At 69.9% G+C, this 56439-nt stretch carries 58 protein-coding genes, 1 tRNA gene and 2 pseudogenes (1 of these 61 only partly in view); 39 read left to right on the top strand and 22 right to left on the bottom strand.

The annotated features are described in order from the left end of the window. On the bottom strand, positions 1–486 hold the beginning of the coding sequence (locus MXD59_RS19465; RefSeq protein WP_248826092.1) for an ABC transporter ATP-binding protein. 1590 nt of this gene lie to the left of the window's left edge; the window shows 486 of its 2076 coding nt (coding positions 1–486); the start codon lies at positions 484–486; its stop codon lies off the left edge, out of view. Between the two features lie 217 nt (positions 487–703). Here MXD59_RS19465 and MXD59_RS19460 point away from each other — a divergent pair, with 217 nt between their 5' ends. From MXD59_RS19460 to MXD59_RS19450, 3 genes are all read left to right on the top strand, one after another. Then, entirely contained in the window at positions 704–2074 is a 1371-nt protein-coding gene (locus MXD59_RS19460; protein WP_248826091.1) for a sensor histidine kinase, read from the top strand. Further along, positions 2065–2766 (top strand): LuxR C-terminal-related transcriptional regulator, encoded by a 702-nt coding sequence (locus MXD59_RS19455; RefSeq protein ID WP_248826090.1) that lies wholly within the window; start codon positions 2065–2067, stop codon positions 2764–2766. Before MXD59_RS19460 ends, MXD59_RS19455 begins: the two co-directional genes overlap by 10 nt. A 120-nt stretch (positions 2767–2886) precedes the next feature. Further along, complete coding sequence (locus MXD59_RS19450; protein WP_248826089.1) at positions 2887–3771, top strand: hypothetical protein; 885 nt, start codon at positions 2887–2889, stop codon at positions 3769–3771. Between the two features lie 62 nt (positions 3772–3833). Here the strand turns inward: MXD59_RS19450 and MXD59_RS19445 are convergent, their stop codons facing one another. After that, positions 3834–4547 carry a TetR/AcrR family transcriptional regulator gene (locus tag MXD59_RS19445; RefSeq protein ID WP_308301742.1) on the bottom strand — a complete coding sequence of 238 codons (714 nt, stop codon included), beginning with the start codon at positions 4545–4547 and terminating at the stop codon, positions 3834–3836. Between the two features lie 122 nt (positions 4548–4669). Between MXD59_RS19445 and MXD59_RS19440 the strand changes: the two genes are divergently transcribed. After that, a complete protein-coding gene (locus tag MXD59_RS19440) occupies positions 4670–6202 on the top strand; it encodes an NAD(P)/FAD-dependent oxidoreductase (RefSeq protein ID WP_248826087.1) in 1533 nt (510 codons plus the stop codon). 64 nt (positions 6203–6266) lie between these two features. On the opposite strand, the gene MXD59_RS19435 is transcribed toward MXD59_RS19440, so the two are convergent. The 3 genes from MXD59_RS19435 to MXD59_RS19425 are packed head-to-tail and all read right to left on the bottom strand — an operon-like array spanning position 6267 to position 7806. Next, positions 6267–6530, bottom strand: coding sequence for an anti-sigma factor family protein (locus tag MXD59_RS19435; protein WP_248814859.1), 264 nt, complete (start codon positions 6528–6530; stop codon positions 6267–6269). Then, positions 6527–7189, bottom strand: a complete 663-nt coding sequence (locus MXD59_RS19430) for an RNA polymerase sigma factor (protein ID WP_248826086.1) — start codon at positions 7187–7189, stop codon at positions 6527–6529. Before MXD59_RS19430 ends, MXD59_RS19435 begins: the two co-directional genes overlap by 4 nt. 59 nt (positions 7190–7248) lie before the next feature. Further along, entirely contained in the window at positions 7249–7806 is a 558-nt protein-coding gene (locus MXD59_RS19425; protein WP_248826085.1) for a restriction endonuclease, read from the bottom strand. 252 nt (positions 7807–8058) lie between these two features. Between MXD59_RS19425 and MXD59_RS19420 the strand changes: the two genes are divergently transcribed. Next, a complete protein-coding gene (locus MXD59_RS19420; protein WP_248826084.1) occupies positions 8059–8412 on the top strand; it encodes a putative quinol monooxygenase in 354 nt (117 codons plus the stop codon). Between the two features lie 17 nt (positions 8413–8429). Here MXD59_RS19420 and MXD59_RS19415 read toward each other — a convergent pair whose 3' ends face one another. Continuing rightward, a complete protein-coding gene (locus MXD59_RS19415) occupies positions 8430–9617 on the bottom strand; it encodes a CaiB/BaiF CoA transferase family protein (protein ID WP_248826083.1) in 1188 nt (395 codons plus the stop codon). A 234-nt stretch (positions 9618–9851) separates the two neighbouring features. On the opposite strand from MXD59_RS19415, the gene MXD59_RS19410 reads away from it, so the two are divergent. The 6 genes from MXD59_RS19410 (at position 9852) to MXD59_RS19385 (ending at position 15262) form a co-directional block, all read left to right on the top strand. Then, positions 9852–10766 carry a UGSC family (seleno)protein gene (locus MXD59_RS19410; RefSeq protein WP_248826082.1) on the top strand — a complete coding sequence of 305 codons (915 nt, stop codon included), beginning with the start codon at positions 9852–9854 and terminating at the stop codon, positions 10764–10766. Continuing rightward, positions 10766–11812, top strand: coding sequence for a hypothetical protein (locus MXD59_RS19405; RefSeq protein WP_248826081.1), 1047 nt, complete (start codon positions 10766–10768; stop codon positions 11810–11812). Before MXD59_RS19410 ends, MXD59_RS19405 begins: the two co-directional genes overlap by 1 nt. Beyond that, positions 11809–13047, top strand: coding sequence for a CaiB/BaiF CoA transferase family protein (locus MXD59_RS19400; RefSeq protein ID WP_248826080.1), 1239 nt, complete (start codon positions 11809–11811; stop codon positions 13045–13047). Before MXD59_RS19405 ends, MXD59_RS19400 begins: the two co-directional genes overlap by 4 nt. Continuing rightward, positions 13025–13792 carry a TetR/AcrR family transcriptional regulator gene (locus MXD59_RS19395; RefSeq protein ID WP_248826079.1) on the top strand — a complete coding sequence of 256 codons (768 nt, stop codon included), beginning with the start codon at positions 13025–13027 and terminating at the stop codon, positions 13790–13792. The genes MXD59_RS19400 and MXD59_RS19395 overlap by 23 nt, the downstream gene beginning before the upstream one ends. A gap of 193 nt (positions 13793–13985) precedes the next feature. Beyond that, complete coding sequence (locus tag MXD59_RS19390) at positions 13986–14351, top strand: hypothetical protein (RefSeq protein ID WP_248826078.1); 366 nt, start codon at positions 13986–13988, stop codon at positions 14349–14351. Beyond that, positions 14324–15262, top strand: a complete 939-nt coding sequence (locus MXD59_RS19385; RefSeq protein WP_248826113.1) for a zinc-dependent alcohol dehydrogenase — start codon at positions 14324–14326, stop codon at positions 15260–15262. Before MXD59_RS19390 ends, MXD59_RS19385 begins: the two co-directional genes overlap by 28 nt. Before the next feature lie 243 nt (positions 15263–15505). On the opposite strand, the gene MXD59_RS19380 is transcribed toward MXD59_RS19385, so the two are convergent. Beyond that, complete coding sequence (locus MXD59_RS19380) at positions 15506–15754, bottom strand: hypothetical protein (RefSeq protein WP_248826077.1); 249 nt, start codon at positions 15752–15754, stop codon at positions 15506–15508. A 540-nt stretch (positions 15755–16294) separates the two neighbouring features. On the opposite strand from MXD59_RS19380, the gene MXD59_RS19375 reads away from it, so the two are divergent. Beyond that, positions 16295–16368, top strand: a tRNA-Met gene (locus MXD59_RS19375). 226 nt (positions 16369–16594) lie between these two features. Here MXD59_RS19375 and MXD59_RS19370 read toward each other — a convergent pair. Continuing rightward, positions 16595–16924: an inorganic diphosphatase gene (locus MXD59_RS19370; RefSeq protein WP_248826076.1), complete on the bottom strand. Its 330-nt coding sequence runs from the start codon at positions 16922–16924 to the stop codon at positions 16595–16597. Between the two features lie 132 nt (positions 16925–17056). Continuing rightward, complete coding sequence (locus MXD59_RS26585) at positions 17057–17185, bottom strand: hypothetical protein (RefSeq protein WP_283097158.1); 129 nt, start codon at positions 17183–17185, stop codon at positions 17057–17059. 135 nt (positions 17186–17320) lie between these two features. On the opposite strand from MXD59_RS26585, the gene MXD59_RS19365 reads away from it, so the two are divergent. Beyond that, entirely contained in the window at positions 17321–18706 is a 1386-nt protein-coding gene (locus MXD59_RS19365; protein ID WP_248826075.1) for an IS1380 family transposase, read from the top strand. Positions 18707–19383: 677 nt separating this feature from the next. On the opposite strand, the gene MXD59_RS19360 is transcribed toward MXD59_RS19365, so the two are convergent. Beyond that, positions 19384–20229 carry an SDR family oxidoreductase gene (locus MXD59_RS19360; RefSeq protein WP_248826074.1) on the bottom strand — a complete coding sequence of 282 codons (846 nt, stop codon included), beginning with the start codon at positions 20227–20229 and terminating at the stop codon, positions 19384–19386. Between the two features lie 2 nt (positions 20230–20231). Then, positions 20232–20645, bottom strand: coding sequence for a nuclear transport factor 2 family protein (locus MXD59_RS19355; RefSeq protein ID WP_248826073.1), 414 nt, complete (start codon positions 20643–20645; stop codon positions 20232–20234). A 282-nt stretch (positions 20646–20927) separates the two neighbouring features. On the opposite strand from MXD59_RS19355, the gene MXD59_RS19350 reads away from it, so the two are divergent. Further along, entirely contained in the window at positions 20928–21575 is a 648-nt protein-coding gene (locus tag MXD59_RS19350; RefSeq protein ID WP_248826072.1) for a TetR/AcrR family transcriptional regulator, read from the top strand. Positions 21576–21672: 97 nt separating this feature from the next. On the opposite strand, the gene MXD59_RS19345 is transcribed toward MXD59_RS19350, so the two are convergent. Next, positions 21673–22326 (bottom strand): TetR/AcrR family transcriptional regulator, encoded by a 654-nt coding sequence (locus tag MXD59_RS19345; protein WP_248826071.1) that lies wholly within the window; start codon positions 22324–22326, stop codon positions 21673–21675. A gap of 212 nt (positions 22327–22538) precedes the next feature. On the opposite strand from MXD59_RS19345, the gene MXD59_RS19340 reads away from it, so the two are divergent. The 5 genes from MXD59_RS19340 (at position 22539) to MXD59_RS19320 (ending at position 26104) form a co-directional block, all read left to right on the top strand. Beyond that, the gene (locus tag MXD59_RS19340; protein ID WP_248826070.1) at positions 22539–22838 is read left to right on the top strand and encodes a nuclear transport factor 2 family protein; all 300 of its coding nucleotides are present in this window, start codon (positions 22539–22541) and stop codon (positions 22836–22838) included. Beyond that, positions 22835–23689 (top strand): SDR family NAD(P)-dependent oxidoreductase, encoded by an 855-nt coding sequence (locus MXD59_RS19335; RefSeq protein ID WP_248826069.1) that lies wholly within the window; start codon positions 22835–22837, stop codon positions 23687–23689. The genes MXD59_RS19340 and MXD59_RS19335 overlap by 4 nt, the downstream gene beginning before the upstream one ends. Before the next feature lie 48 nt (positions 23690–23737). Continuing rightward, entirely contained in the window at positions 23738–25024 is a 1287-nt protein-coding gene (locus MXD59_RS27025) for an NAD(P)-binding domain-containing protein (protein ID WP_248826068.1), read from the top strand. Between the two features lie 356 nt (positions 25025–25380). Beyond that, on the top strand, positions 25381–25668 hold the full coding sequence (locus MXD59_RS19325; protein WP_248826067.1) for a hotdog family protein: 288 nt from the start codon (positions 25381–25383) through the stop codon (positions 25666–25668). Positions 25669–25678: 10 nt separating this feature from the next. Continuing rightward, entirely contained in the window at positions 25679–26104 is a 426-nt protein-coding gene (locus MXD59_RS19320; protein WP_248814854.1) for a universal stress protein, read from the top strand. A gap of 272 nt (positions 26105–26376) precedes the next feature. On the opposite strand, the gene MXD59_RS19315 is transcribed toward MXD59_RS19320, so the two are convergent. Beyond that, on the bottom strand, positions 26377–26616 hold the full coding sequence (locus MXD59_RS19315) for a helix-turn-helix domain-containing protein (protein WP_248826066.1): 240 nt from the start codon (positions 26614–26616) through the stop codon (positions 26377–26379). Positions 26617–26863: 247 nt separating this feature from the next. Here MXD59_RS19315 and MXD59_RS27800 point away from each other — a divergent pair, with 247 nt between their 5' ends. From MXD59_RS27800 to MXD59_RS19300, 3 genes are read left to right on the top strand one after another with little or no spacing between them, the layout of a single operon-like run. Next, positions 26864–27685, top strand: coding sequence for a flavin-containing monooxygenase (locus MXD59_RS27800; RefSeq protein WP_248826065.1), 822 nt, complete (start codon positions 26864–26866; stop codon positions 27683–27685). An 8-nt stretch (positions 27686–27693) separates the two neighbouring features. After that, positions 27694–28359 (top strand): NAD(P)/FAD-dependent oxidoreductase, encoded by a 666-nt coding sequence (locus MXD59_RS27795; protein ID WP_248826064.1) that lies wholly within the window; start codon positions 27694–27696, stop codon positions 28357–28359. After that, a complete protein-coding gene (locus MXD59_RS19300; RefSeq protein WP_248826063.1) occupies positions 28356–28562 on the top strand; it encodes a hypothetical protein in 207 nt (68 codons plus the stop codon). Before MXD59_RS27795 ends, MXD59_RS19300 begins: the two co-directional genes overlap by 4 nt. A gap of 41 nt (positions 28563–28603) precedes the next feature. On the opposite strand, the gene MXD59_RS19295 is transcribed toward MXD59_RS19300, so the two are convergent. Continuing rightward, positions 28604–30271, bottom strand: a complete 1668-nt coding sequence (locus tag MXD59_RS19295; RefSeq protein WP_248826062.1) for a GGDEF domain-containing protein — start codon at positions 30269–30271, stop codon at positions 28604–28606. A 1059-nt stretch (positions 30272–31330) separates the two neighbouring features. Continuing rightward, a complete protein-coding gene (locus MXD59_RS19290) occupies positions 31331–32272 on the bottom strand; it encodes an alpha/beta hydrolase (RefSeq protein WP_248826061.1) in 942 nt (313 codons plus the stop codon). Positions 32273–32503: 231 nt separating this feature from the next. Here MXD59_RS19290 and MXD59_RS19285 point away from each other — a divergent pair, with 231 nt between their 5' ends. Continuing rightward, the gene (locus MXD59_RS19285; protein WP_248826060.1) at positions 32504–33487 is read left to right on the top strand and encodes a helix-turn-helix domain-containing protein; all 984 of its coding nucleotides are present in this window, start codon (positions 32504–32506) and stop codon (positions 33485–33487) included. 19 nt (positions 33488–33506) lie between these two features. On the opposite strand, the pseudogene MXD59_RS19280 reads toward MXD59_RS19285, so the two are convergent. Further along, a pseudogene (locus tag MXD59_RS19280) lies at positions 33507–33680 on the bottom strand (thiolase C-terminal domain-containing protein); the annotation flags it as partial. 335 nt (positions 33681–34015) lie between these two features. Next, a complete protein-coding gene (locus MXD59_RS19275; protein ID WP_248826059.1) occupies positions 34016–34801 on the bottom strand; it encodes an SDR family NAD(P)-dependent oxidoreductase in 786 nt (261 codons plus the stop codon). 36 nt (positions 34802–34837) lie between these two features. Between MXD59_RS19275 and MXD59_RS19270 the strand changes: the two genes are divergently transcribed. Continuing rightward, entirely contained in the window at positions 34838–35845 is a 1008-nt protein-coding gene (locus MXD59_RS19270; protein ID WP_248826058.1) for a phosphotransferase family protein, read from the top strand. 98 nt (positions 35846–35943) lie between these two features. On the opposite strand, the gene MXD59_RS19265 is transcribed toward MXD59_RS19270, so the two are convergent. Beyond that, positions 35944–37239, bottom strand: coding sequence for an acyl-CoA dehydrogenase family protein (locus tag MXD59_RS19265; RefSeq protein ID WP_248814846.1), 1296 nt, complete (start codon positions 37237–37239; stop codon positions 35944–35946). Positions 37240–37294: 55 nt separating this feature from the next. On the opposite strand from MXD59_RS19265, the gene MXD59_RS19260 reads away from it, so the two are divergent. The 3 genes from MXD59_RS19260 to MXD59_RS19250 all read left to right on the top strand — a co-directional run bounded on the left by MXD59_RS19260 (position 37295) and on the right by MXD59_RS19250 (position 40308). Then, positions 37295–38188, top strand: coding sequence for an SDR family oxidoreductase (locus tag MXD59_RS19260; protein ID WP_248814845.1), 894 nt, complete (start codon positions 37295–37297; stop codon positions 38186–38188). 1 nt (position 38189) lies between these two features. Then, entirely contained in the window at positions 38190–39416 is a 1227-nt protein-coding gene (locus MXD59_RS19255; protein WP_248826057.1) for an acetyl-CoA C-acetyltransferase, read from the top strand. A 175-nt stretch (positions 39417–39591) separates the two neighbouring features. Then, positions 39592–40308 (top strand): TetR/AcrR family transcriptional regulator, encoded by a 717-nt coding sequence (locus MXD59_RS19250; RefSeq protein ID WP_248826056.1) that lies wholly within the window; start codon positions 39592–39594, stop codon positions 40306–40308. 49 nt (positions 40309–40357) lie between these two features. On the opposite strand, the gene MXD59_RS19245 is transcribed toward MXD59_RS19250, so the two are convergent. Next, on the bottom strand, positions 40358–41026 hold the full coding sequence (locus MXD59_RS19245) for a PaaI family thioesterase (RefSeq protein WP_283097164.1): 669 nt from the start codon (positions 41024–41026) through the stop codon (positions 40358–40360). 372 nt (positions 41027–41398) lie between these two features. On the opposite strand from MXD59_RS19245, the gene MXD59_RS19240 reads away from it, so the two are divergent. Continuing rightward, positions 41399–43033 carry a FadD3 family acyl-CoA ligase gene (locus tag MXD59_RS19240; RefSeq protein ID WP_248826055.1) on the top strand — a complete coding sequence of 545 codons (1635 nt, stop codon included), beginning with the start codon at positions 41399–41401 and terminating at the stop codon, positions 43031–43033. 100 nt (positions 43034–43133) lie between these two features. On the opposite strand, the gene MXD59_RS19235 is transcribed toward MXD59_RS19240, so the two are convergent. Both MXD59_RS19235 and MXD59_RS19230 read right to left on the bottom strand, forming a co-directional pair. After that, complete coding sequence (locus MXD59_RS19235; protein ID WP_248826054.1) at positions 43134–44069, bottom strand: aldo/keto reductase; 936 nt, start codon at positions 44067–44069, stop codon at positions 43134–43136. A gap of 118 nt (positions 44070–44187) precedes the next feature. Further along, complete coding sequence (locus tag MXD59_RS19230; RefSeq protein ID WP_248826053.1) at positions 44188–44325, bottom strand: hypothetical protein; 138 nt, start codon at positions 44323–44325, stop codon at positions 44188–44190. Positions 44326–44673: 348 nt separating this feature from the next. On the opposite strand from MXD59_RS19230, the gene MXD59_RS19225 reads away from it, so the two are divergent. The 10 genes and pseudogenes from MXD59_RS19225 (at position 44674) to MXD59_RS19180 (ending at position 53423) form a co-directional block, all read left to right on the top strand. Then, on the top strand, positions 44674–45165 hold the full coding sequence (locus tag MXD59_RS19225) for an FAS1-like dehydratase domain-containing protein (protein WP_248826052.1): 492 nt from the start codon (positions 44674–44676) through the stop codon (positions 45163–45165). Next, entirely contained in the window at positions 45162–45596 is a 435-nt protein-coding gene (locus MXD59_RS19220; protein ID WP_248814837.1) for a MaoC family dehydratase, read from the top strand. The genes MXD59_RS19225 and MXD59_RS19220 overlap by 4 nt, the downstream gene beginning before the upstream one ends. Before the next feature lie 6 nt (positions 45597–45602). Continuing rightward, positions 45603–46400 (top strand): enoyl-CoA hydratase-related protein, encoded by a 798-nt coding sequence (locus MXD59_RS19215; protein ID WP_308301741.1) that lies wholly within the window; start codon positions 45603–45605, stop codon positions 46398–46400. Then, complete coding sequence (locus tag MXD59_RS19210) at positions 46397–47548, top strand: CaiB/BaiF CoA transferase family protein (protein WP_248826050.1); 1152 nt, start codon at positions 46397–46399, stop codon at positions 47546–47548. The genes MXD59_RS19215 and MXD59_RS19210 overlap by 4 nt, the downstream gene beginning before the upstream one ends. A gap of 33 nt (positions 47549–47581) precedes the next feature. Next, a complete protein-coding gene (locus MXD59_RS19205) occupies positions 47582–48553 on the top strand; it encodes a cyclase family protein (protein ID WP_248826049.1) in 972 nt (323 codons plus the stop codon). A 72-nt stretch (positions 48554–48625) separates the two neighbouring features. Next, positions 48626–49822: an AMP-binding protein gene (locus MXD59_RS19200; RefSeq protein WP_248826048.1), complete on the top strand. Its 1197-nt coding sequence runs from the start codon at positions 48626–48628 to the stop codon at positions 49820–49822. Next, entirely contained in the window at positions 49731–50102 is a 372-nt protein-coding gene (locus MXD59_RS19195; protein WP_248826047.1) for an AMP-binding enzyme, read from the top strand. The genes MXD59_RS19200 and MXD59_RS19195 overlap by 92 nt, the downstream gene beginning before the upstream one ends. Before the next feature lie 435 nt (positions 50103–50537). After that, positions 50538–51629: an ABC transporter substrate-binding protein gene (locus tag MXD59_RS19190; RefSeq protein WP_248826046.1), complete on the top strand. Its 1092-nt coding sequence runs from the start codon at positions 50538–50540 to the stop codon at positions 51627–51629. A 150-nt stretch (positions 51630–51779) separates the two neighbouring features. Continuing rightward, positions 51780–52364 (top strand): annotated as a pseudogene (locus tag MXD59_RS19185) (IS701 family transposase); the annotation flags it as partial. A 96-nt stretch (positions 52365–52460) separates the two neighbouring features. Further along, positions 52461–53423 (top strand): transposase family protein, encoded by a 963-nt coding sequence (locus tag MXD59_RS19180; protein WP_248826111.1) that lies wholly within the window; start codon positions 52461–52463, stop codon positions 53421–53423. Between the two features lie 425 nt (positions 53424–53848). Here the strand turns inward: MXD59_RS19180 and MXD59_RS19175 are convergent, their stop codons facing one another. Next, positions 53849–54868, bottom strand: a complete 1020-nt coding sequence (locus MXD59_RS19175) for an amidohydrolase family protein (protein ID WP_248826045.1) — start codon at positions 54866–54868, stop codon at positions 53849–53851. Positions 54869–54956: 88 nt separating this feature from the next. Between MXD59_RS19175 and MXD59_RS19170 the strand changes: the two genes are divergently transcribed. Then, a complete protein-coding gene (locus MXD59_RS19170) occupies positions 54957–55928 on the top strand; it encodes a LysR family transcriptional regulator (RefSeq protein ID WP_248826044.1) in 972 nt (323 codons plus the stop codon). Positions 55929–56439: the final 511 nt, after the last annotated feature.

The following is a 56439-nucleotide window of genomic DNA, read 5'->3' as shown; positions in this document are numbered from 1 at the left end:
CACGATGCCGCGTGCCGCCGAGAGAACCTGACTGAGGGTGGACACCACGAACTGGATGACGACGAGCCAGCACACCACCTGGTTGCCGGTGAGCGTCGCCACCCGAGGCCGACCGGGCAGCGGCAGGTACAACGACGCCCGGTCGGGCTGGTCACCGGCGTGAATCTGGACCGCGTGCACCACCGCGTCGACGAGCAGCTGGGCGGTCGAGGCCGTCAGCGCCGGGAACAGGCCCACGACCACGGTGAGCAGCGCGAGGAACACCGTCGCCGACGGGCTCGCCCGCCAGCACAACCGGAGCACCCGCGGCAACCCGGCGGCCGTGGCCCGGGCGCTCGCCGCGGCGGCACGCACCCGTCCACGCCAGGGAAGCCGCGGCGGCGACGGTGGATCCGGAATGTCGACCGGCCCGGTGAACCCGCTGGGCAGCATCGACTCGTCGATCTCCGGCTCATCCCGGCGATAGCGACGCCGACGGCCAGGCATCCGGCCACCTCTCCCCCGAACCGCTCATCCCCCGCACGGCTCACACCCGCTCCACCGCGGCATCATCTTCCTGGTTACGCGTCTCCCGGTCTCACCGTTTGCGCCATATTCGTCCGCGCCGCATCGCGGGCCAGCGGGACGGACACGTCCAGGAGCTGACAGGGTCGGCCTGGCGCGGGGGTGTCCGCGGACGGAAGATCGCCGTTAGGCTGAAACCATGGCCGGCTCGTTCGCCGCGGTGGCCCGCGGCTGGTCCATCCCGGGTGCTGGTCGCGTGGTCCGCGTGGGGCGCCGGACGTTGGCGGAGTCGGTGTATCTGCTGACGGGGCCGGTCAGCGCGGTCGCGGGTGTGCTGGCCGTGGTCGCCGGTCTGTGTGTGGGGCTGCTGGGCCGGCTCGTCGCGCGAACGCCGGTCGTGGCCGGTGCCGCGGTGCCGGTGTACTGGTCGGCCGATCTGGAGTGGTGGCGGATCGACCGGGTCCGCACGGCGACACCCGACCAGCGGCAGGGACGGCGGCGGTCGGGGGCGGGCGGCGACGCCGGGGCGGGCACGGGGTGCTGGCTCAGTCTGGCGCACGCGGTGTTGCTGCCGCCCGTCGCGCTGGTCACCGCTGTGGTCACGGCGCTGTGGTGGATCGTCGGCCTCGGCGCCGCGACGACCGCGGTCCGCAACTGGGGTACGGCCGCGGGAACACCACCGCCGATGACACTGCGCGCCGGTGGCGGCCCCTACCACGTCGACGTGAGCCTGGGCCTGACCACACCGACCACGCGGATGCTCTTCGGTACGGTGCTCGGGCTGCTGCTGGTGCTGGCCGTACCCCTGTTGACCAGGTCATGTGTGGCCGTCCAGGCAGGTCTTGGACGGGCCCTGCTCACGGACGTCTCCCCGCGGCAGCGCCGCATCCGCGGGCTCGAACGGGAGCGGGACACCGCCCGGGAGCAGACCGCCGCCGCGCTGAGCGCCGAGGCGGTGGCGCTGCGCCGGCTCGAACGCGACATCCATGACGGGCCGCAGCAACGTCTGGTCCGGCTGGCGATGGAACTGGGCCGCGCGCAGCGCCACTTCGACCGCAGGCCCGAGACCGTGCGGGAAGCACTCGCCGATGCCATGATCCAGGCCGAGGAGGCGTTGGCGGAGCTACGGGCCCTGTCCAGGGGCATCGCCCCGCCGATCCTCGTCGATCGCGGCCTGCGGGCGGCGCTCGCCGAACTCGCCCTGCGCGCCACGGTTCCCGTCCACCTCGACGCGGGAGGTCCGGGAGGTCCGGGAGGTCCGGGAACCGCACCAGCCGCGGGCGATCGGCCGGCGGCGGCAGTCGAGACGGCCGCGTACTTCGTCGTCTCCGAGGCGCTGACCAACGTCGCCAAGCACAGCCAGGCCGGCCACTGCGTGATCGGGCTGCGCCAGGAGGCGGACCTGCTGCGGATCTGGGTGACCGACGACGGCCGCGGCGGCGCCGCGTTCGACAAGGGCCACGGTCTGCGCGGCCTGCGGGACCGGGTGTGCGCGGTCGGCGGACGGCTGCACCTGACCAGCCCACCTGGCGGCCCGACGACGATCACCGCGGAGCTGCCGTGCCGCTGACGGCCGCCGGCGCGACACCGGACGGGCGATCCGCGCCCGAGGGTGGGCTGCGGATCGTCGTGGCCGACGACGCCGTGCTGTTGCGGGAGGGCCTCATCCGGCTGCTCGCCGAGGAGGGCCATCAGGTGGTGGCCGCCGTCGGGGACGCCCCGTCCCTGGTCGAGGCGGTGCTGCGGCATCGCCCGGATGTCAGCGTCGTCGACGTTCGGATGCCGCCGACGCACACGGACGAGGGTCTACGGGCGGCGATCGAGGTCCGCGCACACCTGCCCGGCGCGCCGGTGCTGGTGCTCAGCCAGTACGTCGAGACCTCCTACGCGGCCGACCTGCTCGCGGACGGCTCGGGCGGGATCGGCTACCTGCTCAAGGACCGGGTCGGTCGGGTCGGGGAGTTCCTGGACGTGCTGGAGCGGGTCGCCGGCGGCGCGACGATGCTCGACCCGCAGGTCGTCGCGCGTCTGCTGGACGGGCGGCGGGGCGGCCGGGCGCTGGCGTCGCTGACCGCACGGGAACGGGAACTGCTCGGGCTGATGGCCGAGGGCCATTCGAACACGGCCATCGCCCGGCGGCTGGTGCTGTCCGCGAGCGCCGTCGAAAAGCACATCGGCAACATCTTCGCCAAGCTCGGTCTGCCCCCCGACGACGCCCAGCACCGCCGCGTGCTCGCCGTCCTCGCCCACCTGCGCGCCTGAGCGCCTGAGCGCCTGAGCGCCTGAGCGCGACCGTCCGGCTGACCGGGTGGGGCCTGCCACACCTTGTTTGTCCGGCCTGCTCCGGTGACCAGGCTGCGCGCCCGCGACACCGTGTGATCCATGCTCACACCCTCATCCGACAGGGCTCCCCGGACGCGTCCGGGCCGGTCCACCCGTGGCGTCGCCGGCCCGGCGGGCACCGCGGGCCGTCCGCTGCTGGCACTCGTGCTGGGCGCCGCCGCGCTCCTCGGCGCCTTCGTTCTCGCCCCGAGCCGGCTGGCCGCGGGCGACGCGGACGGCGACCTCGTCACCAACCAGCAGCGCGTCACCGCCGTGCGCGGCGGATTCGTCGAGTACTGGCGTTCCGGCGACCGGCGGCTTTCTCCGCACCTCACCCGAGTCGTCGACTACTGGTATCGCTTCCACCTGGTCAAAGGCCTGGTCTCCGCGCTCCTGCTCACGGTCCTCGTCATACTGACGATCGCGCTCTGGAAGCGTTCCCTGAACACCCGCGGTGCGCCGCGGCGAGCCGGTCTGGTGTCGGCCGGCGTGCTCTCGACAACGCTCGCACTGGTCGCACTGGCGGCGACGATGGCGAACATCCAGGGCGCGGCGGCGCCGTTCTCGTCCCTGCTACCCATGTTGCCGGCGGGACGGACCGACCCGGCACTCGCCGGTGCGCTCGACCAGGCCGCGCACCAGCTGGCCGACACACGCACGGGCACCCCGACCACACCGCCCCTGGACGTGATGACAGCCGACTTCGCCCTGTACCACGTGGTGATGGCCGTGGTCGCCGCGGCCGTGGCCGTCGTCCTGCTGGCCGTCAGCGTGCTGCTGTGGCGAAGGAACCCGGCCGACCAGGCGGCCAAGCGGGTGACACGCGCCTACGCCGCGCTGGCCGCGGTGCTGACCGTGGCGTCGCTCGTCCTCGTCGCGGCGAACGTGAGCGTCGCGGCCCACCCCGGGCCCGCGCTGCTCAGAGCACTCCAGGGCGGCCTGTGAATGGCTGCCGGCCAGCCTGGCTGGACCCATCGGCAGGTGGTGCGCGTGTCCACGCGGCCTTTCTATCCGCAGGCGCTGGTGTCGGTGTGGGCCTGGGTGACGGTGGGTGTGTGGGCACGAACGAAGAAGGCGACGTTGGCTCGGATGGCGGTGTCGAGCTCCGGGGAGTCGAGGTCCGCGGGCGCGGTGAGGGCGAAGGTGCCGAGCTCGGTCATCTGCCAGGAGACTCCGGTGACCAGGGTGAGGTACTGACCGGCGGCGCGAGCGGGGTCGTCGATCGTCAGGGCGCCGGCGTGGGCGAGGCGGGCGAGGCTGCCGATGAGGGCTGGCCAGACGGGCGCGGTGACGCGGGAACGCCACAGGGCGAGCAGTCGCGGGTGGCGGGGGGCCTCGGTCTGGATGAGCAGTCGCAGCGAGGCGGTGGTCGGGCTGGCGAAGACCGCGGTGATCCGCCGGGCGAGGTCGAGGAGGTAGGCGGCCGCGTCCTCAAGGGTGTCCACCCGTGCGGGGAACGTGTTCGTCGCGTCGCGTAGTGCGTCGAGGTTCGCGGAGATCTGCTCGTCAACGACGGCGAGGAAGAGCTTCTCCTTGTCGCCGAAGTGGTTGTAGACGGTCTGCCGGGAGACCGGGGTGGCCGAGGCGATGTCGTCGAGGCTGGTGGCGGCGTAGCCCTGGCGCGCGAAGACGTCGAACGCGGCTCGCATGATCGCCTCACGCTTGGCCAGCCTGCCCCGGCCCAGCGCGGCGACGCTGGCACCCGCTTCGTCGGTGGCCACAGCCACACGCTACCCTCATGGACTCATGTGACTCGAAATCTAGACAGTAGAGTCCAATAATCTAGGCGACTTTGCCTCATAGGGGTCATCGTTCGCCGTCCAGCGAGGGAATGGGAGAAGCAGTGTCGACTCGGAGTCCGCACACGGTGGTCATCGGCGCTGGGCCGGCCGGTCTGACGGCCGCCTACCAGCTGGCCGCTCGCAGCGAGGCCGTCACGGTGTTCGAGGCCGACGACGTGGTCGGCGGGATCAGCCGCACCGTCGAGCGTGACGGCTGGCGCTTCGACATCGGCGGCCACCGGTTCTTCACCAAGGTCGCCTCCGTGGAGGCGCTGTGGCAGGAGATCCTGCCCGCCGAGGACTTCCTGCTCCGACCCCGGATGAGCCGGATCTACTACCAGGGCAAGCTCTACGACTACCCGCTGCGCGCCCTCAACGCCCTGCGCAACCTCGGGCCCGCAACCGCGGCGCTGGCAATCGGGTCCTACGCACGCGCTCGGCTGCGCCCGCCGAAGGACCAGAGCAACTATGAGGCGTGGCTGGTCGCACGCTTCGGCTGGCGACTGTACCGGACGTTCTTCAAGACCTATACCGAGAAGCTGTGGGGAATCCCGGTCAGCGAGATGCCGGCGGACTGGGCCGCGCAGCGGGTGAAGAACCTCTCGCTGTACTCCGCGATCGTCAACGCGGTCCTTCCGAGACGCAACCAGAAGGACATCACCAGTCTGATCGAGGAGTTCCACTATCCGAAGTACGGCCCCGGCATGATGTGGGAGACCTGCCGCGACAAGGTCGAGAAGATGGGTGGAACGGTCACCATGGCCACCACCGTCGCGGCCATCCACCACGAGCGCGGCCGCGCGGTCGCGGTCACCGTCCAGTCGAGGGCAGGTGAGCGGACACGGATACCGGCCGACCAGGTGATCTCCTCGACGCCGCTGTCAGCCCTCGTCCTGGGCATGGATCCGCCAGCACCCGCCCCGGTCATCGAAGCGGCCCATGATCTGCGCTACCGCGACTACCTCACCGTCGCGCTCGTCGTTCCCGCCGAGTTCGGCTTCCCCGACAACTGGATCTACATTCATGACCCGGGTGTCCGGGTCGGCCGGATCCAGAACTACGGTTCCTGGTCGCCGTACCTGGTCAAGGAAGGACGGACCTGCCTCGGCCTGGAGTTCTTCGTCTTCGAGGGCGACGACATGTGGACCAGGCCCGACGACGAGCTGATCGAACTCGCCACCCACGAACTGGAACTGCTCGGGCTCGTCCGCCACGGCGCGGTCGAGTGCGGCTACGTGGTACGCGTACCGAAGGCATACCCGACCTACGACCAGTACTATCGCCACAATGTCGAGATCATCCGAGAATGGATCTCCGAAAACGTCCCGAACGTTCACCCCGTCGGCCGCAACGGCATGCACCGCTACAACAACGCCGACCATTCCATGCTCACCGCGATGCTCACCGTCGAGAACATCCTGGACGGCACCCACCACGACATCTGGACCGTCAACGTCGAAGAGGAATACCACGAGCAGAAGAACACGACCGCGGCCTCCGGCCGGCCAGAAGGCACCGGCCGTGACGCACCCGTCCTCCCGCGACGCGACGCGACCACCGACACCGCCGACAGCCACAGACGCGGCGCACCCTGACGGCCAGGCCAGCGGCCGCCCCGCGGCCGGCGCTCGGTCGGTCGGTCGGTCGGTCGAAGGCGGGTCAGGCGGACGGTGTGGTGTCCGCCTTCCAGCCGCGGAAGGCCGCGAGCAGCCGGTCGCGCATCTCGGGGGGCAGCTCGTCCTGGCGGAGCGTGCCGGTGAGCCGAGCGGTCGTGCGCATCTGGTCGACGTAGGCCTCGCAGCCGTCGCACTGACCGAGATGCTCGGTGACGCGGCGGTGGGTGTCGGCGTCGAGAGCGCCTTCGAGGAAGTCGGTGACGATCTCGACGAGTTCGTCGCAGTCGATCTCCGGGTCCCGGGTCATGTGTGTGCCTCGTTCATGTAGTCCTCCAGCGCCTGGCGCAGCCTGGCCCGTCCGCGGTGCAGCAGCACCCGCTGGTTGCCCGGTGCGAGGTCGAGCAGCGTGCAGACCTCGTCCGCGTCGAGGCCCAGCACGTCACGCAGCTGCACGACGGCCCGTTGGCGGGCCGGGAGCGCGTCGAGCGCGACCCGAAGTCGGTTCCGGACCTCGCCGGACAGCGCCGCCGACTCCGGCAGGTCCCAGGCCAGGGGTGGGGCCGACCAGTGGCCGGCCCACTCGTCGCCGGGTGGCAGGAACCGGTCCGCGGCGACCGTCGGACCTTTGTCGTCGCGGGTGAGGGCGCTGAACGGCACGCTGCGTCGTTCCCGCACGCCCCGCCGCCGGGCGAGGTTGACCAGGATGGCGAACACCCAGGTCCGCAGGCTTGATCGACCTTCGAAGCGGTGCAGGCCGGTCAGCACGGCCAGCCAGGTCTCCTGCACGACGTCCTCGGCCACGGTCCGGCTGGGCACGTAGCCGTTCGCGACCGCGAGCATCGTCGGCGTCCAGCGCTCGACGAGCCCCGCGAAGGCCGCCTCGTCACCGTCGCGCAACGCCCGCACGAGCCGCGCGTCGGCGGAATCGACCGCCGGCCCGGCGGTCCGGGACTGTCGCACCTCCACGAACCGCAAACCTAGGCGGGACAGGCCCGCGCCACAAATCATGCACGTCCCGATCATCGTCAGGGCGCCGGGGCGCGGGGCAGGATCCGTTCGCCGGCCATCCACCGGCTGAGCACCTCCCGGTCGACCATCTGGATGCGGTGACGGTGACCGAAGTCCGTGGCCGCGGCGGTGAACCGGCCCGAGGTGACCAGCAGCGCGACATCGGCACGGTGATCCGTCCACGCGCAGCCGTTGAAGTCCCGCACCGCGGCCGGACCCACCGCGCGACCCGGGTAGTGCTTGCACTGCACCGCGACCCGGGCCATCCGGGGGGTGCGGGCGAGCACATCCACGCCCCCGTCCCCACGGCCTCCGACCACGCGCACCTGCAGGCAGCCGTCACGTCTCAGCAGATCCGCGACATGATGCTCGAACTCGGTCGGATTCAGCCCGTCGACGGCGGCCACGGCCACCCTGCGCCCGCTCTCGCGGATCCTGCGAGCGCGCACGACGAACAACGCCGCGACCGCCGCGAGCACCACGAGAATCCCGGCTGGCAGCGTCCACCAACCCCACGCGTGCACAAGGTCCTGGCCGAGCTTGGCCAGGACGATGCCACCCAGGCCCACCCCCACCAGCCAGAAGGACGCCCGCTCACGCGCCGACGACCTCGCCCGACGCCTCCTCCGCCAGGAGGCTCGAGACGGACGAGCACGGCGAGCGCTCGGGCGTCGTCGACCTACCGGCGAACCCCGACCACCAGAACCCCGAGAGACCACGCGTCTACTATTGGCACATCACGCACCGCAAGGTGGCGCATTCGGCCGGGCTCGGGCGGCTGGTCGGGTGGGGACCGCACCCAGCGTGAGCGGGGCGATCATCTGGCGGTGCGCGCACCGTACCCTCAGGACATGATTTTCATCGTCGTCCGCTGGCCGGTGAAGCCGGAGTTCGCGGACCAGTGGCTCGACATCGTCGCCGACTTCACCGCGAGCACCCAAGCCGAGTCGGGCAACCTGTTCTTCGACTGGTCCCGCAGCACCGAGGACCCCACGACGTACACGCTCGTCGAGGCCTTCGCCGATCAGGACGCGGGCGTCGCGCACGTGAACTCCGGCCACTTCAGGGCGGCCATCGACAAGCTGCCCGACTACGTGAGCGGCACGCCAGAGATCATCAACGTGACGATCCCCGACGCGACCGGCTGGTCGGAGATGGCCGAGGTCAGGCCCCGGCCGTAACCGGGTGTCAAGGCGGGTCAGGTGGCCCCCGCGGCCCGCAGCGCGGCGATCCTCGCCGGCGGGTAGCCGAGCCAGGTCAGCACCTGGTCGGTGTGCTGGCCCAGCGCCGGCACCGGGCCCATCGGCAGTTCCACGCCACTGAAGTCCCACGGTGGCAACAGTGCGCCCACGGGGCCGACCGGGGTCTCGACCTGCCGCCAGCGGTCCCGTGCCGAGAGCTGCGGGTGGGACAGCAGGTCGGTGATGGTGTTGAGGCGGCCGCTGGCGATGTCGAGGGCGTCCAGCCGCTCGAGGACGCCCGCGACGGGCAGCGTCACCGTGCGCCCACCGACGAGGGCGTCGACGAGGCGCCGGTTGCGTACCCGGGCGACGTTGGTGGCCCACCGCGGGTCCTCCACCAGCTCCGGACGACCGAGGAACGTGGTGGCGAAGCGCGCCCATTCGCGGTCGTTCTGGATGCCGATGAGAACCTCGGCGCCGTCCTCCGTCGGATAGGCGTCGTAGGGAGCGATGCTGGCGTGGCTCAGCCCGGCCCGCGGCGGGTTCACCCCGGTGGCCCCCGTGTGGTGGATCTGGTAGCCGAGCCACTCCGCCGTCGCGTCGAACAGGCTGGTGTCCACGGCGATGCCCTCGCCGGTGCGCTCGCGGGCGACGAGGGCGGCGAGCGCGCCGCTGAACGCGTACATGCCGGCGGCGATGTCGGAGGCCGGTATCCCCGTCTTCGCGGGACGCTCCGGCCCGCCGGTCACCGAGGCGAGCCCCGCTTCGCTCTGCACGAGCATGTCGTAGGCGCGGCGGTGCTCGAACGGGCCGCCGGCACCGTATCCGGACAGGCCGACGGTGACCAGTCGCGGATGGCGGGCGCGTAACGCGGCGCCGCCGAAGCCGAGCCGGTCGGCGGCGCCCGGCGCCAGGTTCTGCAGGAAGACGTCCGCCCGGGCCACGAGGTCGGTCAGGACGGTGACCCCGTCGGGGTGTTTGAGGTCGAGGGTCACCGATTCCTTGCCCCGGTTCAGCCAGACGAAGTGGCTGCCCATCCCGTTCACGGCGGTGTCGTAGCGGCGGGCGAAGTCCCCACCGTCCGGCCGCTCGACCTTGATGACCCGGGCGCCGAGATCGGCGAGATGCCGGGTCGCGAGCGGGGCCGCGACCGCCTGCTCCAACGCGATGACGGTGATGCCCCGCAGCATCGGCGGTCCCCCCATGCTGGTCCTCCCGGTGGACGAGGGTCGGCGTACGACCGACCGCACAGGCGATCTGAGCAGATGATGGGGATTCTAGTATAGCGAATGACTTTCGCTATACTCTTTCGAGAGACCCTCGAGGGGAGAGATGATGATGCGAGCCAGCCCTCACGACCGGGTTCCCGCGCCGGATCACCAACCCACCTGCCATCCGCCGGTCACCGCCGGTCATGGCCGGTCGGGGCGGTGGGCACGATGAGCACCCCACGACCGGCAGACACCAGCGAACCCACGCAGGCAGGCATCCCCGCGGGGACGGACGATCCGCGAGGCTCGGTCGACAGGGCGGTGGCACAGCTGGCGGCACTGCTCGGCGGCGACTCGGGCGCGCTCACCGTGACGGAGGTCGACCCGGCGTGTGGCACGGTCCGCCTCGCCCTGTCCCTCGACGACGTGGACTGCGCCGACTGCGTACTGCCGCCCGACCGGCTCTACGACGTGGTGCGGTCGCAACTGGACGCCGCGGTACCCGGCCTGCGGGCGGTGACGCTCGAGGACCCGCGGCTGTCCGCCCCGACCACCAACACCCCGACCACCAGCTCCCCGGCCACCGGTGGCACCATCACCGTTCTCGACCCCACCTGCGGGGCCGCACCAGGTGATCCCGACCCGGGACCCGACCTCGGCCCCCTCGCCGGCCGACGGATCGGCTTCCGCATCGACGTGCTGTGGCCGGCGTGGGACCAGACCGTCGACGAGTGGACGACGACGCTCGAGCGGGCGGGCGCCACGGTGACCAGCTGGCGGCGGGCACAGGGACTCAAGGGCGCCGCCGGTGCGAGCACGCAGGCGGAGTACGACGCCTTCGTCGGCGGGGTCGACGCCGTGGTTTCGGGCCTGGCCAACTGCGGCTCGTGCACGTCATGGAGCGTCCGCGACGGGCTGAGCGGCCTCGAGAAGGGGCTGCCCACCGTGGTCGCGGTGACCGAGCGCTTCGTCGGGCTGGCCGGAGTTCTCGCCGCTGACAACGGCCGGCCGGGTCTGCGACTGATCGCGCTACGCGCTGCCCTGAACACACTGTCGGAGGACGAGGTCCGAGCCGCCGCGCGCGAGGCGTTCCCCCGCCTGCTCGCCGGTCTGGGTGCCGTGACCGAGGGGGTCGGCGTCTGATGACCGTCACCACGACCAGCGAACAGCTGACGGCGCCAGCCGATCAGGAGTCCTTCGACGCCTTCGCCCGCGAACGCGGTTGGAGCGACGGCCTGCCGCTGGTACCGCCGAGCCCCGAGCTCGTCGCGCGCTGTCTCGAGCAGTGCAACGTCGATCCGGCTGAGCCGATCGCCCCGCTCCCCCCGTCGGGCGCGATGTGCACCGCGGAGAAGCTGGCGGTGAACGCGGTCATGGCCGGGGCGCCGGCGGCGGCGTTGCCGCTGCTGCGGGCGGCGGTCGAAGCGGTCGCCGACCCACGTTTCGAGCTGCACGCGCTCAACGCCACCACAGGGTCGGTGGCCACCGCACTGCTGGTCAACGGGCCGCAACGACACCGCCTCGGAATCCCGTTCGGCGCCGGCTGCCTCGGCGGCGGGGCTGGCCGGGCACCGGCGATCGGGCGGGCCCTGCAACTGGTGCTGCGCAACGTGGCGGGCCTGCGCGTCGGGGTGACCTCGCAGAGCACGTTCGGGCAGCCGGGCCGGGTCGCCGGCATCGTGTTCGCCGAGTGGGAGGAACGCTCCCCGTGGGCGCCACTGGCCGAACGGCGCGGCGTGCCCGCCGATGCCGTCACCGCCTTCGCCACGATGGGCACCGCCAACATCTGCGAACTGCTGTCGAACGATCCGGTCGAGCTGCTCCACTACGTCGGCCGCGCGCTGGCACACACCGGCGCGAACGGCTACCTGCTCGCCCTGGCCTCCTCCGAGGTCGTGGTGGCGCTCAACCCGGTCTGGGCGAACCTGGTCGCCCGTGAGTATCCCAGTGTCGAGGACGTGCAGAACGTGCTGTGGGAGCGGGCGTCCGCACCGCTGTCCGAGTGGCCAGTGCGCCACCAGCGGCTGTTCGAGGAGCAGAACCGGGTGGACGGCTCCGGCCGGGTGCGACTGGTCCGCCGACCCGAGGAGGTGATCGTCGTCGTGGCGGGCGGGCTCGGTGGGCTGCACGCCGCCGCGCTGCACGGCTGGGGCACCACCCTGGCCCAGACGAAGGCCGTCCGGTCGTGAGCGGCACCGGTGCCGGGCCCGCCGGGGACGGTGCCGGGCCCGCCATGGCACCGGGCCGTTCGGTCGCCGCTGACAGCGACCCGTTCCCGCGCGGCGGCGCACTGCGCGGCCTGCGGGTGCTCGACGCCGCCACGCTGTACGCCGGCCCGCTGATCGCCTCGATGCTGGCCGACCACGGCGCGGACGTCGTACGACTCGAACCACCCGGCGGGGATCCGTACCGCACCCGTGCGCCCGGGCTGTTCGCGCTCACCGGGCGGGACAAACGCTCGATCGAGCTCGACCTGAACGACGCCGAGGGCCGCCGGCTGCTGCACGCGATGATCCCCCAGGTGGACGTCGTGGTGACGAACCAGCCGGAGCCGCGGCTGGTTCGTCACGGGCTCGACTTCGCCACGCTCGCCGCGCTCAACCCGACCCTCGTCCTGGTCCGCTTCAGCGGGTACGGGCTCGACGGCCCGCTGGCGCGGCACCCGGGCAACGGCTCGCTCGGCGAGGCGTTCGCCGGTCTGACCCACATGACCGGGCACCCGGACGGGCAGCCGATGCTGCCGTCGGTCCCGCTCGGTGACGTGGTGGCCGCCTTCGCCGGGGCGTTCGGCGTGCTCGCCGCGTGCTACCAGCGGCTGGTACACGGCGGGCCGGGGCAGGTCGTCGACGTCAACCCGGTGGACGCGATGTTGCACGTCACCGCGCCGATGTTCGTGGACTACCAGGGTGGCCCACCGGCGGGCCGCCGGGGCGGCGCCATGGCGCACGCCCCGCTGCGCGGCGTCTTCGCCGCTGCCAACGGACAGTGGGTGGCGGTCGCCCTGTCCACACCCCGGCAGCTCGCGGCACTGCACGCCGTCGTCGACCCGGACGCGCCGACGGTGACGTCGGGCCCCGCCGGGAACGCACCCGCCGATGCGACACCGGCCCCGCGGGTCGCGGCCTACCTGCGCCGCTGGTGCGCGACCCGCAGCCGCCGCGAGGTGCTGGAAACCCTGGCCCGCGCCGGGGTGCCGGTCGCACCGGTGAACGACGCCGCGGATCTGGTTGACGACCAGCACCTGGCCAGTCGCGGGGCACTGCGTGCCGTCGACGCGGACGACGAGCGGCCCCATCGGCTGCCCGCCCCCGCCCCACGGCTGTCCGCGGGCGCCGCCACACACGCCGGCAGGCTGCCCGGCCCGGGCGAGCACACCGCCGATGTTCTGGTCGAATGGAGTCATGAACGACGCTCTCACCCCTGAATCGGCCGGGCGTGCGCGCCCGGTGACACGGGAGGCCGCGGCCGAGGGTCGGCGGCCCAGGAGGGCCCGTAACTCGCTCAGCCGTAGCGAGATCGTCGCCGCCGCGCGCCGCCTCACCGAGGTCGACGGCCTCGCCGCGCTCAGCATGCCGGCTCTGGCTCGCGAGCTGGCCTGTGCTCCCGCCAGCATCTACCGGCACTTCACCGGCAAGGAGGAGCTGGTCGGAGTGCTGGCCGACCAGGTGATGCGCGACATGCACCTGCGTCTGCCGCCGGCCGGGGACGGCCCCTGGCGCGACGAGCTCGTCGCCTACTTCACCGCCTACCGCTCGCTGATGAACGAGTCGACGGCCTACCGCGAGGTGATGCTGTTCGCGCCGGTCGCGGTGTTGCGTGCGGCGCTGACACCGGCTCAGATGCGTCGGGTCGACTCGGGCATCGGCCTGCTGTGCCGCGCCGGCCTGTCGTTGGCGGACGCGACCAGGGCCTACAACGTGTGCTTCAACTACACCCGTTCCTTCACCGCGCTGGAGCACGCCGCCCGCCAGCCCGTCGACGGCTCCCTGCCGCCGAGCGCGGTGCCCAGCCTGCCGGCAGCCGAGTATCCACATCTCGCGGAGCTGCCCGACGCCACCGCGGCCCTCGCCGTCGACGAGGCCGGTTTCCGCTTCGGCCTGCAGCTGCTCGCCGAGGGCATCACCCGCACGGTCGAGCCGCCGCGCGGCGACGGCGCGGCGGCCAGCTGAGCCGTCCGCCGGCGGGCGGGAGTCGACCGCGGCGAGGGTGCGACGCGCGTCGAGGGTGTGCGGACCACCGTTGGATTCGCACGTCCGGACGCCCTGGTCGCGCTGCTGACGTGCGCTGACGCCGGGCGAGCACGCCCCTGCCGGTGACCGGCCGCCACCGCCCGCCGGCCCTCGACCTCCTTGGATGACGCCGATGCCAGAACCGGCGGCCAGCAGCGGACGGGCTCCGCTCCATGGCGATCTTCGCGCCTACAGCGAGGTCCGCCCGATCCAACAGGCCAACGACACCGACGAGCTCGCCGAGGTGACCTTCGACCAGGTCAGCGTCCCGCGAGAACAGATCGTGGGTCGGCTGGACGGCGGCTGGAAGGTCGCCATGCACATCCTCGCCCACGAGCGTGACACCAACGGATGGTTCCGCCACAGTCTCCTCAACCGCCAGCTGGCCGACAGGGCGCGGTTCGGCACGCCGGCGACGGACGCTCTGCTCGGCGACGCCCTGCTGGACCTGGCCGCGGTTGCGGATCGAACCTGCACCACCTCCACCATCCGGAGCTGATCAAAGCCGACCGCCGGGACCGCCCGGGCGCTCTGGGACACGAGATGGTGGGCCGGGTCACCCGGGTCGCCGCCGACGTGCGGACCTACGAGGTCGGCGATCTCGTCGCCCTCGAACCCCAGCTGGCCGCGGGCTGCGGGGACTGTGCCGAGTGTCAGGCCGGCACCGCGTGGTTCTGCCCACGACCAGCACCCCTGCCGGTGTGGGGGTTCGCCGAACGGATCGTGGTCCGGGCCGCCGGTGCGTGGCGCCTGCCAGCCGGCCTGGACCCGACCGTCGCCGCGCTGATGGAACCGATGGCGGTCAGCCTGCACGCGCTGCGCATCACCGCGCTGTGCGCCGAGCGGGCCGACGACCTCACCGGGGTCAACGTCGTCGTTCTCGGTGCCGGGGCGACGGGCCTGCTGGCGGTCGCGGCCGCCCGCCACCTCGGCGCGCACCGCGTCACCTGCGTCGCCCGCCACGATCACCAGGCCGAACTGGCCGCCCGGATGGGTGCGCGGGTGATCCTGCGCGACGGCGCGGCCGACCTGGAGGAGACGCTCATCGCAGCCGAACCCCACCTCGTGCTCGAGTGCGTCGGCGGCCGGGCGGACACCCTCGGCCTGGCCATACGCGTCGCGGCACCGCACGGCGAGGTGAGCGTGGTCGGCCTGTTCGACGAACCGCAGCTGGTCGACAGCCGCTCGGCTTTCAGGCGTGAGATCCGCCTTGTCTTCCCCGTGGTCTACGGGGTCGTGCGCGGCGTCCACGACTATGAGATCGCCGCCCGCGTCCTGCAGGATCCGAGCACCCCGTTCGCCGACCTGATCACGCACCGCTACCCACTGGAAGAGATCGGCCAGGCGTACCGCACGGCCGGCTCGAAGTCCGCGGGTGCCGTACGCGTGATCGTGACCGGAACGGGCTGAGATGCTCGTGCCTGTCGCGACGAACTCCCGGTGGCCGACCGGGATCCGGTCGCCGTCGATCATCTCACCGGTCCGGTCCGACGCGGTGGGCGCCGGGTCGAGCATCGTCCTGACCTGCTCGGCGATGACCGGGTGGTCGTCGATGGCGTCGGCGATGAGGCCGCTCACCGCCGCCCCCACCGTCCTGTCCGGGCAAGGAGAAGCCCCGGCCTGGACCCAGACCGGGGCGCTCGTGGTCGCCGGTCAGCTGGCTGTCGGCACCGCCGCGGTCTCCTCCACGACGGCGAACAGGCCACCCTCAACATCGCTCCAGTCGCTGACGGGGCGGATGCCGAGGGTCGCGAGCAGCTTGTCGGCGGCGTCGCCGAGGGCGGGGAGGTCGGCGGCGTCGAGGCGGCCGACGACGGCGCCTTCCTTGTCAGCCTCACCACGGATGATCCGGACGTCGAGGGTGTCAGCGTCGACGTAGGCGTAGGTGTTCGTGTCGGTCAAGGGAGCCTCCCTGGGACATAGGAGAGATCGGTTCGATCCGTACGAGGGAGATCCTTACGCAGCGACGCGGACCCGGGCCACGCGCCTCCGCAGGTGTCAGGCCCCATGGGCATATGGCGTGCCGTGGTCGTCCCGCGAGGCCAATCCCAAACCGATAGCGGCCAAATCCGGTCTGACCGCAGCTGCGGATGCCCACCGCGGTAGATGTCGTGTGGTGCCACTCCGCGGCCGGATGATGTGCGGGCAGGCGCGGTTGGGAACCGCCGGCCTGGGCCTCTGAACCCGTCGGCGAGGTCGATGCCGACCCGGTCGACGAAGAAGGCCCGCGCGGTACCGACCACGCCGTCTCCAGCTCGGACGAGACGCCCGACCTCCCCGCACCGTCGGATCAGCGCCGGGGCACACAGGCCCGGACCCAAGCGCTGACGCATGGTCGCGGCGGCGGCCTGGTTGAGTACGGGCTCAGCCAGAGCAAGCCGGTTCGTGGCGGCGGCGAGCGACATCTCACCTCGGCGGCCCTGTATAGTGCAGGAACACCGACGCGGGGTGGAGCAGCTCGGTAGCTCGCTGGGCTCATAACCCAGAGGTCACAGGTTCAAATCCTGTCCCCGCTACTCGAAAAAATTCTCCCAGGATCTCCTGGGAGAATTTTTTGTTTTGGGTTCAGGATGACCTCGGCGGGCAGTCCGGCGCTGACCGGGTCGATGGAGCCGGCCGAGGCTTGGAGACGTTTCCGCCTCAGGCCCATCGTCGAGGTCGCGGCGTAGGGTTTCCCCGGTCTGTTCCTGGACCGTAGCAACGTCCGCGCGTCGGGCCCCGTGGTCCGCCGGCCTGGGACCCTCATGCGGTGGCGGTCTCCACATACCGCCGCACGAGCAGGCCGCCGATCCCCAGGACGTCGTCAAGTAGCCGCCGCACACGGTCGATCTCGTCGGCGGTGCAGTCGATCAGGACCTTGACCTCGACGTCACGCTTGCCCGGATCCACCGTCACGAAGAATCCCACCACGCCGGCACCGACGGCGCTGCCACGAAAGACGTCCACACCGTCGCCGTCCGCGGCCACGGTGCCCTCCAGGTAACCGTAGTCGACGGGATACACGGCCTGTGGCGTCCGCGGGTGCCTGCTGCCGGCCGGGCGGTCCACCACCAGTCGCGAGGTGACTGTCAACTCGTCGAGGTTGCCGAAGCGGTCAGCTTGACGAACACCCGGACGTCGACCGTCGCCCCATCGGTGCGCAGGACGTCACCGGGCGTACGGGTCACCAGAACGGCCGCGGGTGCCCCAAGGTCGCGGCCGGGTTCAAGGACCCGCCGCAGGTTCGACACACACCTGCAGGCTGGCCATCGCGCTCGCCGGCGGCTCGCCCCCGGCGAGGCTGTCGACGATCGCGTCGACCGTATCCGCGGCGGCGAGAAGCAGCGCGAACAACGCTCGCTGCTTAGCCTCGGGCTTTCACCGGGGTGATCGTCTGTTGGGTTGCCGCAAATAGGAAAGTCCTCCTGACCAGGGAGGATCGGGCTTGTCGAGGGCCTGATCGATCCCGTACCAAGGAGCACCTTCGCGGTGAAGCTTACCGGTGTGTACCCGTCTGTCTTCGTCGACACCGCGGGGCGGGGTGTCGTGTCGTCGGCCGGGGGGCTGCTGCTGACCGAGACGGTCCGGGTGTCCGGGCTCGCTACCGGGTTGTCCGAGGCGCTCGCGCCGTGGCGCGCGCCGACGGCAACGCATGACCCGGCGAAAGTACTCCTCGATCTGGCGGTCAGCCTCGCGCTCGGTGGCGACTGCTTGGCGGATATCGCGCTGCTCCGGGCCGAGCCGGAGCTGTTCGGGCTGGTGGCCTCGGACCCGACGGTGTCCAGGGCTGTCGACCGGCTCGCTGGCGACGCCGACAAGACGCTGGCCGCGATCGACCGGGCACGATCGGCCGCACGCGCCCACGTGTGGTCCCACGCTGGTTCGCACGCGCCCGACCATCAGGTGTCAGCCGATGCTCCGCTGGTCGTGGACCTCGACGCCACCCTGGTCACCGCCCATTCGGAGAAAGAGGACGCCCGGGCGACGTTCAAGAAAGGGTTCGGGTTCCATCCGCTGTGGGCGTTCATCGACCACGGCCCAGCCGGTTCCGGTGAACCCGCGGCGGTGCTGCTGCGCGCGGGTAACGCCGGGTCGAACACCGCCGCCGATCACATCACCGTCGCCACCCGGGCGCTGGCCCAGCTCCCGGCCCGGCTACGCCGCTGCCGCAAGGTCCTGATCCGCGCCGACTCCGCCGGCGGCACCCACGCGTTCCTGGCCTGGGCGCACAGGCGCAGGCTGGCATATTCGGTCGGGTTCACCCTCCCCGACAACGCCGCAGACCTCATCGCCGGTCTCCCGGCGGCGGCGTGGACACCGGCCTACGACGCCGACCGGCAGCCCCGCCCCGGCGCGTTCGTCGCCGAACTCACCGGCCTGATGGACCTGGGCGGCTGGCCCCCGGGCCTGCGGGTCATCGCCCGCAAGGAACGCCCGCACCCCGGCGCACAGCTCCGGATCACCGACGTCGACGGGAACCGGATCACCGCGTTCGCGACGAACACCACCCGCGGGCAGCTCGCCGACCTCGAACTACGCCACCGCCGCCGGGCCCGCTGCGAAGACCGCATCCGCAACGCCAAAGACACCGGCCTGAGCAACCTGCCGCTCCACGACCTCGACCAGAACAGGATCTGGTGCGCCATCGTCGCGCTCGCCTGCGACCTGATCGCCTGGACCCAGATGCTCGCCCTCGCCGATCAGCCCGCCCGGCGCTGGGAACCGAAACGGCTACGCCACCGACTGTTCTGGCTGGCAGGCCGCCTCGCCCGCCACGCCCGCACCACCGTCGTGCACCTGCCCGCCCATCACCCCTGGGCCCCACTCGCCCTCCACGCGATCACCACCCTGCGCGCACTACCCGCCCCCGGATAGCCCGCGACCACAGACCTCCCACCCCACCAACCAGAAGGAACACCCCCCGGACGTGGACCGGGCGCCCACCCCGCGCGACAGCCGGGGCACCCCGCCACGGCCACACCCAGACCAAGCGGCATAACTCAACATCAACAAGAGTGGGAGACCAGCCCACGATCACACCCGGTCCAGGCGCGAAAGATCTGGGTTAGGCCGGCCAAGGTCGACCGCAACACCGTCAACAACAACCTCGACCGGTCCGAGCCCCCGAATCAGCACCACATGATGTTACGTTCCTGCGGCCGTGTCCGTTTTGCCGGTGGTCCGCAGAGTGGCGGTCATTCCCGTGGATCGGCCACGTGACAACTGGCGACCAGTACCGCGTTGTCCCGAGGCCGTCAACGGAATCGCCGACCGTCGGTGCCAACCCCGGTCGGGCAAGCGCCCCCGAACCAACCCCCGGTCCGTGCGGTCAATGGAAGGCGAGCCCATCGTCGACCGCAGAAGTGATCCCGCTGAATCCTTTCGGGCGAACCGCGGCACCCGGGTTCCGCGGTTCGTGGGCACACAATGAAGATCGCCGAGGTGAAGCTGTGGGTCACGGCCTGTCGGGCACGGATTGCCGGCGACCCCAGTCCTGTGGAGAGGCGGCGAGGAACAGCAGAACAATCCCCCTGCGATCCGTCTGGCGTGGATCATGCCTGTTCGAGGCGGTCGAAGGCGGCGTCCATAGCGGCGGTGCGTAGCTGGTACCGCTCACGGTAGGTGCCGTGGGTGATGATGTAGGGGTTGTCTGCCTGGAGTTCCTGGATCACGTTGCGTACTGCGTGGTCGGGGGTGACGACGTGGCTTGCTTCGTCGGTGCCACGGCTGGCGAGCATGACCTCGATGTCGTCGGGCAGCATCGTCCAGGCGCCGCGTTCGGCGGGCCGGGCACTGGCACTTGTCTCGAGGTGGCGGGTGGTCATACCGGCGGGAAAGAGCACCGAGACGCCGATGCCCTCTGCCGCGAGTTCCGCGCGCAGCGTCTCGGCATAGCCCTGCACAGCGAATTTCGAGGTGATGTAGGCGCCGAGTCGGACCCCGGGGACCAGCACGCTCGACGACGCCGTGACCATGATCCGCCGCCAGCCGCCACGGGCTCGGATGAGCGGCAGAAAGCTGCGGACGGTGCGGACCGTCCCGAGGACGTTGACGGACAGGACCCATTCCCAGTCCTGGTCGGTGAGGCGATCCAGAGCGCCGAACTGCTGGACACCGACGTTGGCGCACAGCACGTCGCAGCCGCCCAGTGTCGCCTCGACGTGGGCGGCCGCGTCGGTGATGGCCTTCGGGTCACCGACGTCCACGCGTGCGGCGGTCGTCGGGACGCCGAACCGCGCGGCGATCTCGTCCGCGGTCTGCTCCGCGGTGGCCGGGTCGATGTCGAGGGCGGCCACCGCCATGCCGGCCTCGGCGAAGACCCGCGCCAGTGCGGCGCCCAGGCCGGAACCGGCGCCGGTGATGACCGCGACCTTGTCGGCCAGTTCCACGGGACGCACGATCACTTCCCCGCCGGACTGCTGATGTCCATCCGTAGGCGGGTCAGTTTCGAGGTCCTGATCCGCCAGGTTCCGTCGGACTTCTCATAGGTCTCGTGGTAATGACCGAAGCCGCTCAGCTCGGCGCCATCGGCGAAGCGGACGCGGTCCTCCATCGCCCAGATCCCGACCGCGGATCCGGGCGAGACGATGGTGATCTCCGGGGTGTGGCACTGGTGCACCGTGACGCTCTCGGCGAGCGCGACCCGCAGGAAGTCCAGAAAGGCATCCCCACCGGCGACGACACTCCCACCGGAATCGGTGGTGTCGATGACCACGTCGTCCGCGAGAAGCTGGCGGTAACCTGCCCAGTCCTTCGTGTCGAGTAATCGGCAGTACCGAGCCTTGAGCTGTTTGATCGCCTCGATGTCATCCATAACGATCTTCTCCCGGGTTCGGTGGTAACGGCTGTCGAACAGGGAAACGTGTGGCGCCCGTGTCGTACTGGCGAGCCCCGAAAGGCCCGGCGGACAACGGTGATGCACGGTGCGGTGCGCGTGGCGGATGCCCGAACGTGTGCCGACCCGCGGGCAGCACACCGGCGCCGCGCCTGGAACCCTGGAGACGCCGACGTCGACCGCGATCGGCAAGTTACCTGCCAGCCGGCAGGCAGGTCAACGGGTTGTCTGCCGACCGGAATCCTCTCTACGGTGGCGGACATGACCGCCTCAGGCCCTGGACTTCGGCGCACGCAGGCCGAGCGCCGCGCGGCGTCCGAGGCGGCGCTCCTGCAGGCGGCGGCGGAGCTCATCGCGGAGGTGGGCATCGAACGGACCTCGCTGCGCGGTGTCAGCGAGCGGGCGGGCATCAGCCGGGCGATGCCGGCCTACCACTTCGGTTCGAAGGACGGGCTTGTCGACAGGCTGGTCCACCACGCCTACGAGCGCACGGTCGCGGCGACGACCGTCGCCCTGCGCCCGAGTCAGGGCGACCTCGATCAGCTGTCCCGACTCGACCTTCTGCGCGCGATCATCGAGACCTACCTCACGATCGTTGGCTCCGGCGCCAGCGTCGAAGAACGCGCCGTCATCGTCATGTGGGGGGCGACCTTTCCCGCCGGCGCCGACCTGCCCGTCATGGTCCAGGCTGATCAGGCGACCCATCGGGCCCTCGCCGACACCATCCGCGACGGCCAGCAGGACGGCTCGATCCGAGCGGACCTCGACGCCGATGCCGCGGCTCTGCTCCTCATGGGTATGGCACGAGGAGCCGCCGCCATGTCCCTGGCGCATCCCACCGCCGCGGACCCCGCACGAGTCCGCGACCTGTGCGGACAAACGATCACCGCCGTCCTGGGACGACCCTGAAAGCTCCTGGCGACTTACGGGAGACAGATCCTAAAATCCTGAGAGATCCGGCGCCTGCACGGACCGGCCCCACGGCAGCGATGTGGCAGGCGGTCGTCTAACCGGAACCGCGCTGGACGGCGGGCTCATGCTGGGACGGGGCGGGACCGGTGGGCGAGGGGGCGGGTGGGGCCGCGGGCCGTAGCAGCCGGGCGATCATCTCCGCGATGCGTTCGACGCTGGCATGTCGAGCGACGGCGCCCTGCAGCAGCACCCGGGTCAGCAGGGTGCCCAGGAGCATGTCGAAGACGTCGTCGGGATCGACCGACGGATCGACGCTTCCGGATGGGGTGGCCCGCAGGATGTCGATGAACTGCGGCCGCGCCGAGATCCGCACGACCAGTTCGGTCGGCAGCGCCCGGCTCGACGTCTGGTAGTGCGCCAGCATGCCGGCGGCGGCGGCGCGGGCGGCGGGCGCGTCGAACACCTGCAGGTAGGCCCGGATGAACCGGCAGAGATCGTCGTGAAGATCGCCACTCGGTCGGACCTGCAGCGGGCTGAGTCCGGGAAAGGTGGCCTCGGCGATCAGTGCGATCCGCGACGGCCAGCGCCGGTAGATCGCCGAGGCGTGCACCCCGGCCCGTTCGGCGACGGCCTGCACCGTCGTCGCGTCGAACCCACGCTCGACCAGCAGCTCCCGGGCTGCCACCAGGGCCCGCTCGCTGATGGCCGCGTCTCGTGGACGCCCGAGGCGGCGGGGTGGCTGCGCCATGCCGCGATGGTACGTACGGCTCGCCACCGCTCCGGCTCATCGTCTCGCCATCTAGGAGGCGATTCCTGTAATGATTGTGGTTAGAGTCCGGTTCGCGGACGCGTCCGGCCGTCCGCGGACGAGCAGGAGGAGGAGCCGATGCGGGCAGCTGTCGTGCGGGGCGGCACGGTGAAGGCGCAAAGGACGCCGGACCCGGCACTGGGGATGATGCGGTGAGTGAACACGAACAGCGGGAGGCGGCCTTCGAGGCCATGCACGCTCCGTTGGGGCACACCATGCACAACCTCGGCAACCTGGATATCCGTCTTGACGGCGACGGCGCGCAGGCCCGCACCTATGTCAATGCGTTGATCATGGCGAAGGACGGGCAGAGCGGATTCGCCGCGCACGGCTACTACGACGACCAGCTCGTCCAGGCCGGGGACAGCTGGCAGATCGCCCATCGTCGCTTCGTCCAGGTCCACGTCAGCACGGTCGGCGTGGACCCCGGCCGGGCAGGAGCTGGTTCATGACCTTCGCGCAGCGGTACGGGCCCTGGGCGCTGGTGGCGGGCGCCTCCGAGGGAGTGGGTTCGGCGTTCGCCGAGGCACTCGCCGAACGCGGGCTGAACGTCGTCCTGCTCGCCCGACGGCAGGCCGTTCTGGACGAGGTCGCGGCGGGCATCGCCGCGCGCACCGGCGCACGGACCCGCGCACTCGCGGTTGACCTCGCGACCCCGGACGCCGCGGCGACGATCGCCGCCGCCACCGCGGACCTCGACATCGGCTTCCTGGTCTACTGCGCGGGGGCCGACCCGAACTTCGAGCACTTCCTCGCCCACCCGGTCCAGGCCGCGCAGGCCATGGTGCACCGCAACTGCACGGTCCCGATGCAGCTGTGCCACCACTACACCCGCGGCATGGTCGAACGTGGCACCGGTGGCGTCATCCTGCTGGGCTCGGGAGCCGGGTTCGCCGGCGCGCCGAACATGGTCGCCTACGGCGCCACCAAGGCGTTCAGCATGGTCTTCGCCGAAGCGCTGTGGGCCGAGCTACACGACCAGGGTGTCGACGTGCTCGGCCTCATCCTCGGCAAGACCGACACCCCGGCCCTGCGCCGCCTGGAACACGCCCGCGGCCAGCTCCCCACCCTCGACGCGCCTCCGTCCGACGCCGCCTCCGTGCGCGACGTCATCACCGAGGCCTTCGACCACCTCGACACCGGACCCACCTGGATCGTCGGTGAACAACTGCGCCAGGCCGTCGCACTGATGAGCACCCTTCCCCGCAACGACCTCGTCGCCGCCATGGTCCAGGCCACCGCCGACGCCATGCACACCACCGACCCCAAGCACACCACCGGCGCCACCTCGGCCGAGGAGTAGCCGCTCCACGCGGGCCCCAGCCGTTGCCACACGATTTCGGAGGATGATGTGAAGGTCGGATTCGTCGGTGTCGGCAGCATGGGCCGTCCCATGCTGGAGCGGGTCGCCGCCGCCGGGCATGACGTGTCGTTCTTCGCCCGCCGCGAGGAGGTCAGACGTGACCTCGAAGCGGCCGGAACCGCCACCGGCGCGCCGACCCCGGCCGCCCTCGCGGCCGACCGCGAGGTAGTCGTCGTCTGCGTCTTCAATGACCAGCAGGTGCGCGAAGTCTGCGAGGGGGAGTCGGGTCTGATCGCGTCGCTGCCACCCGGCGCGACACTGATCATTCACACCACCGGCAGCCCCGACACCGCCCCCCGACTCGCCGAGGCGGGCCGCCTCCGCAAGATCCAGGTTCTCGACGCGGCCTTCAGCGGCGGCCCGGGCGACGCCGCCGCCGGTCAGATCACCCTGCTTGTCGGCGGTGAACCCGAGGTCCTCGAGACGGTCCGACCGGTCCTTGCCAGCTACTGCGACCCCATCGTGTCCGTCGGAGCGCTCGGTGACGGCCAGCGGGTGAAACTGGTCAACAACGCCCTGTTCGCCGCGAAGGTCGCCCTGGTCGCCGAGGCCGAGCGCATCGCCCGCGATCTCGGCCTCGACCCGGTGCAGGCCCTCGACGCCATCAGCCACTGCAGCGGCGCCAGCTACGCCCTGGGCACCGTCCGCGCAGCCGGCTCGTCCGCCCGCCTCCAGGAAGCGGCCGGCCGCTACATCGCCAAGGACGTCGCAACCGCCAAAGACCTCGCCACCGCGGCGGGCACGAACCTCGGCCTGCTCGCCACCGCCGCGGACACCGTCGCCCACCCGGCCGATCAGCCACCACCCGCCGCGGCACCCGCTGCGGCACCTGCCGTACCGCCCTCCGTCCAGGCGCTCTGGGACATCGAACAGATCAAGCAGCTCAAGGCCCGCTACTTCCGCTACCTCGACCTCAAGGACTGGGACGGCTTCCGCGCCCTGTTCACCGACGACTGCATGCACCACCTCCCGACCGAGGGAGAAACAACCGTCCAGTCCAACGAGGAGTACTTCGGTTCGACCATTCCCATGCTGGAGCACGCCTTCACCACGCACCACGGCCACATGCCGGAAATAACCCTGACCAGCCCCACCGAGGCCGAAGGAATCTGGGCGATGTTCGACTACGTCCGGATCGACGGCCCACAGGGCGCCATCGCCCTCAAGGGCTACGGCCACTACATCGAGACCTACCGAAAAGACCCCGACGGCCATTGGAGAATAAGCTCCAAGCGCAACGAACGTCTACGCGTCGACCATCTCCCCCAGCCATAGTTTTCCGTTGCACAACCGGATCATCCACGGCCACCGATCCGTCGACTTCGAAATCCTGCATATCGCGGCCAGGGAACAACTGCCCCCGTCCACCGCCGACCTGCGCCGAGCACTCTCCTGTGTCGACGAAGGACCTTGATGCGACTTCGGCCGTGATCGTCTTGGTTTCATGATCGTAAGTCAGCTTCAGGCGAGCCTGCCTTCCTGACCTCCGGCGCGGCACCCCCCACGGCTCGCGGCACACTGCGCCGCGCTCGAGCACTGTCCGAAGCACCCGAGGTGGACCTTCCGCGACCCCGGCACCCGCGCCCTCGAGCCCGTGTACGCCGTCCACTACAACGGACTACGACGCGCGCTTGCAGGGCGCCCAGATCGGGTACGACCTCGGCGTCCAGCGGGCGCGCTGGCAGGTCTGGTCGCTCACGAACTGGAGGGGCGACGCCGGCACCCTCCAGCACGTCCACGGGCAGTACCGCTTCCACGTCCACCTTTCTGACGTCGTCCGGCTGCGTGAACGAGTGACCGGCAAGCACTTCGACCAGAACGGCGATAGCGTCGTCGAAATCGGGACTTGGGCAACCAGCCAGCGCGGACAGAACGTCATGCCGGGTACGGCTACCGTCACGCTTCCGCGCAGGTCATGAGAGGTGTGAGATGGGTAAGATCATTGTCGGCGTCGATGGAAGTGACACAGCGAGCAAAGCCGCGGCCAGAGCGGCGGCGCTCGCTTCCGCCCTCGGGCATGAGCTGATCGTCGTCAGCGCCTTCAGCTCAACCGACCGGTTACAGGTGGGCCGGCCCGGCGACGAACTCGACCTGTCCGCGAGCGATGCCGCGCTGAAGATGGCCCAGCAGGCGATCGAAGATCTCCCGGCCGGCCTCGCCGGCCTGACCACCACTCCTCGCTCGGAGTTCGGCAAGCCGGCTGACGTGCTCGTCAGGGTCGCCGAAGAGCTCGGGGCGAGCATCATCGTGGTGGGCAACAAACGCGTCCAAGGTGTCACCCGAGTCCTGGGCAGCATCGCGGCGGACGTCGCCCATCACGCGCCCTGCGACATCCTCATCGCGCACACCCACTGAGGAGATGCCGCCGCCGGCAGCATCGGGATGCCGGCACGCGTGATCGGTCGTCCCAGCAACCGCGACCTGTCGATGATCATATGGGCGTCACGTCCACCACGGCGGTCGTGAGATCGCCGCGCCAGCCCGTCCAAACCACCAGTCACTCCTCACCTCCAGGTCCGCCTGCTCGGGACCGAACCGCAGGAGGCCGCTGGTGTGGTTCGACGTTCCGGGGCACAACTGCGGACGAACCTCACGAGGATCTCGAGGGCCAGCCCGCCCTCGCCAGGTCAAGGCGCGGTGCCGCGCCAGCGGTGGATCTCCAGGGCGACACCGACCGGCAGGAGGTTGTCGGACAGCGGTGTCGGTAGCAGCCGTTCGGCGCGGGCCAGGCGGCGCAGCAGGGTGTTGCGATGCAGGTAGAGCCGGGCCGCGGCGGCGGTGGCGTTGCACCCGGTGGTGAGGAAGGCGCGTACCGCCTCGCGCAGTTCGGGCGCGGCGGTCTCCAGATCGCCGAGGGCGCCGCTCACGAACCGGGCGGCGCGTTCGGGTCGGAGGTGAGGGAGAAGACGATCTCGATCCAGTGCCGCAGCGCGACGCTCTGGCCCGATCGGTAGGCGTCCAGCATGGTGTCGCCATCACCTCAGCCTAGGGCGAGATGGTGCATCCTGCACCGCAGGAATAGCAGGCAGGTGCAGGATGTACCTGGCGGGCGGCCCCGGGCGGTAGCAGCATCTGAGCCTGACCTGTTCTGGAGTTTCGCCTGGGGGTGCCCGCGTGCCGTCTGCCGCCGCCCAACTCGAACATCTCGACGTCCTCATCGTCGGGGCGGGCATCTCCGGTCTCGGGGCCGCGTACTACCTGCGGCGGGAGCATCCGCGGCGCAGCCACGCGATCCTGGAGGCACGCGGCGCGCTCGGCGGCACCTGGGATCTGTTCCGCTACCCGGGCATCCGGTCGGACTCCGACCTGCACACCTTCGGCTATGCGTTCAAGCCGTGGCGGGGCGAGCGGTTTCTCGCCGACGGCGAGCAGATTCTGGCCTACCTGCGCGAGACCGCCCACGAGTTCGGCATCGAGCGCGACATCCGTTACCACACGAAGGTCGTCAGCGCGTCGTGGTCGTCGCCGGACGCCCGCTGGACGGTCGAGGTGGTGAACACCGAGTCCGGTGCCCGCTCGGCGCTGACCTGCTCCTGGTTACTGTGCGCCACCGGCTACTACCGCTACGACGAGGGTTTCACCCCGCCCTTCGACGGGCGGGAACGCTTCCGCGGGCAGATCATCCACCCCCAGCACTGGCCGGCCGATCTCGACGTCACCGGCCGGCGGATCGTGGTGATCGGCAGTGGCGCGACGGCGGTGACGCTGGTTCCGGGCTGGCCGACATCGCGGCGCACGTCACCATGCTGCAGCGGACGCCGACCTACATCCTGGCAACCCCGCCCCGGGACGCGCTGGTCATCCGTCTGCGCCGGATGTTCGGCGAGAAGCGTGCCCACACCCTCGCCCGCGCTCTCCACATCCTTCGCCAGCAGGCGATGTGGCGGTTCTGCCGACGGTTCCCGAAGGCCGCCCGGCGACTCATCCGCCGGATGAACGTCAGGATGCTGCCTGCGGGCTATCCGGTCGACGAACACTTCGGTCCGCCGTACGACCCCTGGGACCAGCGGCTGTGTTTCGCTCCGGGCGGCGACCTGTTCACGGCGATCAGCCGGGGTGCGGTCTCGGTCGTCACGGACCGCGTCACCACCTTCACCGAGGACGGCGTGCTGCTGGCCTCCGGACGGGAGCTGGCGGCGGATGTCATCGTGACCGCGACCGGGTTGAACGTGCAGGCGTTCGGGGGTGTGCCGCTGACCGTCGACGGCGAGCCCGTGCGGCTGTCGAACACGGTCGCCTACAAGGGCCTCATGCTGTCGGGAGTGCCGAACCTCGCCTACATGGTCGGCTACACCACCTCCTCCTGGACGCTCAGGATCGGCCTGCTGTGCGAGCACTTCTGCCGGCTGCTGACGCACATGGACGCGCACGGCTACGACACGGCCTGCCCGGTGGTCGCCGACCCGGACCTGGGGACCCGCCCGTTCCTCGACTTCGGCGCCGGCTACATCCAGCGCGTCCTCGACGAGCTGCCCAGGCAGGGTGACCGCAGGCCCTGGCTCACCTCGTTCGACTACCTCGGCGACGTCAGGCTCCTGCGGCACCTGCCGGTGGCGGACGACGAACTGCGGTCGTCCCGTTCCCGTCAGCGGACAGGAGCAGCGTCGTGACCACCATCGCGGGCGAGGTCCGCGCGCGTTTCGGGGTCGTGCACCAGCTCCACAACGCCAGGCTCACCGACCTCGCGGTGCGTCTGCTGCCCCGCCACCACCCCGACCTGTCGGTCCGGATTCTGCGACGGCTCCTGCGCCCTGCCAGCGCGAAGGCCTCCTACCGGTCGGGTGACCAGCTCCGCGCGGCACCCGACCGGTAGGACGGCGCGCGCTCCGGTGGACAGCCGCCTCGGTGCCGCGGTCATGTCGTCAACGGGGGTGGACGCGGCGCGGGTGGCGGAGATGGGCGCGTGGGGCCGTAGGTCGTCAGGCTGGTCACTCCATGGGCCTTGGCGGCGTACATGGCCAGGTCGGCACGATGCAGGAGGTCCTGCGCGGAGACGGGGGCACTGTCGGGTTCGACGATGACGAGGCCGAAGCTGGCGGCGGCGCTGTATGTGGTGTCGGCGAGGCGGACCGGGGTTCGGACCGCTTCGGTGAGCCGTCGGCCGATCACGGTGAAGTCCTCGGTTCCGCCTTCGAGCAGGATCGCGAACTCGTCGCCGCCGAGACGGGCCACCGTGTCGTCGGCGCGGACGGACTCGGCCAGCCGGCGGGCGGTCACGCGCAGCAGATCGTCGCCGGCGGCATGCCCGAGGGCGTCGTTGACCTGTTTGAAGTCGTTGAGATCACAGAAGATCACTGCCAGGCGGTGGGGGTGGCGGCGCCATCGGGCGAGTGCGTGGTCGAGCCGGTCGGCGAACAGTGTCCGGTTCGCCAGGTCCGTCAGCGGATCGTGGAAGGCGAGATGACGTAGTTGGCGTTGACTCTCCTCAACCCGGGCCAGTAGGCGGATGTTGTCGGCCATCGTGGTCAGCTGCCGGATCAGGGCGACCACCAGCAGTCCCAGCAGTGCCCAGATCTCGTACTGCCCGTGCAGGCTGTGTCGGGCCGCCATGCTGATCGTGACCACGCCGGCGACGAGGAGGGGCAGGTAGGGCAGGGCCGAGTGCCACCAGCGACGCCGGGAGGCCGTCCGCGCGTCGTCCCGGTGGCCGGCCCCGGGCGGCGCCGCGGGACCGTCGCCGGTGGACCTGTCGGGAGGTGACAGCGCGGCGAGCCCCACGAGCAGCGGGGGCAGGATCACCCCGAGATCGGCTAATCGGGGGACATCCGTCCGGCCAGTGGACGCCGAGTACAGGTAGACGTTCATCGTCACCGCGAACACCAGGAAGGCCGTTCCCAGCAGGCCCAGGACCAGCTGTCGGTGCGCGTACCGGAAGGTGGTGATCAGAACAACGACCACGGTGAGCATCAGGGTGGTGGCACTGACCGCGATGCCCACGATGATTGATTCCGCGTGACTGTCGGCTATCGAGACCATGTGGTGCAGGATGGTCTCCCAGGCCACGAGAGTGGCCGCCCCTGCCACCACGACGCCGTCGAGGATTGTGATCACGTACCAGCGAGCGTCTTGGACGGGCCCGGGACCGCGGACCGCGAGGTCGAACGGCTCCGTCGGATAGGTCAGCAGGCTGGCGACGCCGAACGCGCATGGCAGCAGGAACAACAGCGAAGCCGGCGTCAGCCGGATCAGGCCCGAGTCGGTGACGACCGCCGCCTTCAGCACTATCACCGCGACCGCGAGGAGGAACAGCAGCATCGCCGCGCTGAGGAGGCGCCAGTGGCGCTCCCGCCCGCGGTTGCGGGCAGCACAGACCAGGCACACCGCCGTACCTGCGGCGTAGACCGCCACGGCCAGGCATCGGAAAAGGAGCAGCCCCGGTCGCTCGGGCAGCACCACACCCGCCAGCAGGGTCGCGAGCATGAAGACGAGGACGCTCGCCGACGCTCGCCGGAAGAACCGATCGGTGGGCGAGCGGCCCGCACCCGATCCAGCAAGCACACCCGACGGGGCGCCGTCACTCATCTGGTCTCACCGTCCAGCCAGGCCGAACTGGCCGTTCCACATGGAACGAGCCCGTTGCCTCCTACCCGTATGCCCTGTTTCACCAACAGTACGCAGTGAACTTCGCTGCGTGAGCGGTTTCGCTGCCTGGTGGCGGGCTCGCCGTCGGGCAACGGCGAGGTCAGCGCTGGCCGAAGAAACGGCTGGCCACGCCGTCGAGGACGAGTGCCATGCCCTGAGCGAAGACACTGTCGGCGCTGGCGGCGAGGAAGGCCGGACCAGCGGTGCGCGGCGCCAGGTACTGATCGGGCGGCTCACCATGCCAGCGCCGTCGCGCTGGCGGGCTAGCGGGGTACTACCCATGCGTCCAGCAACGAAGGCCCGGTTCCTCGCGCTCGGACTCACCGGAACGTTCGCGGCCGTCGGCTGCGGCTCGCATCCGGGCTCACCGGCTCCGGCCGCCGCGACGAACACCGTCACACCCGGTGCACCCGCCACACCCGCCGTATCGGCCGCCCCGATCACGGGCCGTTACGTCGCGATGGGCAGCTCCTTCGCCGCCGGCACCGGCCTCGGCGCTGACATCAGCACGGGCTTGCCTGCGCTCCGCCAGGAACTACCCCCACCTGCTCGCCAGCCGGCCTCACCTCGACCTCGTCGACGTCACCTACGGTGGCGCGACCATCCAGAACCCGCTCAACACTCCCCAGGGCGACCATCCCATCCAGATCGCCGGGCTCACCGCGGACACCCGGCTGGTCAAACACCTCCCGCCTCGCCGCCACCGACTCCCACGTCACCCTCATCGACGCCTACACCGCCAGCGTCGGACACGATGTCTGTGCCCCTGCCACCGGCCGCTTGATCGACGGCTCGAACGCGACCGGCACGCCCCACCACCCCAACGCGACCGGCACCGCCGCCCTCAGCACCCTGATCGCCCTCGCCCTCGCTCATCCCAGCAGCCAACCCACCACGCCCCGGGCCACCGCCTCACGCGGGTAACCCGCGTCCGTTGTCCTGACCTTCGTCGAAGCGGGTGGCCATCCGCGCGTGGCCGCCCGATCGACGGCGCCCACGTCAGCGCGGGTCGCGATGGCGGTCGAGGAACCTGCGCATCTCGGCTCTCAGGTCGAGATCCTCCGGGCTGGCACCGCCGAACCCGCCGTGTGGCATGGCCTCGAAGACATGCAGTTCGGCGTCGACGCCGACGGCGCGCAACCTGCGGTGCAGTCGCACGGTGTTGGACAGGAACAGGTCACGGGTGCCGGACTGCAGGAAGGTGGGCGGGAACCCGGTGAGATCCGCGAACAGCGGCGACAGCAACGGATCGGACAGGTCGTGTCCGTCCGCGTACAGCAGGTTCACCTCGCGGAGGCTGCTCAGGACGTTGTCGAACTCGCGGTTGGTGTGGAAGGTGTCTCCCGACTCGGTGAGATCGACCTCCGGAGTCAGCAGCACCAGGGCCGCGGGCATGGGCAGTCCTTCCTGCCGCGCGCGGACCAGCAGGGCCACCGCCAGGTTTCCACCCGCGGAACCGCCGCCCACGAAGATCTCCGAAGGGTCCCGCTGCTTCAGCGCCTCCCGGTACACCGCGAGACAGTCGTCGAGGGCGGCCGGATAGGGATGCAGGGGCGGCATCCGGTAGTCCACCCCCCAGGTGATCATTCCGTTGGTCATCGCCGTCACCGAGCTCATCGTCCGACACAGCTCGCCGCCTCCCAGGATCAGCGCACCGCCGTGCAGGTCCAGGTAGATCGGTGTTGTCTCAGTGTCCGTACCCGGCAGGGCGATGACATAGGCGCGCACACCGGCGATCTCGGTGTCCTCCACCGCCACCGGGAAATCGAAGCCGGTGAGCCGCTCGCGCACAGTGGAATCCACCGACTCGACGAAACCCAGCCAGCCCTGCACGTCATCGAGCGCCGGGTAGCTCCACGGAGCAGCCGCCGGTACCGCCAGAAACTGGCGCGCGACCTCACTGACACTCGTCGGAACCGGAACCTGGGTCGGCTCGCTCATGGTGGCTCTCCTTCGCCGAAGCCCGCGACCACGACAGGCCGCCATCTCCGTACTCGTCAGGAGGAGTCTGCGAGACACCGTCGTCCGACACCAGCCGCCATCCGACGGGTCGTCTCCGCCAGGCGGCGTCCGAACCGCCATGGCTGCCAGGCAGGTCCGCCCCGGCGGACCTGCGGATCACACGCCGGCCTTGGGCTGGTCTGTCCAGCGGGGTGGCGACACCATGGTGGGATGAGAGAGCTCGCCGTACGACTCGCCGACCTGGATGCCGAGGCGGCCGTAGCCGTTCAGGTGATCAGTCATTTTGATCTCATGGTGGCCAGGCGGGCCGACGTGCGGACGGTGGTGGCCAGCGCGGCGGAGCTCTCCGGCTGTCCGGTCCGGTTGTCCGACCCGACGCGGCTGGTGTTCGTGCGGGCCTTACCCGATCGCAGCGCCGAGCCGCCTTCGGGCGACCCGGATCCTGGCTGGCCCTGCGTATCGGTCAACCGGGCGGGCGACTCGCTCTGGCTCGAGGCGGCCCGACCCGTCAGCACCCTCCAGGCCGTGGTGCTGGAACGCGCCGCGACCGCCGTGCGGGCAGCACTCGACCACAGCGGCGGACGAGGCATGTTCGACCACTCCACCGCGCTGGAGCTTGTCCTCGACTCCCGAGTGGCCACCGCCGACCGAGTGAGCATCGCCTGTCGGCTGGGGTTACCTGCCAAGGCCCGCGTGGTCGCACTGCGGGACGGGTCCGCGCGCGTCATCGCCCATGACGCCGAGGCGCCCACCACGATGTGCGCCGGGGTCGGCCGCGCGGTGCCGATCGCCGACCTGCCCTCCTCCTGGGACGGCGCCCGGCTGGCGTTGCGGCTGACCGCCGAAGGCAACGCCACGGACCCGGGACCGCGCGTGGTGTACGCCGACGAGCTGGGCGGTCTCGCGCTGCTCGTCCGCGCCGTCGATCTCGACGCGGGCCCGGTACCCGACGTTCAGACGCTGGCACACGCCGGTGCGACGACGACCTGGATGCTGACGACTCTCGATGCTCTGGCCCGCGCCGACAGCCTGCGCCACGCCGCCCGGCTCCTGAACGTGCACCATTCCACCCTGCAGGCCCGCCTCTCCCAGGCCGAGACCGCCCTCGGATGGCCCGTCCGCGAGCCCGCCGGCCGACTGCGTCTGCAGCTTGCCCTGGCGATCCGCAGAATCCAACAGACCACGACCCCATGAGCGCGTGGCACGCCGCGCGGACGCCAGCCCGGGCGCCTTCGATCTGACGGTCGACGGCCTCACCACGCAGGTGATGGCAGACCTCCCAGATGTTGGCGATACCGGTCGCCGACACAGGATGCCCCTTGGACTCCAGGCCACCGGACACATTGACCGGCATCGCGCCGTCCCGCCAGGTCGCGCCCGAGTCGAACACGAGCTGGTCGTCCCGCCGACCAGCAGACGGCGCCCGCCGTCCACGTCCGCCCACCGCACACCCCGGTAGCGCAGGCTCCGATCCTGGCAGCGGGTGAAGGCGTCTTCCGCCTCCTATTGGTGGTTGTCGAATTGGTGGTTGTCGAAGTCGAAGATCCATGGTGATCGAAGAGGAGGTGTCACGGTCGCTGCACATCCAATCGTCGCCGGGCTGGGGTTGACGCCGAACCCGCCACTCCAACAGTATTGAAACCGACGTCGAAGTCGAAAGATGGGCGTGTGCTACGTCGGAGTAGCAGACTCTCCCGGCCCTGAGGTACACGGTCCGGGTTGTCAGACCTGGCGCCCGAGCTCCCGGAGAAAGGACTGCGTGTGGACGATCCGGCCGGTCGTGGTGGCGGGGTCAGCCGTACAGAGAGCGAGCGCGGTCTCGACGATCAGATCGATCTCCTCGGTCTCCTCCTTCGCCAGGTCCAGGGTCCCGGCCCCCGGGGTGGCCACCGGATTGGAAGGGGCCGCCGCGTTCACCGCGATCCGGTCGGGATGGAGCTCGGCCGCGAAGGACCCGGTCAGCCGGTCGAGCGCGGCTTTGACCGTACCGTAAAGACCAAATCCGGCCGTCGCGTCAAAGGTTGAGAACGGCGGTCCGACGGGCAGCCTGGCAGCGACGGAGGTGAGATTAAGAATCCAGCCACCACCACGCTCCCGCATACTCGGAACAGCGAGCCTAATAAGATGCATCGGAGCGATGACATGCATCTCGAGCATCAGCCTGGCCCGGCGTTCGGGGAATTTTTCGAGCGTGCGGAGAAAAGTCACAGCAGCATTGTTGACCAAAATATCCGGTGACCCGACCTGAGCTACTGCAGCGGCGAAGAAGCGCTCACGTTCGCCATCTTGGGAAAGGTCGCAAGGAATGGCGATCGCAGACCCTCCAGCCGCTTTGATCTCCTCTGCGGTCTCCCGCAGGGAACCTACATACCGCTCATCCGGTTCCAGGGTACGCGCAGTGATGATCACCGTGGCGCCCTCGGCGGCAAGCCGCTGGGCGATGGCTTTTCCGAGACCTCTGCTTGCCCCGGTGACCAGCGCCGTCCTGCCTTCGCACAGCCCTGACATGTTGTCTCCCTGATATCAACCCAACGAGAGGAAATGATGGCGATCGACATCGACCTCGACACACTGGAGACCCGACTCACGGCCATCGAGCTCGGCGGGCTGCGCCGGCTGTCCGGCGGCGCGTCCAGCCTGTCCTACACCGGAACAGCCACTGTTGACGGAGCCTCCCGTCCGGTCGTCGTCAAGGTTGCTCCGCCAGGCCTGAAGCCGGTGCGTAACCGCGATGTCCTGCGCCAGGCCCTGCTGCTGCGCAGACTGGCGCCGACCGACGTCCCCGTGCCGACGGTCCTGTGGGAGGACCGCGGGGATCCCCCCGCCGTCCCGCCGCTGTTCGTGATGTCCTTCGTCCCCGGAACCTCGGTCGAGCCGCTGTTCGACACCGACGACCCGGCGGACGCGACCGAGGCGGACGATCCGGCGGTGCTCACCGACCGCGTCCAGGACGCCGTGCGCGCCCTCGCCACCCTGCACCGACTGGACCCGGCCGAGCTCGGGCTGGCCGACGAGCCCCGGATCAGCCTGGTCGACGAGGTACGACGGTGGACACGCGCGTTGGGAACCGTCGACGAGAACCTGGCGCCCGGATGGGCGAGGATCGCGCGGACACTTCTTGGCTCCGTGCCGGCAGCCATGGGCGCCGCCATCGTGCACGGCGATTTTCGTCTCGGTAACCTGCTGGCCACAGGCCCGACGGTCACCGCGGTCATCGACTGGGAGATCTGGTCGGTCGGCGATCCCCGGGTGGATCTCGGCTGGTTTCTCATCAACGCCGATCCGGCCACCTACCAGCGCCCGAGCCGCTATGTGGGTCTGCTGCCCACCCCGGCCGATCTCGCCGAGGCCTACGCCGGGCACCTTGACCGCGAGGTACCCGCGCTGCCCTGGTTCCAGGCACTGGCGTGTTTCAAGGCCACCGCCACCTGGTCTCTGATCGTCAAGCACGCGCGACAGGGGCCGACCCCGAACCCGCTGGCCGAACAGATCGCCGACGTACTGCCCGGCCTGCTTGCCCGAGCCGCCGCCCTGCTCGACCAGCCGCTCTGACACGTGCCGGCCTCGGGCTCCCAGCGGCCCGGGGTCGGGGGCCGGCTGCGCCGTGCCTGGCCGGGCGGCGTCGCGGCCGGGCCGATGACCGCCGGTCATCAGGTCCGCGGTATGCCGGCGAGACGATCGGCGAACTTCGCCTCGGCCTCGGCGCGCAGCCGTGGCAGATGCCCCGAGGGGAACACATCCTTCGAAGCCGGGACGCCCTTGAGCAGCTCCCGGGCAAGTGTGATCTTGTGGACCTCGGTCGGCCCGTCGGCAAGCCCGAGCACGAAGGACTCGACCAGGTAGTGGACGAAGGGCATCTCGTGCGTCGTGCCGAGCGAGCCGTGCAGCTGCAGCGCGCGGGCGCTGACGTCGTGCAGCACCTTCTGCATCATCGCCTTGACGGCCGAGATGTCCGCCCGCACGACCTTGTAGTCCTGGTACCTGTCGATTTTCCACGCGGTCTGCAGGGTCAGCAGCCGGAAGGACTCGATCTCCATCCACGAGTCGGCGACCATCTGCCGAACAAGCTGCTTGTCCCCGAGAACCTCGCCCTGGGTGAAGCGGGACACGGCGCGTTCGCAGATCATGTCGAAGATTCTTCGTACCAGGCCGACGGTGCGCATCGCATGATGGATACGCCCACCTCCGAGTCGGGTCTGAGCAACCATGAAAGCGCCGCCGCGGGGGCCGAGCATGTGATCTGCCGGCACTCGGACGTTCTCATAGCGGACATAACCCTCGATACCCTCGCCGACCGGCTCATAGCCCATTCCGACGCTGCGCAGGATACGCACGCCGGGCGTCCCGGCCGGAACGACGAACATCGACTGCTGCTGGTAGGTCGGCGCGTCGGGGTCGGTCACCGCCATCACGATCAGGAAGGAGGCGAGGGCCGCGTAGGACGTGAACCACTTCTCGCCATTGATGACCCACTCGTCACCGTCGAGCCGCGCCGTCGTCGTGAAGATCTTCGGATCGGCCCCGCCCTGCGGCTCGGTCATCGAGAACGACGACACGATACGGTTGTCGAGCAGCGGCACGAGGTACCGCTCCTTGAGTTCCGGCGTGCCGAAGCGGGCGAGGATCTCACTGTTTCCGGAGTCCGGCGCCTGCGAACCGAAGACGATGGGCGCGCAGACCGATCGCCCGATGATCTCGTTGAGCAGGGCCAGTCTCACCTGCCCGTAGCCGGGGCCGCCGAGCTCGGGCCCCAGGTGCGTCGCCCACAGTCCCTTCTCCCGCACCACCGCCTGCAGCGGCGGGATGAGTGCCTGCCGGACCGGATCGCCGAGATCGTGCGACTCCCGGACCACCAGGTCCAGGGGCTCGCACTCCTCGCGCACGAACGCGTCCGCCCAGGCCAGAAGCTCGGCGTAGTCCGGGTCAGTCGAGAAGTCCCAAGCCATGCCCGTCCGCCCCCTTCCCTTGCATCGAAATCGACATCGATATTGACTGTCTACCATGAGTGAAGCCATCACGTGCCAGGGCCGAACCTGCATCATCACCGGCGCCGGGCGCGGCCTGGGTCGGGAGTACGCCCTCGCGTTGGCCGAGCACGGCGCGAACGTCGTCGTGAACGATCTCGGCGGCGCCCGCGACGGCGCCGGCGGCAGCAGCGGTCCGGCGAACGAGGTCGTCGAGGAGATCGTCGCCAAGGGTGGCACGGCCATCGCCAACGCGGACGACATCAGCAGCTGGGATGGCGCCGCCAGCCTCGTGCGGCAGGCGATCGACAGCTTCGGTGGCCTCGACGTCCTCGTGAACAACGCGGGGATCCTGCGTGACCGGATGCTGTTCTCGATGTCGGAGGACGAGTGGGACGCGGTGATCCGCGTGCACCTCAAGGGCACGTTCGCCCCGAGCCGGCATGCCGCCGCCTACTGGCGCGAGCGCGCCAAGTCCGGCGTGACCAACGACGCCCGCATCATCAACACGACCTCCGTGTCCGGTCTCTACGCCAACCCCGGGCAGTCCAACTACGGCGCGGCCAAGGCCGGCATCGCCGCGCTCACCCAGATCGCGGCCCAGGAACTCGGCCGGTACGGCGTCACCGTCAACGCCATCGCTCCCGGCGCGCTGACCCGGCTGACCGAGAACCTGCAGATCACCGACGAGGTACGCGCGGCGTTCGCGCCAGCCGCCGTCGCACCCGTGATCACCTGGCTGGCGTCGGCCGACTCCCACGACGTGTCCGGCCAGGTGATCGAGGCATCGGGACTCGTGCTGGCGGTCGCCGAGGGCTGGCACCGGGGACCCGGCGTGGATCCCGTCACCTCGCCGGGCGAGGTCGGTGAGGCGGTCCGGCGGCTGCTCGCCGACGCCCGCCCCCGCACGCTGTTCCACGAGGTGAGCTGACGTGGACGCCTGGATCGTCGACGCCGTGCGGACCCCTCGCGGCAAGGGCCGGCCCGACGGCGCACTGCACGACGTGCATCCGCAGGAACTACTGGCGCAGTGTCTGCGCGCGCTGGCCAGCCGGGTCGGTTTCGACCCGGCCGAGGTCGAGGACGTCGTCGTCGGCAACGGCATCCTCGCCGGTGACCACGGTGACTGCATCGGCCGGCTGTCGGCCCTGCTCGCCGGCTGGCCGCGGACGGTGCCCGGGCTGACACTGAGCCGTTTCTGCGGGTCGGGCCAGCAGGCCGTCACCGTCGCCGCGACCGGCGTGGCCAGCGGGGCCCAGGACCTGGTCGTCGCCGGCGGCGTGGAGTCGATGTCACGCTGGGACCTCACCGCCGGCTCCGTCACCATCGACGGCCACAATCCGGCGCTGCGCGAGCTGTACCCCACCGTTCCCCAGGGCGTCTCGGCGGACCTCATCGCCACTCTGGCCGGGCTCGACCGCACGGACGTCGACGCGTTCGCCGTGCGCAGCCAGGACCGGGCCGCCGCGGCCATCGCGCAGGGCCGGTTCGCCGCCAGCATCATCCCGGTCACCGGGCCCACCGGTGACGTCCTGCTCAGGCAGGACGAGCACCCCCGCCCCGGAACGACCGTCGAGCGGCTCGCCGGACTGCGTCCGGCATTCACCGCCGTCGGTGCCGCCCGGCCGGACGACGGGCCGCTCAGCTATGACGAACTCGCGCTGTCCCGCTACCCGCGGGTCGACCACATCGACCATGTCCACCATGGCGGCAACTCCTCCGGAGTCGTCGACGGTGCCGCCGCGGTCGTGGTCGCCTCGCAGCGCTGGCTGAGGGCGAACGGCGTCACCCCGCGGGCCCGTGTCCGCGCCACCGCGGCCGTCGGTTCAGAACCGGTGATCATGCTCACCGCGCCGGCGCCCGCCGCCCGGCGCTGCCTCGACAGGGCCGGGATGACGGTCGCGGATGTCGATCTCTGGGAGGTCAACGAGGCGTTCGCCGCCGTCGCTCTGACGACGATCACCGATCTCGAGCTCGATCCGGAGCGGGTGAACGTGAACGGCGGTGCCATCGCGCTGGGCCACCCGATCGGCGCGACCGGTGCGATGCTGCTCGGTACCGTGCTCGACGAGCTGGAGCGCCAGGACCGCACCATCGGCCTGGTCACCATGTGCACCGGCGGCGGCATGGGCACCGCCACGATCCTTGAACGCGTGTGATCAGCGGACGACACCGATGCCCACCGCGATCTTCCAGCACGATGCGAGCCCGTCGCTGTGAACGAGCCGGTAGAGTGGAGAACCGAAACTGACATCGACTTCGCAAAGTGAGGCAGTGCGCTTTGCACATGCTACCAACGCCGGCGTCCCGGCTCCCGGACAGGGCGAGGCGACGGTGACCCCAGCGGTACCGCAGCCCCAGGATTCGCAGGCCTCCGATTCGCCGGAGACAGCCGGTCCACCGGCGAAGGTGGGGGATCCACGGCAGGCCGCCTCGGTGCGCCCGTTGTCCGCGAAGGGGATACGAACCCGGGCCCGTCTGATCGACGCGGCAAAAACGGTCTTTGAGCGGGACGGGTTCCTGGAAGCACGGATCGCCGACATCGCCCAGACAGCCAAGATCGCGCTGGGCACCTTCTATCACTACTTCGACTCCAAGGAGGAGATCTTCCGCGAGGTCGCCCGCGCCCAGGAGGAGCTGCTTACCGCGCCGACAGAGCACTCGGCAGCCGGCAGTGATTCGGTCTGGGAGCGGATTCGACGATCCAACCGCCGCTACCTCGAGCGTTATCGGGACGAGGCGGCGATCATCGGGGTGATCGAGCAGGTGTCGCGGTACGACCCGCCCGTGAACGAGGCTCGCATGGCCACCATGAAGCATTACGTCACGCGGGCCGAGCGGGCAATCATCAGGATGCAGAAAGAAGGTGCTGCGGATCACCGACTTGACCCGTCGTTCGCCGCGGACGCCCTGGGCGCGATGACCGCGAGATTCGCCGAGCTCTGGCTGGTCCAGAACTTTCGGGACTACGATTTCGACGAAGCTGTCGAACAGCTGACCATACTGTGGGCGAACGCGCTCGGCGTCAGGCCGGAACCGCCGCGATCCTAGGCCGGTCCGCGCCGACGGAATCGGGCTGGACCGGCCGGAAACACAACTGTCAGAGCAGCGGCCGGGAGCGGATGGTGGCGACAGCGCCAAGCTTGCCGGTGCCGATGTCATGCAGACGGACCTGGCAGACCCGGCCTCGCGGTCGGGCGACAGCACGCGCCGGCCCGACCGAGAACGGACGCAGGTACCGGATACCGAGGGACTCGTGGTAGCCCGCGTCACCGGCCAGCGAGAAGGCGGCCTCCTCGGCAGCCAGCGCGATCACGCCGCCCTGGATCGCCCCGGCGGCGTTCAGCCCACCGGTCCGCCGGGCCACTTCGGCGGTTCCTGGTTCCACCACCGTGCACCCGACGCGCTCGGCGAACGGCACCGGCAGGTGCCCGACGGGATCCGGCACCCGTGGCCGGAACCCGTCAGGAAAGACGTGCCGGGGATCCGGTGAGGCCATGAAGGTCGTGTGGGCGATCGCCAGGACGGCGGAGCTGTTCACCCGCCGCAACAGGGTTTCGCATACCAGAACAGAGCGGCCGCGTTTGAGAACCGTGCCCTCGAGGCTGATCACGTCACCGGGCCCCGCTGGCTCGATGACATCCACCTGCAGGTCCAGAGTGATCGGGATCTGCGGCCCCATAAGGACCACTGCGAGCGATCCTGTCATCATGTCGGACCAGGTCGCCAGAATCGATGTGCGCACGGCGGTCTCGCCCGGTCCGCACATCCGCGAGGTCACCTCCGCCTGCCCAGAAACAGAATCCTCGTCGAGCTGGACACGTAGGCCGAGTTCCAGAAGCGGACTTGCACCATCCACATTTGATCCTTATCGTCGGCGACGTCGTGAGGCGATCCGGCCACACGGTCGGGGGTGGCTTCTCAGGGCAAAGAAAGCTATCGTTGTTTTGCGTCCCAGGCGCACACCAGAACGGCCCTGACCTGGAGACCAGATCTGGGGAAGGTCGGCTGGGAACACCGGTCAGCGCGGATCTTCGCGGATTCAAACTAACAGACGTCATACTGACCGGGCAAACCGTTGCGCGATACGGAAACATGCCCTGCTTCTGACCCTGCGTAGTCAGATCTGGAGGAGGCGAAAATGTGCGTCGTGGGCCCGGCCAGAACGATACCCGAGACACTCGCCGCGGCAGTCGGGAGTTTCACGGAGCATCAGGCCGTCGCGGACCAGAACAGCCCCCTGACCTTCGGCGAGTTACACGAGCAGGTTCGCACCTTCGGTGCCGCTCTCGTCTCCACTGGCATACACGTGGGTGACCGCGTCGCCATCTGGGCCCCGAACAGCCCCGAGTGGGTGGTCGCGGCTCTCGGAGTGTTCCAGGTCGGCGCATCACTGGTCCCTGTGAACACCCGTTTCAAGGGCGCCGAGGCGGCCGGCATTCTGCGCCGGGCCCAGGTCCGACTGCTGGTCACGACCTCAGGTTTCCTCGGCAACGACTACGTCACCCTCCTGCGCGGCGCCGGAGTCGAGTTGACCGCACTCGCGACCACGGTCACCACCGACACATCCGACACATCCGACACATCCGACACGCGAACAGCGACCGTGCCCTGGCCGGAGTTCCTGGCCCGGGCGACTGATGCCACGCGCGGCGAGGCGGACCGCCGCGCCGCGGCACTCACGCCCGACACCGTGTCGGACATCATTTTCACCTCCGGCACGACCGGTCAGCCGAAGGGAGTCGTGCACACGCACCGCTCCACACTGCAGGCAGCCCAGGACTGGGTGGCGATGACCGGCCTCGCAACAGGCGATCGCTATCTCATGGTCAACCCGTTCTTCCACATGTTCGGCCTCAAGTCCGGTGTTCTCGCCGCCCTCGTGGCCGGTGCGACGATGCTGCCCGAGCCGGTGTTCGACGTCGGGCAGGTGCTGCGCCGCGTGGTCGAGGAGAAGGTGACCGTACTGCCTGGTCCACCGACGCTCTATCAGGCGATCCTCGACCATCCCGAACGCGACCGTTACGATCTTTCCAGCCTTCGCCTGGCCGTGACCGGGGCCGCGGACATCCCGGTCACGCTGATCCAGCGTGTGCTCGAGGAGCTGCCCTTCACCGACGTCCTCGCCGGCTATGGGCTGACCGAGGGCGGCACCGCCACCGGCACCTCGCTCACGGACGATGCGCGGACCATCGCCACGACGGTGGGGCGGCGTCGCCCGGGTGTCGAGCTGCACATCGTCGACGGCGACGGTCGGGTCCTGCCAGGGGGGCAGCCCGGCGAGATACAGCTGCGCAGCGCCACCGTGATGTCGCACTACCTCGACGATCCCGCCGCCACGGCCGAGGTGCTTTCGGCCGACGGCTGGCTGCGTACCGGCGATCTGGGAACGATCGACGATGCCGGTCTGCTGCGCATCGTCGGCCGGGCGAAGGACATGTTCATCGTCGGCGGCTTCAACACCTACCCGGCCGAGATCGAGAACATCCTGCTGGGCCACCCCGACATCGAGCAGGCCGCGGTGATCGGTGTCCCCGACGGAAGGCTCGGTGAGGTGGGCATGGCGTTCGTCGTCCTGTGCCCGGGGGCGGTGACGACACCGGGCGAGCTCGTCACCTGGTCGCGTGAGCGGATGGCGAACTACAAGGTCCCCCGGTACGTGCAGGTGATCGACGCGCTTCCCCTGAACGCCACCGGCAAGGTCGTCAAGCAGCACCTTCGCGAGCAGGCGGCGACGACCCCGATCGCACCCAACCACGAGGAGAAGAAGACCTGACGGCAGGCCTGGGGCGCCCGGGTGCCGCCGCCCGACAACATCGAGAGCAGGTGGCGCGCGCCGCCTGCGGACCCCACCTGCTGGCGCGGCCGCGAGCTGCCTACTCGGACACCGGGTGGGGAAGTACCGCCAGGTCGTCCGCCGTCAGCTGCCAGCCGGCCGCGGCGACGTTCGCCGCGATCTGATCGGGCCTGGTCGCCCCGGCGATGACCGAGGCCACGCCATCCTGCGCGGCCAGCCAGGCGATGGCCAGCTCGAGCACCGAGTGACCCCGCTCGGCCGCGAACGCGGTCAGCGCCTCGACGTAGGCGAAGTTCTCCTCAGTCGCGACTGCGGCGAAGTACGCGTTGGCGGCCAGCCGGGTGCCGGGGGGAAACGGCTCGCCCGCCCGGTACTTGCCGCTCAGCAGGCCCGAAGCGAGCGGGAAGTAGGGCACGATCCCCATGTCCGCCTTCCGGGCGGCCGGGACGATCTCCGGTTCGACCGCCCGCTCGAGCAGGTTCCACTCGATCTGGGCCGCGGTGAACGCGGTGACACCGTGCTCCGCGGCGTATGCGGCCCTGGCCTCGATCTGCCCAGCGTCGACGTTCGAGCAGGCGATGTGCAGCGCCTTGCCCGAACGCACCAGCTCGTCGAAGGTCGCCATCGCCTCCTCCAGCGGAGCCTCCTCGTCGACGTAGTGCTGGTAAAGAACATCGATCCGGTCGGTGCCCAGACGGCGCAGGCTGCCTTCGGCCGCCTCGACAATCCGTCGCCGCAGCGCCCCCGGCTGGTAGGCCTCTCCCTTCGGCCGACGGTTGACCTTGGTCGCGATGACCGCCTCGTCCCGGCGGGCGCCGAGGGCCGTGCCCAGGTACTCCTCGGATCTTCCGGCCCCGTACATCTCGGCCGTGTCAAAATGCGTGATCCCGTGCTCCAGGGCGGCGCCGACGACCGCGGCGCTGCCGGCCGCGTCGAGACGCATGCCGAAGTTGTTGCAACCCAGTCCCACGATCGAGACGGCGGGTCCGGTGCTGCCGAGCGGGCGATGCTCCATGGCAGGTCCCCTGTTCAGATGGCGGCACGGTTCGGCCCCCTGCGGACCGACCGTCCCGGCTGCTACCGGTCCTGCAGGACTGGAACCATCGTCCGTTGTCCTGGGTCGGAGAGTCCACTCAGGCTGAGGTGAGGACCTTGACGCTCGGGTCGATGCCCATCACCTTGGCGAGGTTGGCACCCATGATCTTCCGCCGGCCGTCGGTCGACAGCGTGTCGATCTCGTCGATGAAGGCCACCGGATCGAACAGGGTCATTATTCGAATCCGACATCGGTTTCCACCTGACGCACGCTAACGCCTCACCCTCGCACCCGCACCCGCACCCGCACCCGCACCCGCACCCGCAACGACAATGCCCCTCCACCCGACCGCCGTAAGGGGAGCCGTCGCCAGGACCGGCTCCAGCCGGCCTGGCGGGCAGGCTGATCGACTGAAATTCGACGTCGGTTTCGATGCTGCGGTACGCTCCCGCCGCTGGCCCGAGGACGCACTCGAGCCGGTCCGTGACCATCCTGCGTCGTGACCACGCTGCGTTGTGACCACTCCTGCGTCGGCGAGGGGGCCGGTGGGGCGGGAGCGGCCAGCGGGACTGTGGAGGTGGGCGTGACCGAGTTCAGCTTTCCGGTTGAAGCCGGCCAGATCATGCTCTTCGCACGAGCGGTGGGCGACCCGAATCCGGTGTACTCCGATCCGGTCGCCGCAGCGGAGTCCGAGGCCGGCAGCATCATCGCGCCCCCGACGTTCGTCCAGAGCGGTGCGCACTACAACCCCGACTGGGCGCTGCGGCCGATGGTCGGGGAACCCTGGTTCGGCTCGGGGAGAACCCCGACCGGAACCACTCAGCCCGCGCCGCACAGTGGCGGTCTGCATGCGGAGCAGCATTTCGAGTATCACCGCCACATTCGGCCCGGCGATGTGCTGACGGTGACCCTCCGGTCCGGAAAGGCCTGGGAGAAGGTCGGCCGGCGCGGCGGCAGGCTCCGTTTCGAGGAGACGATTTCGGAGTACCGGGACGCCAAGGGTGAACTGATACTCACGAGCCGTAACATTATTGTGCGGCCGGAGCGCACGGTCGATGCCGAGGAGAGTGCATGAGCCTGCGCGGCAGGGATCTCGCCGTGGGAGACATCCATGAGCAGGTGCTCACGCGAGATCTGACCCGGACCCAGCTGGTGATGTACGCGGGTGTGTCGGGCGATTTCAATCCGATGCACACCGACGAGGTGTACGCCCGGGAGGTGGCCGGATACCCGGGGGTGTTCGCGCATGGCATGTTGACGATGGGAATGACGGCGCGGGCGCTGACCGACTGGGTGGGCGATGGCCGCCTCGTCCGCTATGGCGTGCGGTTCCGCAGTCAGGTGTGGCCGGGGGACGCGCTGACGGCCCGGTTGACAGTGACGGCGGTCCGGGAGTCAGACGGCCAGGATCTGGTCGATCTCGAGGTGGTGACCGTGAACGGCGACGGTATCGAGGTGATCAGTGGTTATGCGACCGCGCGGGTGGACCAGGACCATGACGGCTAGGAACCGATGGGTATGACCCCGGCACCAGACTCAGACGTGGTGGTCCTGGAGCGATCGGATGAAGTGGCCGTGCTCCGGCTGAACCGCCCCGACCGGCTCAACGCGATCAACGCGACGCTGGCGGACGCGCTGCGCGACACCTGCGCGTCGATCGCCGGCGACCGTGCGGTCCGGGTGGTGGTGCTGACCGGCGCCGGCCGTGGCTTCTGCTCCGGGATCGACCTGCGTGGCTTCGGGCCGGACGTACCTGGCCCGCAGGCGCCGGCGATCGACCGGCTCCGGTTCCAGGAGATGATGGCCGCGCTGCCGGAGGCCCTGCGCGCGCTCCCCCAACCGGTGGTCGCCGCCGTGAACGGGGTGGCGGTCGGCGGCGGGCTCGCGCTTTGCCTGGCCGCCGACATCCGGATCTGCGCCGCCTCCGCCCGTTTCGGCAACGCCGCCATCCGCCTCGGCCTGTCCGGTGCCGAGATGGGGATGAGCTACCACCTGCCGCGCGTCGTCGGGACGAGCGTGGCCGCCGACTGGATGCTCACCGGGCGGCTGGTGGCCGCCGACGAGGCGCTGCGGACCGGGCTGGTGAGCGCCGTCCACCCCGACGGGGAGCTGTTCGCGCGCGCGATGGAGACCGCCACCGTGATTGCTTCGCACTCGCCGTTGGGAGTCGCGATGACGAAACGAGCCCTGCAGCTCAACACCGATGCCCCGAGCCTGGCAGCCGCACTCGAGGTGGAGAACCGCAATCAGGTCATCACGCATGCCACCGTGGAGGCGGCGCAGGCCCGGGCCGCCTGGAGCAGGCGGTGACCGCCGCCGGCCCACTGTCCGGCGTCCGGATCGTCATGATGGGCGGTCTCGGCCCAGGCCCGTTCGCCGGGATGCTGCTGGGAGACCTCGGCGCCGAGGTTGTCCGGATCGACCGTCCCAGCGAGGTCGGCGCGCCCCCACCGGTGGACGTCGTCCTGCGCCGGGGCCAGCGCTCCATCGCCCTCGATGCCAAGAACAGACAGGGCCTGGAGCTCATCCACACGCTCATCGAGCACGCCGACGCCTTTGTCGATGTCTACCGGCCCGGGGTGGCCGAACGCCTGGGCATTGGTCCGCAGGACCTGCGGGCGCGTAACCCGCGACTCGTGTACGCCCGGATGACCGGTTACGGGCAGGACGGGCCGTACGCCCAGATGGCCGGGCATGACATCAACTACATCGCGTTGAGCGGGGCGCTGCACGCGAGCGGGCCGGCCGAGCGTCCCGTACCGCCGCTGAACGTTCTGGGTGACTTCGGCGGAGGCGGCATGCTGCTGGCCGTCGGCCTGCTGGCCGGCATCCTCGAGGCGGCCCGGTCGGGTACCGGGCAGGTGGTCGACGTCGCCATGCTGGACGGTTCGGCCACGCTGATGGCGGTGTTCTACGGAATGCTCGCCCAGGGAACCTGGCGGGACCGGCGCGAGGCGAACCTGACCGACGGCGGCGCCCACTTCTACCGGACCTACGAGACGGCTGACGGCGGGCACTTCGCCGTCGGCGCGCTGGAGAGCCGTTTCTACACCGAGCTGTGTGCCCGGCTCGGCGTCGAGGTGCCGCAGGACTATGACGACCATGAGGCGTGGGACCGGCACGGCAGGGCAATGGCGGCTCGCTTTCGCGAACGCACCCGCGAGGAGTGGGAACGCGATCTGGTCACCCCGGACTCGTGCGCCTCTCCGGTACTGAGCCTGGCCGAGGCTCCGAGCCACCCGCACAACGTCGCCCGTGGCACGTTCGTCGACGTCGACGGTGTGCGGCAGCCGGCGCCGTCACCGCGGTTCTCGAAGACACCGCCAGCATCGCCCGGCCGCCCGGCTCTGCCCGGCGATCACACGATCGACGTCCTGACCGGACTCGGCCTTGCTCCGGACACAGTGAAACGACTGCTCGACGATGGCGTCGTGCGGCAGAGCGATCCGCGAATCTGATCCGGTTCAGGATCAGGGAGAGAGGGCTTTATCATGACATCCGACCAGGCTCCCTTACCCACGCAGGACGACGTTCTCGGCTACTTCGACAGCCTGTCCAACTGGGGCCGATGGGGCGACGACGACCAGCTCGGCACCCTGAACCACATCAATGCCGAGTCCCGCCTGCGGGCCGCCGCAGCGGTGCGCCACGGTATCAGCGTCTCCTGCGCGTGGGAGGTCCAGGTCGGCCCCGGCGTGCTGGAGCGCGCGACGCACGCGGTGCCACGGGTCGCCGAGCTGTCGCAGGACGCGGGCGGGATACCCACGGAGGCCCACGATCACGGTTGGGGTTTTTCCGCCGAATCGCTCACCTTCACGTTTCATGGCGGGGCCTACACGCACGTGGACTCCCTGAGCCACATCTTCTGGAACGGGACGATGTACAACGGCCGCGGGGCGGACCTCGTCGACCCGAACGACGGGGCCACCTGGGGAGCGGTGACGGCCGCCGCCGACGGCATGGTCACGCGCGGGATTCTGCTCGATATCCCGGCCGTACGCGGCGTCGACGCCCTCGAGCCGGGCGAACCGGTCGTACCCGCCGACCTCGAGGCGGCCGAGCGGCGCCAGAACGTCCGGGTCCAGCCCGGTGACGCCGTGCTGCTGCGGACCGGCCACGGCCGCCGCCGCCATGCGACCGGCAGCGAGTGGGCGCAGGAGGGTTCGTACCAGCAGGCAGGCTGGCATGCCGCCTGCCTGCCCTGGCTGCGCGAGCGCGACGTCGCCTACATCGGTGCCGACACCGCGCAGGACGTGAACCCCAGCGGCTACGCCGAGATCTTCATGCCGGTACATGCCGTCGGACTGGTCGCGATGGGCCTGTGGCTGGTCGACAACTGTGACCTGGAAGCCTGCGCCTCGACCGCGGCGCGGCTGAAGCAGTGGGACTTCCAGCTGTCGGTGTGCCCGGTCCGTTTCGCCGGCACGAGCGGCAGTCCCGTGAACCCGATCGCGACGTTCTGACCTCCGGGTCGCATCCGGTGTGGCAGGTCGCCGGCATGTCGCCGTACCTGCCCGAGCACTGAGGATATCGCCGTGTCACTGCAGCATCTGCATACCCGGGCCGTGCCCTCGCACCTCGCGGCGCGGTACCGACAGGACGGCTTATGGGCCGACGTCCCGCTGGGTGTGATGATCGACCAGGCGCTGCGCGCACACGGCGAGCAGACGTTTCAGGTTCATTCTCTGGAGCGGCCCTGGACAGGCTCGTATGCCGCGCTACGCAGGCGGGCGCTCGCCCTGGCCGGCGGCCTGAGCGCCCGCGGCGTGCGGCCCGGGGACGCCGTCGCCTTCCAGCTGCCCAACTGGGTGGAGGCCGCGGTGACCTACTACGCGACCGCGTTCCTGGGAGCGGTCGTCGTTCCCATCGTCCACTTCTACGGCCCCAGGGAGGTCTCGTACATCCTGCGCCGAACCGAGGTCTCCGCCTTCATCACCGCGGCGGGGTTCGGACGACGGAGCTACCTCGACGACCTGGCCGAGGTCTGCCAGGACGTTCCCTCGTTGTCCGTGGTCGCCATCGTCGGCGCGGACAACAGGACTCTCCCGGCACAGGCCATCCCGTTCGAGGCGCTGGAGAACATCGGCGTCCCGCTGGTCGAGGCAACCAGAACCGACCCGGACTCGCCAGCGATCATCGCCTACACGTCCGGCACGACCGCGGCCCCCAAGGGGGTCATCCACACCCACAACACCATCTGCGCGGAAGCGAACCAGCTGGGTGGCATGAACGCGGGCGGAGACCGACCGTCTCTGACCGGCACCCCGGTCGGCCACTTCATGGGCATGCAGGGCGGCCTGCAACTACCGCTGCGCAACGGCCAGCCCGTCCATCTGATCGACGTCTGGGATCCCGCCCGAGTGCTCGCCATCGTCGCGAAGCATGGCCTGGCCGCCGGCTCCGGGTCCGCCTACTTCCTTGGCAGCCTGCTCGATCATCCCGACCTGACCGACGACCACATGCGCCATATCCGCCACGTGGGCCTCGGAGGCGCGTCCATACCGGCGGCGTTCACCGAGAAGGCCGCGGCGGCGGGCGTGTCGGTGGTTCGCATGTACGGCTCGACCGAGCATCCGTCGATCACCGGCTCCCGCCACGAGGACGACGCGCGGTCCCGCTGGCTGGTACCGGACAGAGGACGTGGGCGTTCTCGACGCGACGGGCCGCCTCACGATCACCGACCGGAAAAAGGACATCATCATCCGGGGCGGGGAGAACATCAGCGCCGCTGAGGTCGAAGAGCTCATCCTCCAGACCATGTCCGGCGTCGTCGAAGTGGCGGTCGTCGCCGTGCCGGACGAACGCTTTGGCGAAAAGCCCTGCGCGATCCTCCGCCTGTCCCCCGGGACGCCAGCACCCACCCTCACCGAGCTGCGCGAACGTCTGATCAACGCCGGTCTGGGTCGACAGAAGACACCCGAACACGTCCAGATCGTTGACGACTTCCCCCGCACCTCAACCGGGAAAATCATAAAAGCGCAACTCAGACTCCAGGCCGCAAACAATAGTTGATCCAGACGTTTCTGGGCGGTTGTCGTGGTTGCCGTCGGTTCCCAGGCAGGACGTTCGTGGGACGGGCGCGACGTTCGGACTGGGAGAGGCGAGTCTGAAAAGTGGAATGGTGCACGTTCAGGAGTCGGGCGGCGTCGCGCAGGCTGTCTGCGCGGGGCAATGAGCGAAGAGGTCAGGAATTATATGTTCACAGTCGAAAATCGTTTTGGCGCGCTCCGCCACCGAGCGGATTCGGGGCGCCCCCGGTCTGGGTGGAAAAAGCCGCGCAAGAGCGTGGCCGTTGCCGCCTTATCCACAGGAGTGCTGCTGGCGGTGGCAGCTGGCTGTGGGAGCAGCGGCAGCGATGGTGGCGGGGGGGCCACCTCGGGTGCCACGACCAGCGCCGCGGACAGTACGGCGCCGCTGGGTCCGGTGGCACGCGCTGCGGGGGCCCCGGTGAAGATCGGTCTGATCTCGGACGGCAAGGCTCCGTCCAGTGACACCTCGATCGAGCTGCGGACGGCGGACGCGACCGTCAAGTTCCTCAACGAGCGTCGTTCCGGTATCGGTGGCCGACCGATCCAGCTGGTCACGTGTGAGACGGCGAACGATCCGAGCAGGGGCGCCGACTGCGCGAACCAGGCGATCGAGCAGAAGGTGTCGGCTGTGGTCGTGGGTGCGTCCGCGGTGGCCCAGACCATCTGGCCCCCGCTGCACGCGGCGAAGATCCCGGTGCTCTTCTTCTCGACGACCATCCCGGAACAGCTGCAGGACGCCCAGTCGACCTTCATCCTGGGTGACCCGAACGGTCTCGTGGTCGGCGGGATCCTGCCGTTGGCGGAGAAGGCGAAGACCAAGAATCTGACCGGGATCGTCATCGACGTGCCGCCGGCGCTGGCCCAGTTCGAGGGTGAGAACGCGGCGGTACTGAAGAAGGCCGGGATCAAAGTCAAGCTGATCCCCATCCCGCTGGGTACGGCGGACATGACCCCTCAGTTGCAGGGCCTGTCCGGCAGCGCACCGGGTGTCGTCGAGATCGTTGGCAACGACGCGTTCTGCATCAGCGCGTTCAATGCTCTGCGCACGGCTGGTTTCACCGGCCCGTACTTCGCGATCGGGCCGTGCATCACGGATGCGACCCGTAAGGCGGTTCCGGCGGATGTGTTGGAGCGGGTCACGGTGAACGCGGTGGCGCCGGTGAACAACGACAACCCGTCGACCCGGCTGTACAAGGCAGTCGTGGCGGCCTACGGCAAGAACATCGACACCGACGACGCCATCGGCATGGACATGTTCGCGGAGCTGGGCGCCTTCCAGACCGCACTGGCGGACATCAGGGGCGCCATCACCCCGGCCACGGTCATCTCGACGCTCAAGTCGATGCCGGAGAAGGAGATCCCGGGGGCCGGTGGCCTGAGGTTCCGCTGCAACGGCAGGGCCTACCCGGTCACCCCGGCGGTGTGCACTCGCGGTGGCCTGACCGCACAGCTGGACGGCAAGGGCCAGCCGTCCGCATACCACGTCGTCGGCGCCAGTCCGATCCCCTAGTACTACAGCGCCAGTGGTCGGCGTGTGATCTCTTGTTTCGGGTGCGGTGTGGTGTGGGCGGACGAGCGGCCACCGTGTGTTTCTCCATGTTTTGTGGAAACAAAGCGAGAGACCGCGGTGGCCGCGGCTCAGAGTGTATCCGAGGTGGATGTGGCGATGTGGGAGGCGGGGTTGGAGGAGCTGTTCGGCCGGATGGAAGACTGCTTCCGGTCTGATCAGCCCCGGGCGCAGGCACGGGCGTATGTGGCGGGATTGCTGTCTCGGACCGAACGGAAGAACAGGTGGACGCTCGCGGAGTTCAGCCGGGAGTCCGGACCGCAGAAGATGCAGCGGTTGTTGAACGAGTACGCGTGGAACGCCGACAGGGTACGCGACGTGGTCACGGCCTATGCGGTGGAGCATCTGGTCGAACCGGACGGGGTACTGGTGGTCGACGAGACGGGCTTCGTGAAGAAAGGAACCTCCTCGGCAGGGGTGCAACGTCAGTACAGTGGCACGGCCGGCCGTATTGAGAACTGTCAGATCGGGGTGTTCGCCGCCTATGTTTCCGCCAGGGGGCGGGCACTGGTCGACCGGGAGCTTTATCTCCCCGAGAGCTGGACCGAGGACCGGGCCCGGTGCGCGGCGGCAGGCGTGCCAGACCGGATCGGCTACGTCCTCGCCATCAAGAAAGACACGAAGGTCTCCACGGCCGCTGGGCGTTTCCGGGTCGATGCCCTCGCGTGGGACGCACCCATCGGACGACCGAAAGCGCTCACACTCGAACAGGCCGTCAAGGCAACCCTGATCTATGTCAAGAACAACGTGACCGAAGACGTCATCGCGGAGCTGATGTTCGTCGACCAGACGACCGTCTCCCGTGCGATCGCCACGATCGAGGCCGTGATCGCCGACGTGCTCGAGGACTGGGTCCCCACCCTCGACGAGGCGCTCCACGGCACGACCGCCGTGGTGGACGGATCCCTGCTGCCCTGCTGGTCCTGGACATCCCGTCCGGACCTGTGCTCAGGCAAGCACCACACGACCGGGCACAACCACCAGTTCGTCTCCACCCTCGGCGGCCGGCTGGTCCACGTCTCCGATCCGCTGCCCGGCTCCCTCCACGACAGCAACGCCGTAGAAAAGTCCGGCGTCCTCACGATCCTCGACCCGAGCAACACCCTCGGCGACAAGGGCTACCTCGGCACCGGAATCACCGTCCCAACCCGCAAGCCACCCGGCGGCAGACTCACCACAGAACAGGCCACCCTCAACAAGGAAACCAGCTCCCTCCGATATGTCATCGAAAGATCCATCGCCAACTTCAAGACCTGGCGGGCGGTACACACCGACTACCGGCACCCCCTCTCGACCTACCCCACAGCATTCTCCGCGATCCGGGCACTCTATTTCTATTCCACGAGATTTCTATTCCACGAGTTCTGCATAAGCCTCGATGGTCCTGACGGCCATTCTGGTCGAAAAAAGGGGCAAATACCGAATCTTTCCGATCCTCGGCGGTGCACTGGTAACCATCGGTATGCTGACCCTGCTGCTGATCGACAGCGACACCAACACGCTGGTCGGCTCACTGCTCGCGGTCGTCGTCGGGCTCGGGGTGGGATGCCTCATCCAGAACACCGTGGTGATCACCATGAACAGCGTGGAGATCCGCGACATGGGCGCCGGCAACGGCGCGAACACCCTGGCCCGACTCATCGGTGGTTCGCTCAGCGTGGCGCTGCTGGGATCCCTGTTCACCAACTCCGTCGAGGACACGCTCGCCGACCGGCTCGGCTCCAGCGGTGCGGGTAGCGCGCCAGTGGACCAGGACCTGACTCCGGAGCTGCTGCGTACGCTGCCGCAGACGGTGCAGGACGCCTTTGCCGACGCGGTCACGAACGGGCTGCACGTGGTCGCGATCGGCGGCGCCATCGTGGGCGTCCTGACCTTCGTGGTCGCCTGGCTGATCCGCGAGTTGCCCCTGCGGGACACCAACAAGACGTCTGCCGAGAACTCCGAGACGGAGAACTCCAAGTCGGGGGTTGCCGAGACCGAGAGCGGGGTGGCTCAGGATGCGGACCCGGACTCCGCGCCGAGCGCGGAGTCCGGGTCCGGCCCGCGCGTAGCGGCCCGGATCCTGCCGCATCCCCCACCCCCACGGCCCTGGGCGCACCTCGCCCGGGGCCGTGATGCTCACGTCCTCCCGCGACCGAAGTCCGCGGTGATGTCGTGGTTCTTCACCAGTCCGCTCCAGAGGTGGCGAGGCCGAGCAGGCGAGCGGCGTTGCCACCACGGATCCCCTCGGTCGTGGCAACATCGAAGCCGGCGGCTTCGAGCCGGTCCACCGGGTCCTCGACGCCCATGTCGAACGGGTAGTCGCTGCCGAGGGTGACCTGCCCGGCGCCCATGACCCCGACCAGGTGCCGCAACTGCTCCGGGGTGTAGACCAGCGAGTCGACGAACGTCCGGCGCAGCAGGGCCGACGGCGGCTCGGCAGTGGTGTGGGCGTCGCCGCGAGCGGCCCAGGCGTGGTCGGCGCGGACGACATAGCTGGCCAGGTACCCGCCGCCATGCGCGGACCAGATCCGCAGCCGCGGGTTCCGCTCCAGCACGCCGGAGAACAGGATGCGGGACAGCGCGAGTGCCGTCTCGGTCGGATTGCCGACGCTGTTGAACAGGTAATAGGCGTTCAGCCGCTCGCCCAGGGTGCAGCCCCACGGATGGATCAGGACTGCGGTGTCGAGCGCCGCCGCGGCCGCCCAGAAGTCCTCCAGCGACGGATCGTCGAGCTCACGGCCCGGCCCGGCGGATGTCGAGATCTGCACCCCGCGGATGCCGTGGTCGTCGACGGCGGACTCCAGCTGGCGGACGGCCAGATCGGGGTGCTGGAGCGACACCGTGCCGATGGGCACCAACCGGCGGGGGTCCTTCGCGCAGAAGGCGGCGACGGACGCGTTACTCGCCGCCACGATCCGGGCGGCGAGGTCGCGGTCGGCCCAGGCGTGCGGCAGTGGCACCGCGCTCACCGCCTGGACGTCCACCCGGGCGGCGTCCATGGCGGTCAGCCGCAGGTCGAGATCCGTCAGCTTCGCCCCGAGGCCGCTCAGCTGCTGAAGGTTGAGCTGCAGCGAGGCGGGACCGAGGGTGGCCGCGTCCACTCCGCGCTGCCGCGCGAGTCCCGGTTGTCCCTCGAGGAACGCATCGACCTCGGGAACCGCGACGTGGGCGTGGACGTCGATGGCAGGTACGGAAGGCACGCGATGATCACTCCTTGCGGGACATCGAGGACGTTCGGTAGGTTCTAAGCCCAAACCCTGACACTGTGGTACTTCGCGATTCAGGGTCGTGACCACCATCGACGAAGGGGTGGGCGGGCCTGTGAAACTCGGACAGATCGATCTCAACCTGCTGGTCGTACTCGACGCGCTGTTACGCGAGAAGAACGTGACGCGAGCGGCGGAAAGCCTGCACCTGTCCCAGCCAGCCACCAGCACGGCGCTCGCCCGGCTCCGGCGCGTCCTCGACGACGAGCTACTCCACAAGAACGGCCGCTATCTCGAACTCACCCCCCGCGCGGAGTCGCTCATCGAGCCCGTGCGCGAGGTACTGGCGACGATCGAGCAGACGATCGCCCGGCCGCCGACGTTCGACCCCACCACGGACTCGCGCCGCTTCTCGGTCATCGGCAGCGACTACGTCGCCGCGACCCTGCTGCGACCTCTGATCGCGCGCCTCATCGGCCTGGCCGCGGGCCTCCAGGTGGACGCCACCCCGGTCGGCCTGCGCTACCTGGAGGCTCTCCACCGGGACGAGGTCGACCTCGCGATCCTGCCGGACCGGATCGTCGACCCGGCCTTGATCCCGGGCTGCTCGCGGATCCCGGTCATTCGGGAACGGTTCGTCGGGGTGGTGTGGCGCGATCATCCCCACGCCGGGGACCGCCTCACCGCCGATCTGCTGAGCCGCTCGCCCTACCTGGGATACGTCACCCAGGGACACCGCTCCCTCGTGGAGGAGGAGCTGGACGCCGCCGGTTGCGCGCGCCGGGTGGCGGCCACCTCCAGCAGCATGGTGACCATGGCCTTTCTCCTCGCGGGAACGGACCTCGTGGCGGTACTGCCGGAACGGCTGGCCACGCGGGTCGCCGAGGCGGCGCAGATCCGGCTGCTGGAGCCGGAGATGCCCCTGCGGCCGCTGCGCGAGTCGGCGTACTGGCACGCCCGGCGTAACCGGGACCCTGGCCATGTCTGGCTGCGCCAGCAGCTGTTCGAGGTGGCCCGCATGGAGTTCCCGCCGGCCGCCGCGGCCACCGGATAAGACACCTGCCCTCACGGCGTCACGCGGGCTGGCACGTGCATGCGGTCATCTCAGGACCCCTTCGTCCGTGAGCGGGGACTTGACGGGAGACGCGGCGAACAGGCCGCGGTCGACCTCGCCCTGGCCAGCTGACCGTCGCGGTCGGTCATCGGGACCGAAAGCAGGGGAGCGTCGGCTCCCGCGGGCCGGCGCTCCCGCCGTCGCCTTGTCAGGATCGGTCCGCGGCAACGTCCGGCGGAAACTTCTTTTGTGAATACCGGCGATCCGCGCCATTGATTCCTGCCAGGCCTCGCGACTCTCTGACCTACAGACCTCCAGATCCGCGGCCAGGCATCCCGCAGGCGTGATTCGAGCGCGGCGCGCGGCCAAGGCGGTATCACCGCGATGAATAACAGCCAACCACTGTTCGCATTTCCGTCCGCCTGTTCCGCGCCCTAGCCTCGATCTTTCGCCTGCTGGGCGTGTGAGGTCCCGTGAGGACCGCCCGCTGTTTTCGATGTTGAGTTTTGCT

The organism is Frankia umida, assembly GCF_023242945.1.
GTDB classification, from domain to species: Bacteria; Actinomycetota; Actinomycetes; order Frankiales; family Frankiaceae; genus Frankia; species Frankia umida.
The sequence above is the reverse complement of the archived record's forward strand: the minus strand, read 5'-3'. Positions and strand labels throughout refer to the sequence as shown.

Excerpts from the sequence above, each read along its gene's own strand:
- MXD59_RS19295 (WP_248826062.1), bottom strand. The coding sequence starts at position 30,271 with ATGAGTGACGGCGCCCCGTCGGGTGTGCTTGCTGGATCGGGTGCGGGC.
- MXD59_RS19390 (WP_248826078.1), top strand. The coding sequence starts at position 13,986 with ATGCCAGAACCGGCGGCCAGCAGCGGACGGGCTCCGCTCCATGGCGAT.
- MXD59_RS19395 (WP_248826079.1), top strand. The coding sequence starts at position 13,025 with ATGAACGACGCTCTCACCCCTGAATCGGCCGGGCGTGCGCGCCCGGTG.
- MXD59_RS19235 (WP_248826054.1), bottom strand. The coding sequence starts at position 44,069 with ATGGAGCATCGCCCGCTCGGCAGCACCGGACCCGCCGTCTCGATCGTG.
- MXD59_RS19335 (WP_248826069.1), top strand. The coding sequence starts at position 22,835 with ATGACCTTCGCGCAGCGGTACGGGCCCTGGGCGCTGGTGGCGGGCGCC.
- MXD59_RS19260 (WP_248814845.1), top strand. The coding sequence starts at position 37,295 with ATGAGTGAAGCCATCACGTGCCAGGGCCGAACCTGCATCATCACCGGC.
- MXD59_RS19320 (WP_248814854.1), top strand. The coding sequence starts at position 25,679 with ATGGGTAAGATCATTGTCGGCGTCGATGGAAGTGACACAGCGAGCAAA.
- MXD59_RS19215 (WP_308301741.1), top strand. The coding sequence starts at position 45,603 with ATGGGTATGACCCCGGCACCAGACTCAGACGTGGTGGTCCTGGAGCGA.
- MXD59_RS19415 (WP_248826083.1), bottom strand. The coding sequence starts at position 9,617 with ATGGGGGGACCGCCGATGCTGCGGGGCATCACCGTCATCGCGTTGGAG.
- MXD59_RS19405 (WP_248826081.1), top strand. The coding sequence starts at position 10,766 with ATGACCGTCACCACGACCAGCGAACAGCTGACGGCGCCAGCCGATCAG.
- MXD59_RS19230 (WP_248826053.1), bottom strand. The coding sequence starts at position 44,325 with ATGACCCTGTTCGATCCGGTGGCCTTCATCGACGAGATCGACACGCTG.
- MXD59_RS19435 (WP_248814859.1), bottom strand. The coding sequence starts at position 6,530 with ATGACCCGGGACCCGGAGATCGACTGCGACGAACTCGTCGAGATCGTC.
- MXD59_RS19265 (WP_248814846.1), bottom strand. The coding sequence starts at position 37,239 with ATGGCTTGGGACTTCTCGACTGACCCGGACTACGCCGAGCTTCTGGCC.
- MXD59_RS19180 (WP_248826111.1), top strand. The coding sequence starts at position 52,461 with ATGTTCGTCGACCAGACGACCGTCTCCCGTGCGATCGCCACGATCGAG.
- MXD59_RS19355 (WP_248826073.1), bottom strand. The coding sequence starts at position 20,645 with ATGGATGACATCGAGGCGATCAAACAGCTCAAGGCTCGGTACTGCCGA.
- MXD59_RS19285 (WP_248826060.1), top strand. The coding sequence starts at position 32,504 with ATGAGAGAGCTCGCCGTACGACTCGCCGACCTGGATGCCGAGGCGGCC.
- MXD59_RS19345 (WP_248826071.1), bottom strand. The coding sequence starts at position 22,326 with ATGGCGCAGCCACCCCGCCGCCTCGGGCGTCCACGAGACGCGGCCATC.
- MXD59_RS19275 (WP_248826059.1), bottom strand. The coding sequence starts at position 34,801 with ATGTCAGGGCTGTGCGAAGGCAGGACGGCGCTGGTCACCGGGGCAAGC.
- MXD59_RS19220 (WP_248814837.1), top strand. The coding sequence starts at position 45,162 with ATGAGCCTGCGCGGCAGGGATCTCGCCGTGGGAGACATCCATGAGCAG.
- MXD59_RS19290 (WP_248826061.1), bottom strand. The coding sequence starts at position 32,272 with ATGAGCGAGCCGACCCAGGTTCCGGTTCCGACGAGTGTCAGTGAGGTC.
- MXD59_RS19270 (WP_248826058.1), top strand. The coding sequence starts at position 34,838 with ATGGCGATCGACATCGACCTCGACACACTGGAGACCCGACTCACGGCC.
- MXD59_RS19205 (WP_248826049.1), top strand. The coding sequence starts at position 47,582 with ATGACATCCGACCAGGCTCCCTTACCCACGCAGGACGACGTTCTCGGC.
- MXD59_RS19460 (WP_248826091.1), top strand. The coding sequence starts at position 704 with ATGGCCGGCTCGTTCGCCGCGGTGGCCCGCGGCTGGTCCATCCCGGGT.
- MXD59_RS19350 (WP_248826072.1), top strand. The coding sequence starts at position 20,928 with ATGACCGCCTCAGGCCCTGGACTTCGGCGCACGCAGGCCGAGCGCCGC.
- MXD59_RS19240 (WP_248826055.1), top strand. The coding sequence starts at position 41,399 with ATGTGCGTCGTGGGCCCGGCCAGAACGATACCCGAGACACTCGCCGCG.
- MXD59_RS19450 (WP_248826089.1), top strand. The coding sequence starts at position 2,887 with ATGCTCACACCCTCATCCGACAGGGCTCCCCGGACGCGTCCGGGCCGG.
- MXD59_RS19410 (WP_248826082.1), top strand. The coding sequence starts at position 9,852 with ATGAGCACCCCACGACCGGCAGACACCAGCGAACCCACGCAGGCAGGC.
- MXD59_RS27795 (WP_248826064.1), top strand. The coding sequence starts at position 27,694 with ATGCTGCCTGCGGGCTATCCGGTCGACGAACACTTCGGTCCGCCGTAC.
- MXD59_RS19245 (WP_283097164.1), bottom strand. The coding sequence starts at position 41,026 with ATGTGCGGACCGGGCGAGACCGCCGTGCGCACATCGATTCTGGCGACC.